47 protein-coding genes, 3 tRNA genes and 3 pseudogenes (2 of these 53 only partly in view) are annotated in these 57,671 nt (G+C 65.7%); 36 read left to right on the plus strand and 17 right to left on the minus strand.

Going from position 1 to position 57,671, the window contains the following annotated elements:
* The 9 genes from G4G31_RS13565 to G4G31_RS13605 form a co-directional block, all read left to right on the plus strand.
* Positions 1-108 carry the 3' end of a DUF4019 domain-containing protein gene (locus G4G31_RS13565; RefSeq protein WP_182988145.1) on the plus strand. The gene continues 321 nt to the left of window position 1, outside the view, so the window shows 108 of its 429 coding nt (coding positions 322-429); its start codon lies off the left edge, out of view; its stop codon occupies positions 106-108.
* A gap of 151 nt (positions 109-259) precedes the next feature.
* Positions 260-5,605: a DUF6765 family protein gene (locus tag G4G31_RS13570; RefSeq protein WP_182988146.1), complete on the plus strand. Its 5,346-nt coding sequence runs from the start codon at positions 260-262 to the stop codon at positions 5,603-5,605.
* Between the two features lie 117 nt (positions 5,606-5,722).
* Positions 5,723-6,157, plus strand: coding sequence for a hypothetical protein (locus G4G31_RS13575; RefSeq protein WP_182988147.1), 435 nt, complete (start codon positions 5,723-5,725; stop codon positions 6,155-6,157).
* Positions 6,158-6,206: 49 nt separating this feature from the next.
* Complete coding sequence (locus G4G31_RS13580) at positions 6,207-7,226, plus strand: right-handed parallel beta-helix repeat-containing protein (protein WP_182988148.1); 1,020 nt, start codon at positions 6,207-6,209, stop codon at positions 7,224-7,226.
* Positions 7,227-7,382: 156 nt separating this feature from the next.
* On the plus strand, positions 7,383-7,790 hold the full coding sequence (locus G4G31_RS13585) for a DUF3617 family protein (protein WP_182988149.1): 408 nt from the start codon (positions 7,383-7,385) through the stop codon (positions 7,788-7,790).
* A gap of 59 nt (positions 7,791-7,849) precedes the next feature.
* Positions 7,850-8,470 carry a hypothetical protein gene (locus G4G31_RS13590; RefSeq protein WP_183108298.1) on the plus strand — a complete coding sequence of 207 codons (621 nt, stop codon included), beginning with the start codon at positions 7,850-7,852 and terminating at the stop codon, positions 8,468-8,470.
* A 220-nt stretch (positions 8,471-8,690) separates the two neighbouring features.
* Complete coding sequence (locus G4G31_RS13595; RefSeq protein ID WP_182988151.1) at positions 8,691-10,982, plus strand: DUF6531 domain-containing protein; 2,292 nt, start codon at positions 8,691-8,693, stop codon at positions 10,980-10,982.
* The gene (locus G4G31_RS13600; protein WP_182988152.1) at positions 10,979-13,957 is read left to right on the plus strand and encodes an RHS repeat-associated core domain-containing protein; all 2,979 of its coding nucleotides are present in this window, start codon (positions 10,979-10,981) and stop codon (positions 13,955-13,957) included. Before G4G31_RS13595 ends, G4G31_RS13600 begins: the two co-directional genes overlap by 4 nt.
* Positions 13,954-14,610: a hypothetical protein gene (locus tag G4G31_RS13605; protein WP_183108300.1), complete on the plus strand. Its 657-nt coding sequence runs from the start codon at positions 13,954-13,956 to the stop codon at positions 14,608-14,610. Before G4G31_RS13600 ends, G4G31_RS13605 begins: the two co-directional genes overlap by 4 nt.
* Positions 14,611-14,705: 95 nt before the next feature.
* On the opposite strand, the gene G4G31_RS13610 is transcribed toward G4G31_RS13605, so the two are convergent.
* A complete protein-coding gene (locus G4G31_RS13610; RefSeq protein ID WP_182988154.1) occupies positions 14,706-15,194 on the minus strand; it encodes a hypothetical protein in 489 nt (162 codons plus the stop codon).
* A 304-nt stretch (positions 15,195-15,498) separates the two neighbouring features.
* Here G4G31_RS13610 and G4G31_RS13615 point away from each other — a divergent pair, with 304 nt between their 5' ends.
* A complete protein-coding gene (locus G4G31_RS13615; protein WP_229424955.1) occupies positions 15,499-16,461 on the plus strand; it encodes an MBL fold metallo-hydrolase in 963 nt (320 codons plus the stop codon).
* Between the two features lie 15 nt (positions 16,462-16,476).
* On the opposite strand, the gene G4G31_RS13620 is transcribed toward G4G31_RS13615, so the two are convergent.
* Positions 16,477-17,757, minus strand: coding sequence for a family 1 glycosylhydrolase (locus tag G4G31_RS13620; protein ID WP_182988155.1), 1,281 nt, complete (start codon positions 17,755-17,757; stop codon positions 16,477-16,479).
* A gap of 125 nt (positions 17,758-17,882) precedes the next feature.
* On the opposite strand from G4G31_RS13620, the gene G4G31_RS13625 reads away from it, so the two are divergent.
* Positions 17,883-18,725, plus strand: coding sequence for a hypothetical protein (locus tag G4G31_RS13625; RefSeq protein WP_182988156.1), 843 nt, complete (start codon positions 17,883-17,885; stop codon positions 18,723-18,725).
* Between the two features lie 307 nt (positions 18,726-19,032).
* On the opposite strand, the gene G4G31_RS13630 is transcribed toward G4G31_RS13625, so the two are convergent.
* Complete coding sequence (locus G4G31_RS13630; protein WP_182988157.1) at positions 19,033-19,377, minus strand: hypothetical protein; 345 nt, start codon at positions 19,375-19,377, stop codon at positions 19,033-19,035.
* A 370-nt stretch (positions 19,378-19,747) separates the two neighbouring features.
* Here G4G31_RS13630 and G4G31_RS13635 point away from each other — a divergent pair, with 370 nt between their 5' ends.
* The 3 genes from G4G31_RS13635 to G4G31_RS13645 all read left to right on the plus strand — a co-directional run bounded on the left by G4G31_RS13635 (position 19,748) and on the right by G4G31_RS13645 (position 21,420).
* Positions 19,748-19,960, plus strand: coding sequence for a TonB family protein (locus G4G31_RS13635; RefSeq protein WP_183108302.1), 213 nt, complete (start codon positions 19,748-19,750; stop codon positions 19,958-19,960).
* A 169-nt stretch (positions 19,961-20,129) separates the two neighbouring features.
* Positions 20,130-21,260, plus strand: coding sequence for a polysaccharide biosynthesis/export family protein (locus G4G31_RS13640; protein WP_182988158.1), 1,131 nt, complete (start codon positions 20,130-20,132; stop codon positions 21,258-21,260).
* A 13-nt stretch (positions 21,261-21,273) separates the two neighbouring features.
* Positions 21,274-21,420: a hypothetical protein gene (locus G4G31_RS13645; protein WP_182988159.1), complete on the plus strand. Its 147-nt coding sequence runs from the start codon at positions 21,274-21,276 to the stop codon at positions 21,418-21,420.
* 137 nt (positions 21,421-21,557) lie between these two features.
* On the opposite strand, the gene G4G31_RS13650 is transcribed toward G4G31_RS13645, so the two are convergent.
* Complete coding sequence (locus tag G4G31_RS13650; RefSeq protein ID WP_229424956.1) at positions 21,558-23,339, minus strand: nucleoside-diphosphate sugar epimerase/dehydratase; 1,782 nt, start codon at positions 23,337-23,339, stop codon at positions 21,558-21,560.
* A 669-nt stretch (positions 23,340-24,008) separates the two neighbouring features.
* Positions 24,009-24,953: an N-acetylmuramoyl-L-alanine amidase-like domain-containing protein gene (locus tag G4G31_RS13655; RefSeq protein ID WP_182988161.1), complete on the minus strand. Its 945-nt coding sequence runs from the start codon at positions 24,951-24,953 to the stop codon at positions 24,009-24,011.
* A 233-nt stretch (positions 24,954-25,186) separates the two neighbouring features.
* Here G4G31_RS13655 and G4G31_RS13660 point away from each other — a divergent pair, with 233 nt between their 5' ends.
* The 8 genes from G4G31_RS13660 (at position 25,187) to G4G31_RS13690 (ending at position 32,100) form a co-directional block, all read left to right on the plus strand.
* Entirely contained in the window at positions 25,187-28,213 is a 3,027-nt protein-coding gene (locus G4G31_RS13660; RefSeq protein WP_182988162.1) for a TonB-dependent receptor, read from the plus strand.
* A 314-nt stretch (positions 28,214-28,527) separates the two neighbouring features.
* Entirely contained in the window at positions 28,528-28,692 is a 165-nt protein-coding gene (locus G4G31_RS13665; protein ID WP_182988163.1) for a hypothetical protein, read from the plus strand.
* Positions 28,693-28,732: 40 nt separating this feature from the next.
* A complete protein-coding gene (locus tag G4G31_RS13670; protein WP_182988164.1) occupies positions 28,733-28,909 on the plus strand; it encodes a hypothetical protein in 177 nt (58 codons plus the stop codon).
* A 234-nt stretch (positions 28,910-29,143) separates the two neighbouring features.
* Positions 29,144-29,512: a LiaI-LiaF-like domain-containing protein gene (locus G4G31_RS13675; RefSeq protein ID WP_182988165.1), complete on the plus strand. Its 369-nt coding sequence runs from the start codon at positions 29,144-29,146 to the stop codon at positions 29,510-29,512.
* A complete protein-coding gene (locus G4G31_RS13680) occupies positions 29,505-30,272 on the plus strand; it encodes a LiaI-LiaF-like domain-containing protein (RefSeq protein WP_229424957.1) in 768 nt (255 codons plus the stop codon). Before G4G31_RS13675 ends, G4G31_RS13680 begins: the two co-directional genes overlap by 8 nt.
* Complete coding sequence (locus tag G4G31_RS26075) at positions 30,272-30,436, plus strand: hypothetical protein (RefSeq protein ID WP_229424958.1); 165 nt, start codon at positions 30,272-30,274, stop codon at positions 30,434-30,436. The genes G4G31_RS13680 and G4G31_RS26075 overlap by 1 nt, the downstream gene beginning before the upstream one ends.
* Positions 30,437-30,441: 5 nt before the next feature.
* Positions 30,442-31,371, plus strand: coding sequence for a sensor histidine kinase (locus tag G4G31_RS13685; RefSeq protein ID WP_229424959.1), 930 nt, complete (start codon positions 30,442-30,444; stop codon positions 31,369-31,371).
* On the plus strand, positions 31,372-32,100 hold the full coding sequence (locus G4G31_RS13690; RefSeq protein WP_182988166.1) for a LytTR family DNA-binding domain-containing protein: 729 nt from the start codon (positions 31,372-31,374) through the stop codon (positions 32,098-32,100).
* Here the strand turns inward: G4G31_RS13690 and G4G31_RS13695 are convergent.
* From G4G31_RS13695 to G4G31_RS13710, 4 genes and pseudogenes are all read right to left on the minus strand, one after another.
* A pseudogene (locus G4G31_RS13695) lies at positions 32,097-34,380 on the minus strand (ATP-dependent DNA helicase). The gene G4G31_RS13690 and the pseudogene G4G31_RS13695 sit on opposite strands and share 4 nt — an antisense overlap.
* 7 nt (positions 34,381-34,387) lie before the next feature.
* On the minus strand, positions 34,388-36,037 hold the full coding sequence (locus G4G31_RS13700; protein ID WP_182988167.1) for a VRR-NUC domain-containing protein: 1,650 nt from the start codon (positions 36,035-36,037) through the stop codon (positions 34,388-34,390).
* Between the two features lie 101 nt (positions 36,038-36,138).
* Positions 36,139-36,513 (minus strand): hypothetical protein, encoded by a 375-nt coding sequence (locus tag G4G31_RS13705; RefSeq protein ID WP_182988168.1) that lies wholly within the window; start codon positions 36,511-36,513, stop codon positions 36,139-36,141.
* Positions 36,510-37,076 (minus strand): hypothetical protein, encoded by a 567-nt coding sequence (locus G4G31_RS13710; protein WP_182988169.1) that lies wholly within the window; start codon positions 37,074-37,076, stop codon positions 36,510-36,512. Before G4G31_RS13710 ends, G4G31_RS13705 begins: the two co-directional genes overlap by 4 nt.
* A 56-nt stretch (positions 37,077-37,132) precedes the next feature.
* On the opposite strand from G4G31_RS13710, the pseudogene G4G31_RS13715 reads away from it, so the two are divergent.
* From G4G31_RS13715 to G4G31_RS13730, 5 genes and pseudogenes are all read left to right on the plus strand, one after another.
* Positions 37,133-37,970, plus strand: a pseudogene (locus tag G4G31_RS13715) (M15 family metallopeptidase).
* A gap of 121 nt (positions 37,971-38,091) precedes the next feature.
* A complete protein-coding gene (tssM, locus tag G4G31_RS13720; RefSeq protein WP_182988170.1) occupies positions 38,092-41,835 on the plus strand; it encodes a type VI secretion system membrane subunit TssM in 3,744 nt (1,247 codons plus the stop codon).
* Positions 41,835-42,113: a type VI secretion system-associated protein TagF gene (gene tagF / locus G4G31_RS26080; protein ID WP_229424960.1), complete on the plus strand. Its 279-nt coding sequence runs from the start codon at positions 41,835-41,837 to the stop codon at positions 42,111-42,113. Before tssM ends, tagF begins: the two co-directional genes overlap by 1 nt.
* Before the next feature lie 33 nt (positions 42,114-42,146).
* Positions 42,147-42,800 carry a hypothetical protein gene (locus G4G31_RS13725; protein WP_229424961.1) on the plus strand — a complete coding sequence of 218 codons (654 nt, stop codon included), beginning with the start codon at positions 42,147-42,149 and terminating at the stop codon, positions 42,798-42,800.
* Positions 42,797-43,567: an OmpA family protein gene (locus G4G31_RS13730; RefSeq protein ID WP_182988171.1), complete on the plus strand. Its 771-nt coding sequence runs from the start codon at positions 42,797-42,799 to the stop codon at positions 43,565-43,567. Before G4G31_RS13725 ends, G4G31_RS13730 begins: the two co-directional genes overlap by 4 nt.
* 82 nt (positions 43,568-43,649) lie before the next feature.
* Here the strand turns inward: G4G31_RS13730 and icmH are convergent, their stop codons facing one another.
* The 4 genes from icmH to G4G31_RS26090 form a co-directional block, all read right to left on the minus strand.
* Complete coding sequence (icmH, locus tag G4G31_RS13735) at positions 43,650-44,411, minus strand: type IVB secretion system protein IcmH/DotU (RefSeq protein WP_182988172.1); 762 nt, start codon at positions 44,409-44,411, stop codon at positions 43,650-43,652.
* Positions 44,408-45,754, minus strand: a complete 1,347-nt coding sequence (gene tssK, locus G4G31_RS13740; protein WP_229424962.1) for a type VI secretion system baseplate subunit TssK — start codon at positions 45,752-45,754, stop codon at positions 44,408-44,410. Before tssK ends, icmH begins: the two co-directional genes overlap by 4 nt.
* A gap of 62 nt (positions 45,755-45,816) precedes the next feature.
* A complete protein-coding gene (tssJ, locus tag G4G31_RS26085; protein WP_229424963.1) occupies positions 45,817-46,164 on the minus strand; it encodes a type VI secretion system lipoprotein TssJ in 348 nt (115 codons plus the stop codon).
* Complete coding sequence (locus tag G4G31_RS26090) at positions 46,116-46,385, minus strand: hypothetical protein (protein WP_229424964.1); 270 nt, start codon at positions 46,383-46,385, stop codon at positions 46,116-46,118. Before G4G31_RS26090 ends, tssJ begins: the two co-directional genes overlap by 49 nt.
* A 190-nt stretch (positions 46,386-46,575) precedes the next feature.
* Here G4G31_RS26090 and G4G31_RS13750 point away from each other — a divergent pair, with 190 nt between their 5' ends.
* The 7 genes and pseudogenes from G4G31_RS13750 (at position 46,576) to tssA (ending at position 53,976) form a co-directional block, all read left to right on the plus strand.
* Complete coding sequence (locus G4G31_RS13750) at positions 46,576-47,154, plus strand: tetratricopeptide repeat protein (protein ID WP_182988173.1); 579 nt, start codon at positions 46,576-46,578, stop codon at positions 47,152-47,154.
* A 47-nt stretch (positions 47,155-47,201) separates the two neighbouring features.
* The gene (tssB, locus tag G4G31_RS13755; protein WP_182988174.1) at positions 47,202-47,705 is read left to right on the plus strand and encodes a type VI secretion system contractile sheath small subunit; all 504 of its coding nucleotides are present in this window, start codon (positions 47,202-47,204) and stop codon (positions 47,703-47,705) included.
* The gene (gene tssC / locus G4G31_RS13760; protein WP_182988175.1) at positions 47,706-49,190 is read left to right on the plus strand and encodes a type VI secretion system contractile sheath large subunit; all 1,485 of its coding nucleotides are present in this window, start codon (positions 47,706-47,708) and stop codon (positions 49,188-49,190) included.
* Positions 49,191-49,223: 33 nt separating this feature from the next.
* Complete coding sequence (locus G4G31_RS13765; protein WP_182988176.1) at positions 49,224-49,715, plus strand: type VI secretion system tube protein Hcp; 492 nt, start codon at positions 49,224-49,226, stop codon at positions 49,713-49,715.
* 105 nt (positions 49,716-49,820) lie between these two features.
* On the plus strand, positions 49,821-50,288 hold the full coding sequence (gene tssE / locus G4G31_RS13770) for a type VI secretion system baseplate subunit TssE (protein WP_182988177.1): 468 nt from the start codon (positions 49,821-49,823) through the stop codon (positions 50,286-50,288).
* A gap of 30 nt (positions 50,289-50,318) precedes the next feature.
* Positions 50,319-52,971 (plus strand): annotated as a pseudogene (gene tssH, locus G4G31_RS13775) (type VI secretion system ATPase TssH).
* Between the two features lie 9 nt (positions 52,972-52,980).
* Complete coding sequence (gene tssA, locus G4G31_RS13780; RefSeq protein ID WP_182988178.1) at positions 52,981-53,976, plus strand: type VI secretion system protein TssA; 996 nt, start codon at positions 52,981-52,983, stop codon at positions 53,974-53,976.
* A gap of 193 nt (positions 53,977-54,169) precedes the next feature.
* Here the strand turns inward: tssA and G4G31_RS13785 are convergent, their stop codons facing one another.
* The gene (locus tag G4G31_RS13785; protein WP_182988179.1) at positions 54,170-54,748 is read right to left on the minus strand and encodes a phasin family protein; all 579 of its coding nucleotides are present in this window, start codon (positions 54,746-54,748) and stop codon (positions 54,170-54,172) included.
* Between the two features lie 256 nt (positions 54,749-55,004).
* Between G4G31_RS13785 and cueR the strand changes: the two genes are divergently transcribed.
* The gene (cueR, locus tag G4G31_RS13790; RefSeq protein WP_182988180.1) at positions 55,005-55,394 is read left to right on the plus strand and encodes a Cu(I)-responsive transcriptional regulator; all 390 of its coding nucleotides are present in this window, start codon (positions 55,005-55,007) and stop codon (positions 55,392-55,394) included.
* A gap of 147 nt (positions 55,395-55,541) precedes the next feature.
* On the opposite strand, the gene G4G31_RS13795 is transcribed toward cueR, so the two are convergent.
* The 3 genes from G4G31_RS13795 to G4G31_RS13805 form a co-directional block, all read right to left on the minus strand.
* Positions 55,542-55,626: transfer RNA gene (locus G4G31_RS13795), tRNA-Leu, on the minus strand.
* A 104-nt stretch (positions 55,627-55,730) separates the two neighbouring features.
* Positions 55,731-55,815, minus strand: a tRNA-Leu gene (locus G4G31_RS13800).
* Between the two features lie 58 nt (positions 55,816-55,873).
* Positions 55,874-55,958, minus strand: a tRNA-Leu gene (locus tag G4G31_RS13805).
* A gap of 424 nt (positions 55,959-56,382) precedes the next feature.
* Here G4G31_RS13805 and rnr point away from each other — a divergent pair.
* Positions 56,383-57,671, plus strand: the 5' portion of a protein-coding gene (gene rnr, locus G4G31_RS13810; protein ID WP_182988181.1) for a ribonuclease R. It continues 1,447 nt past the right edge of the window; the window shows 1,289 of its 2,736 coding nt (coding positions 1-1,289); its start codon is at positions 56,383-56,385; the stop codon falls past the right edge of the window.

Here is a 57,671-nt window from a genome sequence, read left to right on the forward strand (position 1 = left end):
TTCGCCAACAAGCCCGAGCACGCGGAAACGCTCGACATGCAGCGAGAGACGAGCGGTGAATGGAAGGTGTCCCTATGGGGGCAGCGCGCACGGTATCGCGACGACTGACGTCGCCCTGGAATCACAAGCGGTTTGGGAAGCAAGGTAACAAGTAGTCCAGAAGCGGACATCGGCTGAGCGAATGTCCGATAAAAGGGGAGGGCGTGCACTGTGCCGGCATGCCCACAAGCGCAACGCATGAGTTTTTAAGAAAAAGATTATGTCGACAACCACTTCAATCAAAGCCCTGGTTCACACGGCGCTGTCCGCATTATTGTTCTCCGGCGGCGCCGAGCTTGCGCACGCCGGCATCCCGGGCATCGACCCGCCTTCCGGCTGCGGCGTCAACATGAGCTGCGTACCCGGCACGCCGACGCCACCGTTCACGCCGCCGGGCACAACGCCGCCCGGCACCCATCCACCCGGCACCTGCGGACCCGGCAACAGCGGCTCCCCCTGTGCCGCACCGGGCCCGGCAACGAACCCCGGCAGTGGCAACGGCGAAATCAACGTCGGCGCCGGTAATCCGATCAACATCATCACCGGCAACAAGTACCAGCGCGAAGTCGACATGGCGCCGCTGCCGGGCGTGCTTGGGCTGGAAATCGTCCGCCACTACAACAGTTCGATCAGCGGTCCCGGCGCCTCCACGAACCTGCTGGGGCGCGGCTGGAAACTGTCCTACGAGACCGACCTGTACGTTGTCGGCCGCACCGTGCAGATCGTGCAGGCGGACGGCAGCCGCATCATTTTCAACCGCGACGCGCGCGATCCATCCCTCTGCGCCAGCACCAATCCATCCGACGGCAAGGTCGTCGTACGCAAGACACCCAAGGGCGAAGAATACGTCTGGCACTGGACCAATGGACGCGAACTGAGTTTCGACAGCCGCGGCAAACTGGTGCAGATCCTGGCGCCGGGCGGCCAGTTCGTCAGCCTGCAGCACGACGCGCGCGGCATGCTGGTGAGCGTGACCGATCCGCAGGGGCGCCGGCTGCAGCTGCAATACCTCGACAAGGCACAGAGCCAGGCCGGTAACGCCTTCCGCGGCGTGCAGAGCATCGTCAGCCCGGTCGGCACTTTCCACTATCGCTACGGCAGCCCACTGCCCAAAGGCGCCGAGGTATCGGCCAACACGCTACTGGCCAACCTGGTCAAAGTGGACATGCCGACCGGCGCGCGCTATTACCACTACGAAAATGCGAAGTTCCCGACCTACCTGACCGGCATCAGCGAACTGGCGACGAATGCCCGCGGCAAGGCCGACTGGCAGCGCGTGTCGACCTACGGCTATGACGACAACGGTAAAGGCAACCTGAGCGTGAAAGGCTATCCGGCGCGCCTGGCACGCGGAGCCGACGGCAAGGTCCTGCAACCTGCGCGCCTGGCCGAAGGCACCGGCGTGCAGCAGATCACGCTCGAGCACGGTGCCGGCAGCACCACGCTAACCAACAGTCTGGGGCAAAAGACCGTCTACCGCTATGCGATCATCGGCGGCCAGTACCGCCTGCTCGAGGCGCTCGGTGCCGGCTGCGCCACCTGTGGCGAGACCAATGTGCGCTACGGCTACGACGCCGAAGGCCGCGTGACGGCAAGCATGATGCTCGACGAAAAGGGCACAGTACTGTCGGCAGAGGGCACGCAGTACGACGCCCAGGGGCGTGCGCGCCAGCTGATCAGCTATTCTTTTGTGAATGGCAGATCGTTGCCGGGCAAGGTGAAGATGCGTTACGAATACGAGGGCGACAAGCCCTGGCCGGCGCGCATCGTCCGTCCGAGCGTGGTGCCGGGCAAGGAGTACGTCACCACGATCAAGTATGCCGACAGCGCCGTGCTGGCCGGGCTGCCTACCGAGATCAGCGAAGAGGGCCATATGCCTACGCTGGAGGGCAACGCCTCGGCCGGCACCATCGCGCGGACGCTGCGCTACCGCTATGACGGCTACGGCCAGCGTGTCGAGATCGACGGCCCGCTGGCGAACGCGGCGACCAACCCCGGTCCGCTCAACAGCGACATTACCCGCACGCGTTTTGACGCGCGCACCAAGCTGGCGCTGCGCACGGAGGCGCCCGGCGGCCCCGTCACCGAAGTACTGGAGCGCGACGCCGCGCTGCGCCCCACCGTTACGCGTTTCACCGATCCGTCGGGCGTGCAGATGGTGCGCGTGCGCTACAACTGGCGCGGCCAGCCCGAAGAGATGCGCGTGGAAGGCACACCTGCGGACGGCGGGCCAGTCCTGTCGCAGACGATGCGCTACACCTACGACCTGAACGGCCGGTTAATAGAAGCGACGCTGCCGGGTGAACTGAGCAGCCGTTTCACCTATGACGCCGCCGGACGCATGACGCGCAAGCTGCTGCCGGACGGCAGCGCTGTCGAGGCCGCATACAACAGCGAAGGGCGGCGCATCCTTGCCGCCGTACGCCGCGCCGATGGCGAGCGGGCAGGCCTCACCCACTATCGCCTCGACGAGCATGGGCGCGTCGCCGGCATGGAGGATGGCCTTGGCGTCGTTGCGAACGCAAGCTTCACGTCGGCCGGAACGGTGGCGGAGATCACCAATCCCCTCGGCGTTGCCACGCGCTTCAGCTACGACGAGAACGGCATGCTGACCGGCCGCACCGACGCGGCCGGCACGCCCAACGCCGCATCGATCAACTACGTTTATGACGCCCGCGGCCGCCGTGTCCAGCTGACCGACCCCAACGGCGTGAAAACGCTGCGCCGCTACGACGATTTCGGCCGCCCGATGCTGGAAACGAATCCCGACCGCGGCGTGACGCTGTATCTGCACGACGCGGCCGGCCGGATGCTGGTGCGTTCGGATGCGCGCGGACACGACACCCGCTACCGCTACGACGTGCAGGGCCACGTGATTGCCGTCGGCACCACCGCGGTGCCGGAACTGACCCGCTACCGCTATGTCGGACGCCGCCTGGTCGAGATCGTTGCGACGCCGGACGGCAAACCCGAACACGCCACCGAACGCACCAGCTACCGCTACGACGCCTTCGGCCAGGTGCTGGAAGAAAATCGCTGGTTCGCGAAAGCCGACGTCAAGAACGACACCGTGGGCCTGCGCTTCGTGACCACCAGCACCTACGACGAGGCTGGCCGCCTGAGCACCCAGGTGCTGCCGGACGGCCACGTGCTGCGCTACCGCTACGGCGACAAGAACGGCATGCTGAAAGCCATGTACTTCGATGACGAACCGGTGGTGGCGAACATCGCGCGCGGCCCGACCGGGATCACGGCTTTCGAGTCGGGCAATGGTGTGCGCCAGACGATCGAGCGCGACGCGGGCGGGCGCATCACCGCGGTGCGCGCGATCGGCACGGCCGTCGCTGCTGAAGGCTGGATGGCGAAGGCGCGCACCTGGTTCGGTGGCAGCAGCAAGCAGGAGGCGCGCGCGATCTACGCGCAGGAGAACCGCTACGACCGTGCCGGCCGCCTGGTGCAGATCGGCCGCCAGCTGGACCAGGCCGGCGCGCTGCCGGCGCGCAGCGTGGCGGAACACTACGGCTACGACGCCCTCGACCGCCTGACGGATGTGGGCACGGGCGATGCGCCTTCTGCCCGCTATGCCTACGACAAGGGCGGCAACCGTATCGAAGAGTGGCACGCGTCGGCCGTGAGCCGTGTTGCCTCCAGCGGGGCGTCCGTTGGCGACGCGGGCGGCACGCGTGCCTACCTGTACGCACCCGGTACCAACCGCCTGGTCGGCCTGACCCGCCCGCTGGCCGACAGCGGAACCGGCTCCCTGCACGAACGCCTGGACAAGGGTACGGCCAACCTGTTCGAGAGCGCCTGGTTGTACCGTGCCGGCGGCGCACCATTCGCCCGCATCGGTTTCACCGCCTCTGGCCTGACGAACGCCGCGGCGCAATCCCAGCCCGCCAGCCGCCGCATCGCCTACGATATCGCCAACCGTCCGATGGCGGTCTACGATGGCGCCGACCGCCTGGTGGCGGCCTATGCCTACAATGTGCAGGGCGAGCGCTTTGCCAAGACCGTGTATCCCGCGGCCCAGCCTGCAGGGATCGTGCGCACGGCCCTGCCTGCGCAGGCCAGGGGCACGACCACGTACAGCCTGTACCGCGACCAGCGCCTGGCGGCCGAAGCCGACGGCGAGGGCCACATCGTCGCCCACTATCTTTACCTGGACGGCAAGCCGGTGGCCAGGGTGGACATGCGCCAGGAGACGGGTGTGTTCAGCCGGCTCTGGCAGCGTATCCGCGCGCTTGGCGCATCGCGTGGCCAGCAGCCATCGGCCTCGGGCAGCGCCGCCGCGATCTATGCCATCCACACCGACCACCTGGGCACGCCGCAGGCGGTGACGGACGCGGGCCAGGACATCGTCTGGCAAGGCAAGGTGACTCCTTTCGGCCAGGCGACGGTGGTTCACGCCAGCATGAACGCCGCGAACGGCAAGGCTTTCGAGATGAAGCTGCGCCTGCCGGGGCAGGTGTTCGACGCCGAGACCGGCCTGAATCAGAACTACTTCCGCGACTACGACCCGGCGTTGGGGCGCTATACGACGCCGGACCCGATGGGACTGGCCGGCGGCATCAACCCGTTCGCGTATGCGGAAGGGAACCCGCTTGGCAATACCGATCCGCTGGGCCTGTATTCGATCGAAGTCCACTATTACATGACCTTCTTCCTGGCACGGGTGGCCGGCATCGACTTCGACACGGCGCTGACGATCGCGCAGGCCACGCAGCATATCGACGAAGACCCCGACACCTGGCCGATGGACGAGAATGCGCCCATCCAGAGCAATAATCCGCTGACCAGCGATGCGCGCAACCGCCTGCAGAAGTACCACTTCACGACCTCCAGCCCGGATTGGCTCAACCCCTTCGACTACGATCCGCCGCGCACGCTTGCCGAGAAAGCCTTCCTGCTTGCCACCGGCATGGACCTGGACAGCTATATCAAGCGGCGTTACGAGAACCCGAGCAATCCGCAGTTGACAAGGTTGATGAATGCCTCGAACCGGGCACCGACGGCCTGTGCGAAAGCGCAGTTCTTCGGGGAGTACCTGCACGCTTTCGAGGACACGTTTGCTCACCGCACGCAGGACAATTCACCGATCCGGCTGAATTTGAATACCGGCCACTTGTGGTGGGGCCACAGTCCGGACCTGACCTACAATCATACGGTGATCATTCCGGAGAATCCGGCCTTCATCAGGGAGATCGGCATCTGGGACCAGAATGAAGCGCGCACCTACACGATGGAAAAGGAAGTGTTCGCCAAGATGCAGCAGTTCGGGGGCGGCAGCGCCACGAACGCCGCGACCGGACAGCCGATCAAGTTCGGCGACCTCACCGACTTCCTGCGCAACTGGAATCAGATCCACGACGACGGAAATAAAATCAGTGCCCTGCGTGCCCAGCTCAGCAGTTTCGGTCTCGGCACGATCCCGGACTTCGATAACACCTGCGCGACGGCCAAGCGCCGCAACTATCTCGGCGGCTTGAACCAGTCCACGTATGACGGCACGATTCTGCCGACGGGCACGGCGACCGATGCCCAGCTCGCCCAGGCCTGCGGAGGATAATCGGGGCCACGAAGAGCGGCGCGCATACGATGCATGATCGGTAACGCGCGCTGCTTACTGGCGCGGCGGTGCCCCGGCACTGCCACGCTCCAATACAATCACATACAAGGGCAAACAATGAAAACACGCTTCCCGTTCCTGCTTGGCGCCACCCTGGTGCACCTGACGTGCGGTGCGAGCGCCACCGTTCCTTTTCCGCCGATCGAGGAAGGGGAGTGGACAATCGGCGTCAATGCCGTCTTTGCAAACGGTGAGAAGACCGCGGTGCCGGAAAAACCTGCAGGCTGCATGCATCCGATCCGCAATATGCAGAAGGAACTCGGCAAATTGGAGGAAAAGGGATGTCGCGTCCATATGGGCGCCGGCACCAGCGAACTCGTGCGCTACGCTATCGCCTGCCCCACGGCCAGCGGCGAGCAACGCATGGACATTAGCTTGACGGTGCCGGACAGTCGCAGCTTTCGCCAGGTAATCAAGAGCGAACAGGGTAGCAGCGAATTGACCGGCCGCTGGGTAGGACAGTGCCAGAGCAGAACCGACGAGCCGCGGTGAGCGAGCGGATGCGCTCTGCACACGTTTGTTATGATGAGGGACAGGTTCGATGAAGTCATTTGACCCGCTCACCGAGCGGTATCGCCGCCTCCCGGCAGGCGCGTGCTTCGCATTCGGGCTTTTGCGTCAGTTGTTCTTCGCCGCCTGCCTGGGCGGCGCGGCAATGCCGGCCAGTGCCCAGGCGGCACCCGCACCGGCGCAAGCATGCCTGCCTCTGGTCAATCCCCGTGGCTGGTCCGTCACCGTTTTCGAGCCCGGCAATTATTGCCTCGGCCACGACCTGAAACAGGTGCCGCGTACCGGCTGGCTTCGGCTTCCGCATGCGACGATTCCACACGAAGCCATGATCTTCGTCGGCCCCGGCAACGTCACCATCGATATGGCCGGCCATAGCGCCGTGGCGGCGATCGACTACGGCAAAGGAATGACGCATCTCGGTGGTACGACGCGCACCGATGGCGCGCCACGTGCTCCACGGGAAGTGGCCCGTGCGATCACGCTGCGCAACGGCAGCATCCGGACAACCGTGCAGGCGGCGGTCGTCATGGCGCACCGGTGGAATGGCGAGAACCTGCGCTTGTCCAACAGGCCGATGGGCGCGAGTTTCCTGGTCGGGGCAGAACTGAGCGATGCGCACGGCGACCTGACGCGCTACCAGAATACAGATTACGTTCTCGAAGACCTGACGCTGACGTCCGACCAGATCGTGGTGCTCATGCAGGGAAAGCGCAACATCATCCGCCGCTGCAGGATCATCGGCGGCAACGGGGCGCTGAACCTGTTCGGCCCTGACCTGGTATTCGAAAACAACGAGATCGTCATGACGGCGCGCAGCCCGGCGCAAGCGGGCGGCGAGCCCCAGGTGGCCTTGTATGTCGAGGACGGCCGGAATGCGCGTATCCGCAACAACCGCTTCGTGATCAAAGGGCAGCCGGACGGGGCGGTGGCGATGGCATTCAAGAACTCGGCGGGGGTGGTTTTGGAGGGCAATACGGTCGAGGGCAAGGCCGGCCTGTACCGGACCGTCGACGAAAAGAGCACAGTCCAAGTCAGGGCGGTAACGCAATGATGCGAAGTACGGCGCGCATGACGACCGTGGCGATTGCAGACGGCTGTTTTTCTATTCCGGCGAACAGATCGTCTTTGAAGTGCTTGCCGTTTGGCGCGGTTCCACCAGCACCCGGAGACACAAACAATGCGTAGAACGATTCTCGCCGCAGTCACGTTGGCGACCCTCCAGTTGCCGTGCTCCGCCGGTGACACCATTCCTTTTCCTAAGCTATTGGAGGGACAATGGGAGTCGACGTTCAATGACGTCGGATCGGATGGGCAGATGTCGCAGGCGCCCAGGACTTTCGTCATGTGCGTGCTGCCGACAGCGAACATGCAGCGCGCTGTCGAACGCCTGCGCGACGAGGAAAGCTGCAAGCATCGTGTCATTGCGAGCGATACCAACAGCGTGACGTACGCACTGACCTGTCCAAAGCAGGATGGCGACACGCATACGGTTGTCACCGTGACCGCCCTCGATGAGCGCCACTATCGCATGACGGTCAAGACCGAAGAGGGCAGCAGCGAGGCGACGAATCGGTGGCTCGGGCAGTGCAAAACCGGGACGGAGAAATCAGAGTGAACGAAACACGACGGCGCTTCATCGGCTTCCTTGTCGCAGCGAGCTGCGTCGTCACGGGCGTGCTGAACGTCCACGCCGCGCCGCCGCCGGGAGCGGCAAGCCAGTATCGGCTGCTCGACCTGGCCGCGTGCAGGAAACCGGCCGCGGTCGCTCCCGCATTGCCGGGGCCGACCTTCGAAGCGTATGGGGCGCAGCGCCGCTTGCTGAACCTGGACGGCAGTGGCCGATGTGTCTTGATGGATTTCTGGATCGCGCGCCTGGGCGGGAGTGAGAGCCCTGGCATGCGCGTGCTCGAGCATCGGTTCATGCGCGTCGTCCACCGAAAATGGCAGCCCTTCGATACGCCATTGCGGTGGTATCCCTTTGCGGTGCAAGAGCGCAGGTCCGGCAAGACCTACCTGGTGGACGTACCGACCGAAGAAGACCTGGACGACTTCATGGTGCTGAAAACCGGGGTGCCTCGGGTATTCACGGTGACCGGCTGGGTCGATCAGCAAGGCTTCGTTTCCGAACTGGCCTTGCAGGAAGTGACCGAGGGCCGTGCGGATATTCTGCGCGCCCTGTCGGTGTTACTTGAAACCCGCGCCATCTCCGGGCGTGCCGCACCCGCCGCGGAGCGTGCCCGTATTCGTGCATTGCGGGACGCGGCGAACGCCGCCTCGCCATCAACTTCTCCGTAAACGACATCGGCCGCCAATGTCGCCATTACAACGGCCGCGTCATCAAAAACATACTAAATGTTCAAGATGTCGATGTAATATGTGATTGTTAAATGGTCGAGTATTAACGGTTACCAGATGTCCGGAAACCGCGCGCGGCCAGACGCATGAACATGGGGAGGGCGTCCGGTTTCCGGCACGCCGAAGAGTGTAACGCTTCACTTTTCTACTACAACACACAATGTCCAAAACTGCCTTGTACAAGGTCTTGCTGCATGCCGCGCTGTCCGCGGTCCTGCTCAATGGCGCCACCGTCGGCGTGCGTGCCCAGACGACGCTCCCCGGCTTTCCGTTTCCGCCACCCGCCTGCCCTCCGAATACCAGCTGCGTCCCTGGCACGCCGCCATTCACGCCGCCAGGCACGAATCCGCCGGGCACCTGTGGGCCCGGTAATAGCGGCAGCACCTGCGGCCAGGGCGGGCCGGCCACGATCGGCAGCAACAGCAGCGTCAATGTCGGCGCCGGCAATCCGATCAACCTCATCAACGGCAACAAGTATCAGCGCGAAGTCGACATGGCGCCGCTGCCGGGCGTGCTGGGGCTGGAGATCGTCCGCCACTACAACAGCAGCCTGTCCGGCCCCGGTGCATCGACCAACCTGGTCGGGCGTGGCTGGAAGCTGTCGTACGAGACCGATTTGTACGTGGTCGGCCGCACGCTGCAGATCGTCCAGGCCGACGGTAGCCGCATCATCTTCAGCCGCGATCCGGCCAACCCGTCGCTGTGCGCCAGCGACAATCCCGACGAAGGCACGGTCAGCGTGCGCCAGGGCCGCGGCGGCGAGGAATATCTGTGGCGCATGGCGGACGGCCGCGAGCTCAGTTTCAACAACAAGGGCAAGCTGGTGCAGATCCTGGCGCCGACGGGGGAATTTGTCAGCCTGCAGCATGACAGCAAGGGCTGGCTGGTCAGCGTGACCGATCCCCAGGGCCGGGTACTGCGCCTGAACTACCTCGACAAGGCCAGCGCCAGCGCCGGCAACGCCTTCCGCGGCGTGCAGAGCATCGACAGTCCGCTGGGCCGCTATACCTATGCCTACGGCAGCAAGCCTGCGCAAGGCGCTGCCGTCGCCCCGAACGTGCTGCTGGCGAACCTGGTGCGCGTGAATTACCCGCAAACGGGCATGGGCCGCAGCTATCACTACGAAGATGCACGCTGGCCGACCCTGCTGACGGGGATCAGCGTCATGGACGCGGGCAAGCTGGCGCGCCTGTCCGCCTATGGCTACGGGGCCGACGGCAAGGCCGTGCTGACCAAGCAGGCCGGCGACACCAACAAGGTGACGCTGGAATTCGGCGCCGGCCGCACGCTGCTGACCAATAGCCTGGGCCAGAAAACCGAGTACCGCCATGCGATCGTTGGCGGCCAGTACCAGCTGCTGGAAGTGCGGGGGCCCGGCTGCGCCACCTGCGGCGAGACCAATGTGCGCTACCAGTACGACCCGTCCGGGCGCCTCACCGAGACGGTCAAGCTGAGCGACGCCGGCCAGCCCCTGCGCGGCCTGCGCACGGAGTTCGACGCGCTGGGGCGTCCTGCGAAAATCAGCCAGCTGGTGTATGTGGGCGGCAAGCCGCAAGCCGGCAAGCTAAGCATGCGCTATGTGTACCGCGAAGCCGGCTTGCCGGCCCAGGTGGCGCGTCCGAGCGTCGTGCCGGGCAGGGAGGCGCTGACCTCGATTACCTACAACAGCGCCGGCCAGCCGCTCGAAGTGAGCGAAAGCGGCTGGGCGCCGGGCGCGGGCGCCGAGCCTGTGGCGATGACGCGCAGCACCCGCTATGGCTACCGCCGCATCAACGGCCGCAGCGTACTGGCCAGCGTCGACGGCCCGCTGCCGAACGGCCCGACCGCGAGCCCGCGCGATTCCGATATCACCCTGCTCGAGTGGGACCCGAAGGGCAACGCCATCGTCGCCGTGACGGGCGCCGGCAATGTGCGCAGCACGCTGGAATACGACGCTCTGTGGCGCATCGCCAGGGTCACCAACGCGGGCGGCGCGTCCAGCAGCTTCAGCTACGACGCGCGCAACCGCCGCAGCGCGGTCGCTAGCAGCGGCATTGTCTACCAGACGCGCTTCGACGCCATGGATCGGGTGGCCGAGACCGGCATTACCCGCAAGGGCGCCTATACCGCATTGACGAAGCAGGGCGCCGACCTGACGGGACGCGACAGCTGGAGCGTGACGCACGAAGGCGTGCTGTCGCGCCGGCTGGCCGATAGCGAAGGACGTGTGCTGGAAGCGAGCACCCAGGCGGGCTCGATGCGCCAGGTCCGCCTGTTTGGCTACGACGAGGCCAACCACCTGGTGAGCGTGACGGATGGTTCCGGCATCACGCGCCAGATCGTCTGGAATGCGCTGGGCCAGGTGGCGGCGCGGGTCGACGCGCTGGGGCGCGAACAGCGCTACCGCTACGATGCCGACGGCCAGATGGTCGAAGTGACCGATGCGGCCAATACCCGTTCGCCGGCAGCATGACGGTCGGCCGGGATGCGCTTGGCCTGACCGACGAGATCCGTGCGCCCAACGGTGCGCGCACGCGCTACGTCAACGACGACTTCGGCCGCACCCTGGTCGTGTCCAGCCCGGACAGCGGCACCGTCACGCGCAGCTACGACCTGGCCGGCCGCGTGATCGGCAGCACCGACAGCCACGGCAACCGCGCCACCTATGCGTACGATGCGGCCGGGCGCATTGCGCGCCAGACGATCCTCAAAGCCGGCAACGGCAAGCCGGTGACCACCACCTGGCGCTGGCAGGGCAGCGACCTGCTGGCGATCGACCATCCGGCGCAGAGCGAGCGCTATACCTACGACGCCAATCACCGCTTGCTGGCCAAGACCGTTACCCTGCATCGCGCCGGGGCGGAGCCGATCGTCAGCCGTACCAGCTACGAATACGATGCCGACGGCCAGCCGCGCAGCATCACGCTTGCCGATGGCAGCGTCATCGAATACAAGCGCAATGCCCAGAATGCGCTGGTGGCGCTGGAACGCCACCGGGTGCGCACGTCCTGGCTGCGCTGGTTGCTGCCTTCGCAGACGCTGGTGTCGAAGATCGAGCGCGACCAGGTCGATATCAGCGCTTTCGAATATGGTAACGGCGTGCAGGCGCGCTACCAGCGCAGCCCGGAGGGGACGCTGGCACGCATCGTCTACCGCCGCGCGCAGGACCCGGCGCCGGGCACGGTCGTGACCTCGGCCGGCATCGAGCGCCTGCTCGGGATCGCACCTGCCCATGCGGCCATGGCCCCTGCCACGGCGGCTCAGCCGGTAAACGTGCTTGGACTGCCGCGCGAGCCGAACAGCCTGTTCGACTCGCGTTACCTGTGGGACGTGCAGGGCAACCTGCTGGGCGTGCGCGGCAACGACGAGACGCGCGACTATGCTTACGATGCCCGGGACCGCCTGATCGTCGAGGCGCGCACCCGCACCACCTCCGGCCTGCGCCAGGTGTCGCAGGAGGGGCCGGCAATCGACGCCCGTTACTTCTACGATGCCAGCGGCAACCGCCTGCTCGCCCAGCAGCCGGCCGCCGGCGTGGACGCGGCCACCGTGCGCACGGCTTACCAGCCAGGCGCCAATCGCCGTTCGAGTGAGGCTGGAGGCGCTCAGCCGATCCGGTACGATGCCAGCGGCCTGCCGCTCTCGATCGGCAAGCGCGCCTTCGAATGGGATGCGCTGGGCAAGCTGACGGCCGTGCGCGAGGACGGCAAGGATGTCGCCGCCTACAGCTACAACCACCGCGGCGAGCGCATCGCCAAGACGGCGGCGGGCGACACGCGCCACTTCCTCTACACCGGCCGCAAGGTCGCAGCCGAACTCGATGCACACGGCCGCGTGACGCGCGAATACCTGTACCTGGCCGACAAGCCGGTCGCCATCATCGATCATGCCGACGGTGTGCAGCCGGAGAGCGGGGAACGTTCGGGCACCGGGCAGGCATGGCACGACATCGGCCTGGTCTTCAAGTCCTGGCTCGGCAACGCGCGCGAAGCGGTCGCCTACCTGCACACCAACCACCTGGGCGCACCCGAGGTGGCGACCGACGCCGCGGCGAAGCCGGTCTGGGTGGCGCAGTACAGCGGTTTCGGCGTGATCGCAGTGAGCCACAACCAGGACGCGTTCGTGCAGCCGCTACGCCTGCCTGGCCAGTACGAGGACGGCGAGACCGGGCTGTACTACAACGACCACCGCTACTACGACCCCCGCGAGGGCCGCTACCTGAGCCCGGACCCGCTGGGACTGCGGGCCGATATCAACAGCTATGCCTACGTCAGCAACAATCCGCTCAGGTACATCGACCCGGAAGGGCTGGTGCTGTTCGCGTTCGACGGGACCGGCAATACCCGGGATGATGCCTGGCTGGCGGCGAACGGCGGCTCGCGCTCGAACGTGTCGCAGTTCTTCGATCGCTACCAGGATGGACCGAAATACTATATTTCCGGTGTCGGCACGGTCGATACCAGCGATGCCGCGCGACCGATACGCCCCGGCGATTTTGTCCCCTGGTACAACGTCTTGCCGAATGAGACAGCCGACATGGCGTTCAATTATTCGGGCAACGCCAGGATCGTTCGGATGGAAGAGTATTTCAATAACGCTGCCGATACGGCGGCCGACGACGACGTCATGGAGATCGATATCGTCGGCTTCAGCCGCGGCGCTGCGCAGGCCCGCGACTTCTCGAACCGGATCGCAGCCCGTACCACGGACGGCTGGTACAAGTACACCGTCAAGGGAGCAAATGGCGAAGACATCGTGAAATGCCAGAAAGTCAATTTCCGCTTCCTGGGCCTGTGGGACACCGTGCTCAGTACGAACAGCGGACCCGCGTACAACCTGGCCATTCCCGCGCAGTTCGCGCACGTTTCGCATGCGGTTGCCCTCAATGAATTCCGCGGACAGTCGGTCCGCGATCTGCCCGGTGGCAGGTTTGGCGCCTTCCCGCTCGAATCGATCGGTGGCGCGCCAACGCCCGACGGGAAAGTCAGGATCGAACGCGGCTTCCTCGGTGCCCATGCCGATATCGGTGGCGGCTTCGGCGCGGGCGAAAACCAGCTGGCGCAGGTTGCGATGGAGTGGATGGTCAAACAGGCAGCCACTGCCGGGGTGAAGGTAGACGACGCGCCACGTACCGTGATCGCCACGACGGTGTTGCACGACAAGAGCAACAACCAGAACACGCCCGACGGCGTTCCCACGCAAGAGGACCGGGAGGTGCGCTACCGGGACGGCACCAGGACGACCCAGCGCCAGATGGACGGTGTCGGCATGAAGTTCAGTGACACCGGCCAGTTCATCAGCTACCGTCCGGGAACGGTAAATGGTAGCGGTAACACGGTGCGGGGACCGGTTCCGGGCTTTGGCACAGGCACCGTGGATATGAAGGGCTATCTCAAGTGGCTCAAGGAAAACGGTTACGATCTCAATTTAACGGTGCAAGGTCCATGAAACGTCCGGTCTCCATCCGTAAAGTAAGCCCTATGCGTCGCAGCATGTTATGGATCGCCGCGCTGTTGCCTGCGGTGGCAGCCTGCGCCCGCGGCGCCAGTCGCCGTGACGACGCACCCCGTGCCATCCGGATCGGTGTATTGCGCCTGGACGCCAGGACCGATAAATGCGGCGTAGAGATCTATGACGACAAGGGATACCGGATCGATGGCGGTTCCCTGGTCAACCTGAAAAACGTGGGCAATTCGAGCTTCCCCGGTGGGGAACGCGGTCTGCCAGCCTTTATTCGCGCGACCTGGACAGCCTGCCGGTCGACCCCAAGCGGGGCGCTTACCGGCTATGGCAGTCCCGTGATCGCCGACTACACGGCGAAGGTCGCTGAACGTATTCCTGCCGAGGTGTTGGAGTTCCTGCGCACCAAGGGTGGCAGCCTGAGACTGAAGATCCGCCTCGTCGATGATGGCGTTCTAGTCGGATGGGATGTGGAGAAAATCGTTTCGGCGGCAAGCTGGAAGCCTGGCGATGGGCCTTCGGGCGTGCATTACTACATGGCCGGCGGCGACTTCCGCGAAGACCAGGTTGTCAACGGCAAGGTCGTCGAACGGGGCTGGGAGCATCCGCCCAGTAGCGTCAGCAACCTGAAGCGACCCTAGCGTCGTCCCAGGCAGGCGCAGTTGCACGGCGCGGGGCAGCGCCGCGATCTGTTTTGCTTCACTATCCCGGTATGTGTTACCGGATCGCCGTCCCTTCAGTGCGCAGGCCCCGCAGCCTGCTCCTTCGTGGCTGTACGGGCGAAGGCGCGTGCCAGCACCGCATGGCGATGTTCGAAGAACTTCTTGACGAACCAGCCGACCACCGGACCGCCAAAGCGTGGCGAGAAGGTCAGGTTGTCGGTGACGCAGGTGCCGCCGGCAACAGAGGTAATGATGCGCTCGTGACGCCAGGAGCGCATCGACAGGAGCGGTGACTGCTCGACGAAACGGTGGCCCGGAACGATTTCCGAGAAGGTCAGTTTCGACATGTCGACCGGGAAGATACCCAGCAGCAGGAACTGGCACCGGCAGAGCGGCTTGTCGAGCGTCGTGTCTTCGCCGATATGGGTCATCCCTTTCGGGAAGGTGATCTTCAGCACAGGCCACATTTCCTGCTTGATGCCGCGGATCGAGGTGGACCAGGTCCAGACGTCCGCAGGCGATGCGGGAACGGTGGTTGTCAGGGTGTGTCTTATGGTTGTCATCTGGTGTCCTCGCTGCGCTTGTTGTGAAGGCATCCGACAAAACCGCCGTTGCCTGGTGCGACGCGTCGGCGTCTGCACCGGCTCCCGTGCCGGTTTGTGGAGGCAAGGACATTTTGGTCCGGATTGTTACACCGCTCCGTTCGCTATTTCGCAGTTCTGCGGAAAACCAACATCGCCCGGGCAAGCACTTGCGACGCTAGGCAGGTGTTGGCATTTTGCAAACGGACGCCGCCAGACTGGCCTTCGTGATAACGTTTAGACATCGTGAGCCCATCGGTAAAGGCTCGACCATGACGGAGTCGGTATGCGTGTTCATCGTTGGTTCGGCGGCGCGGTCGTGTGCATCGCGCTGGGAATGTCGTTCACCGCGCGCAGCAATGCGCAGGAGGGGGCGCGTCCGGCAGCGGCACCCGGGGACACATTCACGCTGAAGCTGCCCGGCCCGGCCGATACGGCGGCGGCCGATACGGGCACCGTCCAGTTCATCGGCACGGCCACCGTGCTGATCCGCTACCAGGGCCTGACCATCCTGACCGACCCGAATTTCCTGCACAAGGGCGAACACGTCCACCTCGGGTATGGCCTGACTTCGCAGCGGCAAACCAATCCGGCCATCGACTTCGACAAGCTGCCACCGATCGACCTCGTCATCCTCTCGCACATGCATGACGACCATTTCGACAAGCTGGTGCAGGAAAAGCTCGACCGCAGGATTCCCATCGTGACCACCCGCGAGGCCAGCGAAAAACTCAAGCGCCTCGGCTTCCAGCAGCGTTTCGCGCTCAGCGAGTGGGACCGCCTTGACGTTACCAAGGGCAGCGCCCACTTGCGCATCAGCTCGGTTCCGGGGCGCCACGGCGCGGCCGGGGTCTCGGTGCTGCTGCCGAAGGTCATGGGCAGCGTGCTCGACTTCGGCGCGAATCCGGACACCCCGGACTACCGCATGTATATCAGCGGCGATACGCTTGTCTACGACGATATCCGCAGCATTCCCCAGCGCTTCCCCGGCATCGACCTGGCGCTGCTGCACCTGGGCGGTACCCGCATCCTGGGCGTGTTCAAGGTCACCATGGACGGCAAGGACGGCGTGCAGATGATGCAGATCGTCAAACCGAAAAAGACGATTCCGATCCACTACAACGACTACGATGTGTTCAAGTCGCCGCTGGCCGATTTCGCGCGCGAGGTCAAGTCGGCCGGGCTGGAGGAGAGCGTCGTTTTCCTGGCGCATGGCGACACCTATACCTTCACGCTGCGCAAGCACTGACGCGCCCTTGCGGGTTCAGCCCAGCGGTGCTTCGTCGCTCGGCGAGGCCGGATCGAGCGAGGTCAAATCGGCCGCGTAGGCGTGCGGCATCACGACCGGTACCTGCAGGCAGATGCTCTTGGTTGGCAGTACCGCTTCCCAGTCCTTGACGAGCTCGCGGTAGGCCACGCCGACCGGCCGAATCTTGCGGTCCAGGTCGAATAATCCGAGGGCATTCACGTTGCCGCGGTCTTCGCGCAGCGCACTGTCCCAATCGACCTGGTCGGTCAAGGAATACCAGGTAAAGCCGACCAGCGGCACCCCGTTGTTGCGCACGCGCAGCACGTTGGCCCATTCCTTCTTCAGCCAATACACGGCTTCGTCGCCGGCCGGGCCCTGGCACAGGTTGGTTTCGGTATGCATTACCGGCAGCCGGTAGCGGTTGTAGTACTGGTGGGTGATGACGGCATAACCGAAGATTTCGCCTGCGGCGCGCGTCAGGCCATCGGCGGAGACGTAATGCTCGTTGGTCTGGTAATAATCGTTCCCCATGATGCAGTGGTGCTTCAGGTTATGCTGGAGGAAGAAATGGTATTCCTCGCGCGTCATCCCGTTGTCGAGCAGGTATTCATACATTTCCGAATCGACCCGGCGGCCGTAGTTCAGGTCCAGCGCCAGGAAGCGGCGGGCGTTGTTGATTTCGGCGGGGCCGATGGCCTCGGGCGCCTCGGCATGGAAATATTCGGTCGATTCGCTCTGGATGAAGAGGGCGTCGGGGCGCACTTTCAGGATGGCGTGCATCGCCAGGATATTCGCCTTGACCAGGTGCTTGATGGCTTTCACGAAGGCGGCATCGCTGCGCGCTTGTTCGTTCCACCAGCCGTACAGTGTGGAAAACATGGCGCAGATCCACATCTCGTTGATCGGCGTGTACATCTGCACCCAGGGAAAACGCCGCGCGAAAACCCCGGCGTAGGCCGCGAACAGTTCGGGGAAATCCGGATTCTGGAAGTTACCGATCCAGTCGGGTACCCCGAAATGGCAGAGGTCGACGATGGGCGCGATGTTACGGCGCTGCAGGTCGGCAAAGGCGAGGTCGGCGAATTCCCAATCGAAGCGGTTCGGTCCCAGGAAAGTGCGGTGCAGTGGCGGGCCGTAGCGCAGTACCCGCAAGCCGAGTTCTTCGACCAGTTCGAAATCGCGCTGCCAGTAGCGGTAATGCGCGCATTTTTCGAGTTCGTCCATCCGGACGCGCCCGCCGTGAATCGTCGGATTGCTGTTCTCGATGCCGGTCGCAAAAATAAACCCTGGATACATGGACGTCTCCTTCGTCACAGTCGACCCAAGCAGTATCGTCCACGGCAGTGCCGAATGCTAGCGTGCGTGCGCGCCGCCACGGTAAAGGTTATGCTGGCAGCTCAACCATTCCCCGCCCCCCCCGCATGCCATCCACCACCCGACCGCAAGTGCCCGACCTTGCCCACCGCCGCATGGCGATCGGTCTGCTGGTGTCGCTGCTCGTGCATGCGGTGATCCTGTCCGTCCACTTCGGCATCCCGGGCATGCGCGCGGGCGGGGCGAGCCCGATCAGCGTCACACTGGCGCCGCTGCCGCCGCTGCCACCATTGGCGCCTCCCGTTGCCACGCTGCCGCCACTGCCGGACCCGCCGTCGCTTGCGCTCGACACTGCGCCTCGCGGGGCGACCCCGCCATCCGAGCTGGGCCAGGCGGCGCCATTACCTGCTTCCGCGCCGCCAGCGCATTCCGGGTTGCGCCTGTTCGACCCGCTGCCCAAGGCCCCGCCGCCCGCACCCGTGGCAGCCAGGACCAGGCCTGTGTCCAGGCGCAGGCGTGCCCCGCGCGCCCCGGCTGCGTCCGCGCCCGAAAGCACGGTCGCGGTCATTGCCCAGCAGGATAATCCGGAAGCGTCGTTCAAGGTACCACTGGAAGGACCTGTGCCGGCCGCACCGGAGCCGGAGGTGGCGCAAGCGGAACCGGAAGCGGCCGACGATGTCGTCGATGATGCGGACGAGCGAGCGCTGGCCCCGGAGCGGGAGCGCCTGGCCGAGGAGGAAGCGAGGCTGGCCGCTGAGCGCATTGCTCAGGAGGATGCAGCACGGGGGAGGCACTGGAGCGCACGCGACTGGCTGAACAGCAACGGCAAGAGGCCGAGCGCTCGCGCGAGCAGGCTGCGCAGCACGCCCCGGCGCAACAGCAACGCGAACAGGAGCAGGCCAGGCTGGCCGAGCAGGAGAGGTCGGCCGCAGCCGAGCGTGAGCGCGTAGCTGCATTGCAGCGCGCCGACGCTGCCCGCGAACAGGCGCGCCAGCGCGATCTGGCCATCGCGGAGAGTGCATTGGCCGAGGAGCGCCGCCGCGAGCAGGAGCGCGAACGGCTGGCAGCGCGCGGCAGCGCGAGGAGGCGCAGGAGCGGGCGCTCGCGCAGCAACGCGAGGGAGGCGACACGGCGTGCACGGGAGGTGGCAGCCCGGGAGGAACAGCGCCGGCTGGCCGAAGACAGCGCGCGGCGGCAGGCCGAGGAGCAGATGCGGCGCCTGGCCGAGGAGAACGTACGGCGCCTGGCGGGGAGCAGTCACGGCGCCAGGCCGAGGCCGACAGCCGCCGCGTCGCGGAGGACAGTGCGCGCCGGCTGGCCGAGGAAAGCGTGCGGCGCCAGACGGAGGAGGCACGGCGCCTGGCACAGGAGGCCGCACGCAGGCAGGCAGAGGAAGACATACGCCGCGTTGCCGAAACGCGCCAGCGCGAAACACAGGCAGCCCAGCGCCTGGCCGAGGAAGCGGAGCGGCAGCGCAGGCGTGACGAGGAATCGGCGCGGCAGCAGGCGCAGGCCGTCGCGCGCCAGCAGGCGGAAGATGCGCTTGCCGGGCGGCGCCGCGCGGAGGAGTTGGCGCGCCAGCAAGCCGAGGGCGCCAAGCACGCACGCCAGGCGCAACTGGCGGCCGCGCCCGCATCCCCTGCGGGGGAGGGCGACGGACTGGCCGGCAACGGTCCCGGCCGCGGAGCTGGCGCGGGAGGAAACGGGACCTTGCCTCGCGGAATGCTGGGGAGCGACCTGGCCAGCCGCGCACGCGAACTGATGCGCGGCATCGACCTGCCGGGCGAGCCCCGGCGGCGCTGCGTCCTGCCCAGCAGTTGCCGGACGGGCGCAGGCGGGTCGTCGACAGCGCCGAGCGCGACGTGCCCGTCCGTCTGTACGTGGACAGCTTCCGCCAGAAAATCGAACGCAATGCCGCGCAAATCCAGATGCGCGTGGCCGGCGGCCCGACCGCGCCGATCCGCTCGTCAGCGTGGCGTTGCGCAGCGACGGCAGCGTCGACGACATCACCATCGTGCGCTCCAGCGGACGCGCCGACCTCGACGAGGCGGTGCGCCGGATCGTGCGCCTGAACGCCCGTTATGCCGCCTTCCCCGCGAATGTGGCGGCGCAATTCGACGTCATCGAGATCCGCCGTGTGTGGCTGTTTTCCGAGACCCTCAAGCTGCTCGAGGAAGTACGCTGAGCGCCTGAATTTTACGCATGGAAACGCATGCCGGCCGCGCCAGCCGTGCCCATCCGCCTGCCTGTCTTGCCTGAGCCTGCCGTTTGATGTGCATCTAAGCCGCCTGTGGTGGAGGCCGTACGCTGAGTTGGTCAGCAGTGGAACGGCTATTCATTTGATAGGCAAGCTCATGAATTTACCAACAGAAATTTTGTGGCGGCGTTGCGCGCTCCTGGTGAGCGCGCTGGTGCTGGTCGGGTGCGCATCGGGCCTGCAATTCCGGTCCGATGACGGCAAGACCGCGGCAGACCCACCCCCGCCGACCGAAATGATCACCGAGCAGCTGATCGCGGCCGAGAAGACGGCGGCGCTCCAGCAGGGCGAACAGGATCTGTCGCGCCTGATCGTGCGTAATCCGCCACCCTATACGATCGGGCGCGGGGACATCCTGTCCATTGTCGTCTGGGACCATCCCGAACTCGCGGGAGGGGGCATGACGGCTGCCACGGCTGCGCTCGACGCGGCTGGCGCCAACACGGACCGGCGCAGCGAACGCGCCGCAGCCAGGCTTCGTCGTCGACCACCGGGGCGCATCCAGTTTCCGTTCGCGGGCCTGCTGCCGGTCGAAGGCTTGACCGAGGAACAGGCGCGCGCGCTGCTCACGCAGAAGCTGGCGCGCTACATCGCCAATCCGAACGTCACATTGCGAGTCCAGGCATACCGCAGCAAGCGCGTCTACATCGATGGCGAAGTGAAGTCTCCCGGCCTGCAGGCGATCAACGACATCCCGATGACGCTGGTCGAGGCGATCAACCGCGCCGGCGGCATGCTGCCGACCGCCGACCAGAGCCGCATCGCGCTCGAACGCGGCGATGCGCGCTACCGCATCAACCTGCGCGATCTCGTCCAAAAGGGAATCAACCCGGCCAACCTCATGCTGGCCCCGGGCGACGTCGTGCGCGTGCATTCGCGCGACGAGAGCAAGGTCTTCGTGTCGGGAGAGGTGGTCACGCCACGGGCGCTGACGATGCACAACGGCCGCCTGACCCTCAATGAAGCACTCGGCGAGACAGGCGGCATCAGCCCGCTGAGCGGCGACGCGCGCCAGATCTACGTCGTGCGCAAGACGCCTGAGCGCACCCGCGTGTTCCAGCTCGACGCCCGCCTGGCAGGATCGATCGCCATGGCCGAGTCTTTCGAGCTGCGTCCCAAGGACGTGGTCTACGTGGCCGCTTCACCGCTGGCGAACTGGAACCGTCACCTGAGCTTGCTGTTCCCGGGGGCGCTGACTTCTGCGGTCGGCGTCACCACGCGTCCGTGAGCCGGAGACGACCATGACCAAGCCCTCAGACCACCATCCGCTCACCCCCCATGTGATGCACAGCCCGCCGATTCTGAGTGTTCCTTTCGATCCCCGGCCGCCCCGGAGCACCTCCGACGAACCGACCGTCGACCTCAAGGGGCATTTCAACACGCTCTAGCCGAGTCCGATGATGCCGATGACCGCGGTGCGGTCGCGCAGTTTCGCGGTGAGCTGCTCTAGGAGTGCCGATTGGTGTTCGTCGCGCATGGATATCCTCGCCAACATTGGGGGGTAGGGTGGGGAAGGCGTGCCGCCTCAGGTACGGAAGGGCACGAATTTATGGATGAGGCTGAGCCGGGCTGGCTCGGGCTGGGGCTCGGGTACCGGCGTGGGGACGGCGACGGGCAGTTGTGGCGTGTATTCGCTGACGATGGCCTTGACCATCGATTCGATCATGCCGCGCTCGTGGGTTTCACAGGCCATCATCAGGCAGGTGATGCAGGTTTCGAGCACGCTCGGACGCAAGGCGTTTTCCTTCATGCGCATGATGCGTGGGTGTTCGCTCGGGAACACGGTGCCGTCGGTCAGCAATTCCTCGTGCAGCTTTTCACCCGGAAACAGGCCGACGAACTTGACCTCGATGTCGCCATCCGGGTTTTGCGGCGTTTTTTCGGTCAGGCCGGACATGGCCAGCAGCGTGCGGGCCAGTTCGACGATGCGCACCGGTTCGCCCATGTCGAGCACGAAGACGTCGCCGCCCTTGGCCATCGCACCCGCCTGGATGACGAGCTGGGCCGCTTCGGGGATGAGCATGAAGTAGCGCGACACTTCTGGGTGGGTAATGGTCAGCGGGCCACCGCGGGCGATCTGGCGCTGGAAGAGCGGGATCACCGAGCCGGACGAGCCGAGCACGTTGCCGAAGCGGACCATGCAGAAGGTGGTGCGGGTGCCCGACCGGGCCGCGGCAGCCTGGAAGATCAGCTCGGCGATGCGCTTGCTGGCGCCCATGATGTTGGTCGGGCGCACGGCCTTGTCGCTGGAAATGAGCACACAGGTTTCGACGTTGTGGGTGGCGCAGGCCGAGGCAACCACCTGGGCGCCGAGCACGTTGTTGCGCAGGCCTTCGACGATATTGGTCTCTACCAGGGGGACGTGCTTGTAGGCGGCGGCATGGTAGACCGTATCGACGTGGCTTTCGCCGAGGATGCGCTCGACGAGGTCGGCATTGCAGACGGAACCGAGGTGGGCATCGATGCGCAGGTCGGGAAAGCGGGTGATGAGTTCCTGGCGGATGGTGTAGAGGGCGTATTCCGAGTGGTCGAGCAGGTGCAGGCGGATTGGCGCCAGCGTGACGATCTGGCGACAGAGTTCGCTGCCGATGGAACCGCCGGCACCGGTGACGAGCACGGTCTTGCCACGCACGCAGCGGGCAAACAGGTCCAGGCGCGGCGGCACCGGAGGGCGTCCGAGCAGGTCTTCGAATTTCAGCTCGCGGATCGAGTCGCGCGGCCGGACGCGGTCGTCGGCGAGGTCGACCAGGCGGCTGAGGATTTTCGTGGTGACGCCGGCTCCGGCCAGGCGCTGCATGATGTCGCGCAGCCGCTCGACCGGCATGGCGGGCACGGCGATCACGACTGTGCGGATGTCGTGGGCGGCGACGAGCTGGGCCAGGCGGTCGGTATGGAAGACGCGCAGGCCCGCAATCGTGCGGTCGATCAGTGCGCGCTTGTCGTCGAAAAAGCAGATCGGACGGTATTCGTCGCTATTGCGCATCGTTTGCGCCAGGCGCGCCCCAGCCTCGCCGGCACCATAGATGGCCACCGCATCGGAAGCCGGACGGCGTGCACTATGGCTGCGCAGGAAATTACGCATGCCGATTCGGGAGGTAACCACATACGAAAAGACGATGAACCAGTAAATGGCCAGGGCACTGCGCGGAAACATGGCGTCGTTAATCGCGAACAGCACGACATAGGCGCACAAGACCGCAATGCCGAGCGCCAGACCGGTGGTACTGAGCAGGCGGCCGTCGATGAAACGGATCACCGCGCGATACAGGTCGGACATCGACAATGCGGCAATGGTAACGAGTGCCACGAGAATATATGAGGCCGGCCCGTAATTGGACGCGAGTTTCAAATCGCCACCTCGCAATAACATGGCGATCAGAAAACAGAGGGGTAATGCAACCAGGTCGATGGCGACCATTAGCGCGATTTTGGTGGTCCGATGCAGCGATACCATTCCGGCGCAAAACTGGCTTAATACACGGTTGGAAAGTGTGAGCATGATGCGCGTTACTCGGTCAGGTGGGTTGCAATAAGAACGGTAAAGGCGATGCGCGGACGGATTCTAAATAAAAGTGCTGCTGGAAATATGAGTGAGCGTTAAATTAAAAGCTGGAGTAAGGGCGGCAATGAGAGTAACTGTTGCTGAGTAAGTTTATTATCGGGCGTCATCGGATTGATGAGTTTGAGGCTGCTCAACCGAGAAATGTGAATTAAAACGAAAAGGTCTGTTTATTTAATTCTGGAAATGACTCCAGGAAATTAATAGGCCGTTTCCGCGAGATTAATTCCAATTGGAATTAATTTGCGGCAGGATGAAAAGAAGGGAGAAGGTGGCGCTGTGCGCCTACCGGGCAGCCCGAGCGGGGGCACGGCCATTTCATGCGGGATGGAGGCGCAGGCGCGAACGGCCGCCATGCGCGGCCCGTGCAGGGTAGTAGCAGGGACGGCGGCAGGATCCGGACGCCATCCCTGTCGATCAGGTCCCCGGGCGTGGCTGTGGCGCCATTGGCGGCACCACGATATTGTCGTTCAGACGCAGGAATTTGAATCCGGCCAGGCGCTGGCCGTTCTTGCCTTCACGCGCATCGCGCGCTTCGCGTTCGAGCGCACGCCCGATGAAGGAGTCGAAGCTTTCCTCGCGCACCCTGGGCGCCTGCGAATGCAGCAAGCGCCGCTCGCCGCCCGGCCCCAGCACCACCAGACCGACGTGCGAGGCCCAGTGCTCGCCGTCGCGCGTCGAGATCACGTTGACGAAATCGCCCTCCTGCAGCTGGCCGGCGATGGCGGACACCGCTTCCTTCGGTACATAGGTTTGCCGGCTGGTTTCAACCGGGATGTCGCGACGGGTGTTGTGGCGTGTCTGCAAGAAACGCGCGCGGTCGACCCGCATCTCGTAGGAAGGGCCGCCGGCGCCGGCCAGTTCGGCACTGATGTCGGTAACCAGCCAGCGGTTCGCGACGTTCCAGTCCATCTCCGTGTAGTGGTTGCGCGTGGCCACGCCGATCACGCCCTCGCGGTAGCGGATCCGCTGCAGCATCCAGAAGAACTCTTCCCACGAGCGCGACAGGGCCATCGCATAGGTGTGTTCCGCAAAGACAACGCAGTCGCTGCGTTCGAGGCTAAACAACGGCAAATTGTCGTGCACCTCGAAAGGGAACTCGCCCAGCAGGTTCAACAGGTAGGGCTGGCCGAGGTTCTTGCGCCCGATCGCGGCGATACGCTTGCGCAGGTCTGGTTCGGCTTCATGTACCCAGGCGACGTAGCGGCCCGCCTCGGCCGGGCTCATCTGGTAGATCGGTTTTTGCAGCAGGTTCTCGAGGGAGACCGCTGGCATGCCTGCCGAGGCTGGGACGGGCGGGCCGGGAGGGGTGGCGCAGCCGGCAAGGATGGTACCGGCCAGCAGCAGGGGAATGAAGCGCATGGTGGGTCTCCACGATATTTTCCTGCAACGCTAACCTGCCGTCCGCTCTGGTGACAATGAATATTTGTCGCCCGGTCATAACCTTGTTGTCGCGAGTTTCGAACATTCCTTCAAGTTATAGGCGGGGCCGCACAGGGTATTTTTCAGCTGTTAACTTATAGCCAATACTACGAATATGGCGGCGCCTGCCTGCCGACAGCATCACACCCTACCTATATTCAGCAGACAGAACCATGTTCAAACAAAAGCCGCTGGCAGCTGCCGTGTCGATGGCCCTGTGGAACCTGACAGCCGTTCCGGCCATGGCGCAGACGACGGGCCCTGACACCGGGATGCAGACCGTCGAGGTAACCGGGATTCGCGCGTCGATGGCGAAGTCGCTGGGCGTCAAGAAGAACGCGGCCGCCAACGTCGAAGTCATCACCGCGGAAGACGTCGGCAAGATGCCCGACAAGAACCTGGCCGACTCGCTGCAACGCCTGGCCGGCGTTGCCGTGCGCACCGACTATGACGAAGCCGAGAAGGTCTCGATGCGCGGCACCAATCCGGACATGTCGCTCATCATGTTCAACGGCCACTCGGTGTCGGTGGGCGACTGGTACGTGGCCGACCAGGCCTCGAGCTCGCGCTCGACCAGCCTGTCGCTGGTGCCCTCGCACATCCTCAACCAGGCGGTGGTCTACAAGACCAGCCAGGCCAATATCGTCGATGGCGGCCTGGCCGGCACCATCAACGTCACTACTCGCAAGCCGCTGCAGGCCAAGGAGCGTTTCACCGGCGTCATCAGCGGCGGCCTGAGCTATACCGAATTGCCCGACAAGACCGCGCCGGACTTCAATGCCACGCTCAACTGGAAGAACGAGGCCAACACCTTCGGCGTGATGGTGCAGGCCTTCGCCGAGAAGCGCTATGTGCGCCGCGATTCGGTGTCGCGCTTCGCCTACGGCACCAGTAGCGGCTGGGATGTCGTCAACACCTCGACCATGCTGGGCGTGACCGACGCCTCGCTCGCCGGCAGCGGCTACACGGCAGCCGACCTGAACGGCGTACGCCTGCCTGGTTCGATGAGCTCGGAATTTGTCGAATCCGTGCGCGACCGCAAGGGCGGGCTGATCTCGATGCAGTTCAAGCCGAACCAGGACTTCGACGTCACCCTGACCGGTTTCCATTCGGCCATGGACGCGAACAACCACGGCCGCCTGACCTCGAGCGCCATCTACTCGATGTTGCTCGGCAAAAACCAGCCGCTGGGCGCCACCGCCGCTACCTCGGCCAACACAAACTCGAACGGCCAGCGCGTCTATGCGCAAATCCGCAACCCGGTGATCGTGACCGAGCGCACGATGTACGGGCATGAATTGAAAGTGTTGAAGGCGGCCGACATCGTTTTCCCCGACGGCACCACGCCGCAATACGTCGGCAACTCGGAAGGTTTCTTCCGCGACGGCGCCCAGGGCACGGGCTCCTTCCTCGACCTCGACGCCAAGTATCGCGTCAACCAGGACCTGATCCTCAAGGCCCTGCTGTCGACTACCCGCGGCGTCGGCAAGACCGACCGCGACCAGGGCCTGACCCTGGCACGCTACGGCACCGGCATCTCGTACGCGCTGGGCGGCCTGCACGATGCGCCGTTCGTCGCGTATCAGAACGCCGGCAGCAACCAGCCCGGCCTGAACGCGGACGGCAGCGGCTACACCATCGTCGACCGCGCGGCATCGGGCGTGAAGACGGTCGACCGGGAATCGAGCGCGCAGCTTGACGCCGAGTACAAGCTCAATACGCGCTGGGTGCAGTCGCTCGAATCGGGTGTGCGCTTTGCCGACCACAAGCGCACCAGCGGGCGCTGGGGGCCCGCTTTCCGCCAGCCGATCACGATCAACGCCGCCACCGGCCGCGTGACCACGCCGACGCCGACGCCGATGACGGGCTGGGTGCCGTATCCGGGCGACTTCGGCGCAGGCCTCGACGGCAACGGTTGGGACAACACCGGCTTCAGCTACACGCCGGAAGCCACCCGCGCCTATATTTCCGAGAACATCAAGGAAACCTCCAGTGCCTGGGAGCGCCGCGTGAGTTCCGAGATCGACATGCGCGAGCGCCAGGCCTCGGCCTACCTGATGGCCAACCTGGAGTTCGACCGCTGGTCGGGCAACGTCGGCGTGCGCTATGTGCGCACGACGGTCGACGCGAATATTCCGGTGCCGATTCCGGCCGACCCGGCCACTGGCAAGCGTCCGTGCGACCGCTACCCGCCGGGCACCACGCCGGTGCCATGCGCGGCCTATCCGGGCGCGATCAACGACGCTGGCGACGCCTCGGCCCTGTTCGACGCCAGCTCGGGTCTTCCCTTCGATCCGAAGGGGGGCACCATGTACTACAAGACGGCAAGCCACCGCGTCTTCAATAACGTGCTGCCGAGCCTGAACCTGCGCTACGAGATCACACAGGACATGATCGCCCGCTTCGGCGCCAGCCGCACGATCGGACGCCAGAACTACAATGCCTACGGCACCGGCTTCGGCACGCCCGCCTGCGACGCCAGCGGCTGCAAGGTCACCGGTCCCAACCCGGACCTGAAACCCCTGACGTCGGACAATGTCGACCTGTCCTGGCAGTGGTTCTTCGCACCGCGTTCAGCCGTATCGGTAAGCCTCTTCCACTCGAAGATCGATGGTTACGTGAAAACCGGCACCGTCGGCACCTCGACGATCGACCTGACCGACCCGCGTGACAACACGGTCAAGCCCTTCTTCATCAATACCTCGTCGCAACAGGGCGCGGAGATCAGCGGCCTGGAACTGTCGTACGAGCAGCCGTTCGGCGCCAGCCCCTGGGGATTCACCTCGAACGTCAGCCGCGCGAAGACGAAGGTCGACGATGGCCGGCCGATGGTGGGGGCCAGCGAGTGGGCCGGCAACCTGGGCCTCTACTTCGAAAACGACAGGCTTTCGGCGCGCCTGGTTACCAACTACCGTGGCGAGTACGTGAATAGCAGCACGGCGCCTTCGCCGACGGCCAACAGCCAGGGCATGTCGGTGATCAACGGCGTGGCGATGCCGACCGCGCCGACGATGGCGGCACCGGTGACGACGCTGGCCTTCAACGCCAGCTACAACCTCACGCCGAACCTGATCCTGACGTTTGACGCAACCAACCTGACCAACGTGAAGCGCGCCTACTATCGCTACAGCGAAGAGGAGCAGCAGAAGCTGGACGTCAGCGGCCGGCAGTTCTACGTGAACCTGAAATACAAGTTCTGACCGGGGAGCGTAGTGTGACGAGGGGGGAGCCGCGGCTCCCCTTTTTCATGATCATACGGGGCGTGCCGACCGGTGTATGTCCAGTCCTACGCGAAGACGCGCCGCTTTGGCAGCTCATCCGTGCCTCCAGTGTGCGGCAGCTAACAGTGGCGATCGAGCCCAGTCGATATGATGGAGCCGTGTGAGTGAGGCGCCAGCGAATTCGTTCTGCAGGTGGCCAAATATCTCAACAGGTTAGCCGGTCGCCTCGAGGATCGGCACCAATTTTCGGCCGCCGCCGCAGGGCGACGGCTTAATCGACAAGCGGAGGCCGCATGTCTGTCACGACCAAGAATCCACCGAAACACCTGGTGCGCGAATACCTCGAGCGCCGGTCGCGCGATCCGAAACCGCCGCCGACCCCCGAGGAGATCCGCCGCCAGCTTGGGTGGGAGATGGTCTCGCCGTCGCAGATGAAGCTGGCCAGCGGCCGCTCCTGACGCGGGCCTTCCGCGCACACTTTCAACAGAGGAGAAGCACATGACCAAGCGCATTGGCAACAAGCACGAAGCCCAACACCGCGGCCGCGAGGAACGTCTCGACATCCGCCGCATGAACATCGCACGCGAAGCGGTCAAGATCGCCGAAGCCCGTGCCAAGTATCGCAATCAGGTGAAGGGTCAGCCACCGATGAGCCTGTCGGCCTCGGCTGCCTGACCCCGGCACAACGCATCACCATACAGGCAGCAAGCCGCGCTGCCGGAACGAAGCCCGCCGCCAGGCGGGCTTTTTTTCGTCCTTTGCTTTGCCCGCCGCCGCGCTCGCCCCCACATTCGCGCCAGTCGCCGAAACCTTCGCCATTCACCGAGCGCGCGCCGCCGTTCGCCGAAAGCCGCTTTCCAGCCGCGCCGCCCGCCCTTATCGTGCTTACATCACAACACGGAGGGTAATATGAGTGACGATAACTATACGATGCGCAAGCAGATGATGTGGGGCCTGGTCCTGATCGCGGTCGGGACGGTCTTCCTGCTCGACCGCCTGGACGTCCTCGACATGCGCAGCCTGTGGCATTATTGGCCGCTGCTGCTGGTCGTGGCGGGCATCAACCAGACCATCGGCTATCCCAGCGCACGCGAATTCAGGAATGGCCTCTGGACCGTCTTCGTCGGCTTGTGGCTGTTTGCGGTGTTCGAGGGTTTGCTGGGACTGACCTTCGGGAACAGCTGGCCGCTGTTTATCCTGATGGGGGGCCTGCAGATGGTGCTGGCCCCGGTCATTGCCCGCCGCTTCCCGCAATCGAAGGAGAACGACCATGTTTAAGGACACGATGGACGAGCGCCGCGCCGCACGGCAGGCGCGTCGGGAAGCGCGCCGCGATGCCCGCGCCAACCGCAGCGTCACCAGCCAGGTCGTCATGGGCGTGATGGTGATTGCCATCGGCTTGCTGTTCTTCCTCGATAACCTGGACATCATCGACGTCCACGACGCGCTGGCCTTCTGGCCCATGGTGTTCATCTTCGCCGGCGTCGCCAAACTGCTCGATACGTCCAGCCCGAACGGCTACCTGGTCGGCCTGGCCGGGATCGGCATCGGCACCGCGATGATCCTGCAGCGCCTCGGTCTCATTTACGTCAGCTGGCGCAGCGCCTGGCCGCTCGTGCTGATCGGGATGGGAGGCGTACTGGTGTACCGGGCAGTGACCGGCCCGCGCAACCCGACCCACGGTGTGATCGACGACAAGGCCGGCGAGATCGCGCAGACGGTGGACGTGACGGCGGTGCTCGGCGGCTTCGACCGGCGCGTGCACACGCCGGATTTCCGCGGCGGCGAAGTCACCGCGGTCATGGGCGGCTGTGCGCTCGACCTGCGCCAGGCGTCGATGACCGGCGAAGCGATCATCAACGTGTTCGCGTTCTGGGGCGGCGTGACGCTGAAGGTGCCGCCCGACTGGACCGTGATCCTGCACGGTACCCCGATCATGGGCGGCTTCGACGAGAAGACAGTGCGGCCACCCGACAACAGCAAGCGCCTGATCGTCCGCGGCTACGCGATCATGGGCGGCGTGGAAGTACGTAACTGATGTCCGGCACGGTCGACGGCGCGGCCCGGGGCGCGCCGGACAGGCGGCGCAGCATGCTGCTGTACCTGGCCGGCTGGCTGCTGCTGGGCGGCCTGCTGGGCGGAGTGGTTGCCGTCGCCAGCGGCGCCCCCGGGGCGCGAGCCTGCTGTTCGCCGTCCCGCTGACATTGGTGTTCGGCTGCGCCAGCGGCTTCTCGACGTATTACCTGTGCCGCGCCTATCCGATCGCCAGCAGTCCGCCGCTGTCGGTGCCCGGCGTGTTCGTGGGCACAGCGGTCTGCGTGAGCGCTTTATGGAGCGTGGCCGGCGGCGGCTGGAGCGAGTTGCTGCGCGAGCTGGTGCCAGGCTTGCCGGCACTGAACCGGGCGATCGCCACCTTGATGTTCGGTCTCGGCGTCATCCTCTACGGCCTGACGGCGGCGGCGCAATACCTGGTGCTCGAATTCGAACGCGCACGCGGCCTGGAACGGCGCGAACTCGAAATGCAGCTCGCTGCCCAGGAAGCCGAGCTGCGCATGCTGCGCACCCAGGTCGATCCCCACTTCCTGTTCAACAGCCTCAATTCCATCAGTGCGCTGACCTCGATCGACCCCGCGGCCGCGCGCGGCATGACCCTGCAGCTGTCCGACTTTTTCCGCCGCAGCCTGGGGCTGGACGCGCAGCGCAAGGTCACGCTGGAGGAAGAGCTGGCGCTGGTACGTGCTTTCGTGGGGATCGAACAGGTGCGCTTCGGCGCGCGCCTGGCCTTCGAAGAGACCATTGCCGATGATGCCGGCACCTGCCTGCTGCCGCCGATGCTGCTGCAGCCGCTGGTGGAGAACGCGGTCAAGCACGGCATCGGCGGCCTGGTCGAGGGAGGTACGGTGCGCATTGCCGCCCAACGGGATGGAGCGCTGCTGCGTATCCGCGTCGAGAACGATGCCGACGACGAGACGCCCGGCACGGCGGCCGCCGGCTGCGGCATCGGCCTGGCGAACGTGCGCCAGCGCCTGGCCGCGACCTATGCCCACGAGGCCAGCGTCCACTTCACGCGCGAGACGCACTCGTTTCGCGTGGACCTGGCGCTGCCTGCGGAAACGATTGATCAAATGGAGAACTGAATGCGGGTCATCATCGTCGACGACGAATTTCTCGCGCGCGCGCTGCTGCGCGAGTACCTGGCGGCCCATCCCGAGGTCGAGATCGTCGCTGAATGCGCGAACGGCTTCGAGGCCGTGAAAGCCATCGGCGAACTCCAGCCCGACCTGGTCTTCCTCGATATCCAGATGCCCAAGCTCGATGGCTTCGAGGTGGTGGAGCTAAGCGGTGCGCGCACGCGCTACGTGTTCGTCACCGCTTACGACCAGTTCGCGCTGAAGGCTTTCGAGGTACGCGCGCTCGACTACCTGCTCAAGCCCTTCAGCCGCGAGCGCCTGGCCCAGGCATTGGCCAACGTGGCGGCGCGCGCCAATCCGGTGGAGCAGCTCGAAGGCGTCGCGCACGAGGCGGCGCGCCGCCATGGCCCGCTCGAGCGCGTGCTGGTGCGCGACGGCGCCCGCGTCCACGTGGTGCCGACCGCCAGCATCGACTGGATCGAGGCGCAGGACGACTATGTGCAGATCAGCGCCGCCGGCAAGACCCACCTGAAGAACGGGCGGATGGCCGAACTCGAGCAGGGCCTGGACGCGGCGCTGTTCGTGCGCGTGCACCGTTCCTACATCGTGAACCTGGGCGCGATCGAGCGCATCGAGGCGCCGACCAAGGACAGCTGGTGCGCGGTGCTGAAAGACGGCAAGCGCGTGCCCGTCAGCCGCAGCGGCTACCAGAAGCTGAAGGAACTGATGCGCTAGTTGACGGGCAGGGTATCGACCTGCCACCAGCGCGGCAGCAGTTCGCGCACCTGGGCGGAATCGAAGCGGTCGTCGATCAGGTAGACGACGCCGCGGTCGAGTTCCGTACGGATCACGCGTCCGGCAGCCTGCACCACCTTCTGCAAGCCGGGGTACAGGTAAGTGTAGTCGTAGCCCGCACCGAACATCGCCTGCATGCGGGCGCGCAGCTGCTCATTCACGGGGTTCAGCTGGGGCAGGCCCAGCGTGGCGACGAAGGCGCCGATCAGGCGCGCGCCGGGCAGGTCGATGCCTTCGCCGAACGCACCGCCCAGCACCGCGAATCCGATGCCGCGCCCGTCCGGGTGGAAGCGATCGAGGAAGGCGGCGCGCTCGGCCTCGCTCATGCGCCGTTCCTGGCGCCAGACCGGCACGGCGGGATGGCGCTCGCTGAATGCGTTCGCCGCCTGTTCCATGTAATCGAAGCTGCTGAAGAATGCCAGGTAGTTGCCTGGTGCGGCCGCGTACTGGTCGGCCATCAGGCGCGCGATCGGCGCCAGCGAGGCGCTGCGATGGCTGTAGCGCGTCGAGATGCGGGCAGCGATGTGCACGGCCAGCTGGACCGGCCGAGAAGGGCGACTCGACGTCGACCCAGCCGGTGTTCTCGGGCAGCCCGAGCAAGTCGGCGAAATAGTGCCGGGGCTGAGCGTGGCCGAGAACAGCGTGACCGAATGGGCGCCCTCGAAGCGCGGCTTGAGGTAGGGGCGCCGGGACCACGTTGCGGATGCAGATGGTGGTGTCCTTGCCGTCGCGCCCATCGCGGGAAAGGTCGCACAGCGCGTGCTCGCCGAAGCTTTCGGCCAGGCGCTGGAAGCCCAGCGAATCGAAGTGGAAGCGCTGCAGCGCATCGTCGAGCGGCACCGCGGTTTCGGCGAGGTAGTCGTTGATGGCGCTGGATGCCGCCGCCAGCGTGGCGAGCAGCTTTTCAGGGGGCGCCGGCAGCACCGGTAAGGGGCGCCGCTGCTTGCGTCGACGTCGCCCCAGCTGCGTGCGACTTTGGTCAGCGCCTTCTTGACCGGTTCGGGCGCGGCCGCGCGCGCCAGGCGCAGGGCGGCGCGATCGAGTTCGCCTGTGTACATCGAACGCGCACGCGATACCATATTGTGCGCCTCGTCCACCAGCACGCTGACCCGCCAGCCGTTTTCTGGGCCAGCGCGTAGAGCATCGCGCTGCCGTCGAAATAATAGTTGTAGTCGCCGACCAGCATGTCGCTCCAGCGCGCCATTTCGCCGCCCAGGTAGTAGGGGCAGACGTCATGCATCAGGCCGACCTCCCGCAAGCCTGCGCGGTCGAGCACGGGTACGGCCAGCGCCGCCTGGCGCGCCGCCGGCAGGCGGTCGTAGAAGCCCCCTGGCGAGCGGGCAGGAATCGCCCTGGCAAGCCTTGTCCGGGTGTTCGCAGGCCTTGTCGCGCGCGGTCAGTTCGAGTACGCGCAGCGGCAGCACGGGCGTGCCGGCGTTCGCATCGGCCGCGCTGGCGGCAATGGCCGCGGCGGCGTCGGGGCCAGCTGGCGGCCCGGCGTTTTCGCCGCGAGGAAGAAGATCTTGTCGAGCTTCTCGCGCGGCGCCGCCTTGAGCACCGGGAACAGGCTGCCGATGGTCTTGCCGATGCCGGTGGGCGCCTGGGCCAGCAGGCAGCGCCCGCTGCTGTTGGCGTGGAAGACGGTTCCGCGAGCTGGCGCTGGCCCGGACGGAAGGCCGCATGGGGAAAGCGCAGCGCGGCGAGGGCGGCGTCACGCGCTTCGCGGTGGCGCAGTTCCTGCTCGGCCCAGGCAACAAAGCGGCGGCACTGGTCTTCGAAGATCGCCTGCAGTTCCGCGGCGCTGCGCGTTTCGCGCAGGGAGGTCTCGTGGCCGCTGCCGATCTCGTAATAGACCAGGGCCAGCTCGACCTGCTCCAGTCCCAGCTGCCGGCACAGCAGGTGTCCGTAGACGCGCACCTGGGCCCAGTGCAGCTGGCGGTGATTCTCTGGTATCGAGGACAGCTTGCCGCGGTAGGTCTTGACCTCCTCGATCAGGTTCTGGTCCGGGTCGAAGCCGTCGGCGCGGCCGCGCACGTGCAGCGGGCCGTAGTCACCGGACAGGGAGACTTCGGTGCGATAGTGCTCGCCACGGCGGCTCGCCACCACCGCGTGGCCGGCGATGCCTTCCTGGGCGGTGGGCGAAGGCGTAAAGCGAAAGTCGAGGTCGCCCTGCTTGGCGGTGAACTCGCAGAGTGCGCGGACGGCGACGACGTAGCTCATCGGGACCTCAAGCAGCCTGCTCCCACTGCAGGTAGCACACCGCCACCGGCATCTCGTGCGCGGCGCAGTAGTCGATCCAGCGCAGCTGGTTGTCCTGCAGGCGGTCGCCCGGCCCCTTCACCTCGATCATGCGATAGCGCCGCTCGGCCGGCCAGAACTGGATCAGGTCGGGAAAACCGGTGCGATTGGCCTGGACGTCGAGCAGGATGCGTTCGCACCACTTGCGCAGGTGGGCCGGCGGAATGCAGTCGAGAGCGAGTTCAAGAAGGGCGCGATCGAGCGCTTCCCAGCCGACGAAAGGCGAGGCGATGCCGAATTTGGTCTCGAAGTGCTCGAGGATGGTGGCACGGTAGCGGCCGTCCTCGAGCTGGGCCAGGCAGTCGTCGAATTCGCGCGCGCGGCGCCGGCCGAAATCAGGGCTGTACAGGTCGGCCGGACCGCGGTGGAAGGGGTGGAAAAAGGCGCCGGGAATGGCCGCGAAGATGGCACGCCAGCACAGCAAGCCGAACAGGGCGTTGGCCAGCATGTTCTCGACATAGAACACGGGAGCGGTATCCATCGCCAGGTGTTCGCGCACGACACCCTCGACCCACCAGTCGCCCACGGGCAGCGGCAGGCACAGGTCCAGCCGCACCGGGCCGGCCGCGCGCGGCGCGACCGTGCGCGGATGGCCCAGTTTGCGCGCCAGGCGCGGGCCGATGCGTCCGAGGTGCTGGCGTTCGGCTTCGCTCTCGGGCAAGCCGCGGGCGGCCTCGCATAGCTCCCAGGCCTCAAGGTAGCGTTCGGCTTTCTCCAGCACCCGGATCGCACGCCCGCGCGCGCCGGGGTAGCTGCAGCGCGCATAGGCCGCATGGGCGCGGGTCCAGTCCTTTTCCTTCTCGAAGTGCTGGCCAACCTGGAACAGGAACTTCTCGCGCCGGCTTTCCAGCCAATCGTTGTGGAAGGCATGCGCGGGCAGGTCGTCGAGGATAGTGTCGACCGGTTCGGTGGCGGCGGCAAAGCGTTCCTTGCAGGCATGCAGCTGCAGGTAGTGGTCGATGTCGGCGCGCTCGCGAAAGCCGCGCGAAGCATCGGAAAACTCGACCTGCTCGAACCGGTAGACGCCCAGGTCGGACAGCACGAATTCGGTCCAGTCCTGGCGCAGGTTGCCGAAGAAGATCAGGCGCAGGCGGTCGCAGAGGGGCTTGACGAGGATGCGCAATGCGACGTCGTCGCAGCCGGGATACCAGGCGGAGAAAGCTCGGCTGTCGGCGAAGTGTTCGCGCAGTTGTTCGAGCTGCTCGGTCTTGCGCGCGGTTTTCTGGCGCAGCTGCGGCGCGAAGGCGGCCGCGATTTCCGGCTTGAGCAGCAGGTCGAACAACTCGTCGAGCGTTACCTCGGGGTCGAGCGCCACCCAGCCGGTCGGCAGCAACTGCTGCGCGGCCGCGACCGGGCAGCCGATTTCCGGGTAGCGCAGCTTGGTCGCGCGGAAGAGCGCGCCCTTGCGCATGACCATGCGCACGAAGAGGGCGCGCGCCGGCTGCGGCAAGCCGGGGAAGGCGCCAATGAAGGCCTGTTCTTCGTCGGTCAGCAAGTCGCTGTAGCGCTGGCCGATCCAGTCCAGCACCGCCTGGAAGTTATCCAGGTAATAAAACTCGTTTTCCAGAACCCTGTTCATCTCGAGACGCGCAACTGTGCTTTTGTACAGTATAGCGTCCCGCATCGCCCCGGCACAGCGGTTTCAGCCGCCGCGCCGGACGGCCGTGGTTTTTTGCCACATCAGGGACGGGCGGGCCTGGGCAGGCACTTGGCCCCGCTGCAAGTGCCGGCCGGCTCGCGTTCGCCACGGTGGCGCTCCGACTGCGAGATGATGGCCGAGATCAGGGCGACGTCGCCGTCCACCTGCTGTTCGCTGCCGGGGACGGGTTTGCGATTGCGCGCACCGGCAGCGGCTGTGGCGGCGCCGGATGCCGCCGTGGCTGCAGCCTTGCCCTTGACGGCGGCGGTACGGCGTGCGCCAGGCTTGGCATCGGCTGCACGGGCGAGCTTGACGACGCGCTTGTCCTGCGGGCGCGCGGCGGGGCGTGGTGGCGCGCTCTTCGCTGCCTGCGGCGTCGACGGCTTCGGCACCACGGCCGCCGGCTTCGTCGTCACGGTGGACGGTTTCGCGACCACGGCGGCTGGCGGCGTGGACCACCGCCGCGCGCGCGGGCGCGGTGGCGGCCACGGCCGGTGCGGGACTTGCCGGCGCCGGCGCTGCCGGCTTGGCGGCCGCCGCTTCGTGCGCGGGCAGCATCACCAGCGGCGGCGGCGCGGTGCGCATGCGCGGACGCTCGTCGACGACGATGGCGGCGGCGGCGGGGGCATCGGCTGTGGCGACCCGGGCAGGGGGACGCGGAGGGGCTGCCCGGCACGGGCGTGACGATGGTTTCGCCATCGACGCGCTCGGCCGCGGCTGCTGCGTCGTACTGGGCCTGCAGCTCGCGCACGGTCTGGTGGTTGTCGTAGGCCAGCCAGGCGACCCCGCCGGCGAGAATACCGGTGAGCGCGGCGGCAGCGCCATACCAGGCCAGGCGCGCGCTCGACACACGGGTGCCGTTGCGGCGTGCCGAGTCGCGTTCAAGCATGGCCAGGATGTTGTCTTCGCCGGCGCTGCGGCGCGACGACATCAGGTTGGGTCTTGTCGAGGCTGCTTGATTTTCGTCTGTAGGGCGCACGGGATACCTCCTAAGATGGGCGTTTCTGCTCGATTAGAAACAATCTGGGGAAAGCCATGCTGATCTTTATCGCACTTTTGTACTTTTGCCTCGCCTGCAGCCTGATCTGGCTTGCCTGCTTCCCAGGCGGACGCGCGATCGTGCTCGGGTGGGTGTTCGGTTTGCGCGGCCGCGTCGCGCGCGTCGTCCGCAGGCGTCCGACCGCACCGCGCGAGCCGATGCAGCCGCGGCGCACGCTGGCGGCAGGGGGGCAGCGGCGCGCGCCAGCTGCTGCGCCGGCATGCCGTCATCCCGGCGATCGCCGTGCCCGCGGTCGCCATCCCCTCGCTGCTGGCGCTGGTCATGCGCACGCCCGACATGCTGCCCGGATACGAGCCGAGCGAGGCCCTGCCGGACGCCCAAATCGCGGCCTTGCTGCGTGGCGAACAGCTGGTGCCGCCCAGCGATCCGCCGCCACTGGCCTTTACCACCCAGGAAGTCGAACAGGTACGGCCGATGCTGGTCAACGCCAGCCGCAACTGGGGCCTGATGCATCCGGACTTCAACCAGCGCCTGCTGCTGGCGTTCAAGATCATGAAGGAAAAATATGGCTACGAAATGGCGCTGCTGGAAGGCTACCGCAGCCCCGCGCGCCAGGACATGCTGGCCCAGATGGGGGGCGCGGTGACCAACGCCCGCGCCTTCCAGAGCTGGCACCAGTACGGCCTGGCGGCCGATTGCGCGTTCTGGCGTGATGGCAAGCTGGTGATTTCGGAAAAGGATCCATGGGCAATGCGCGGCTACCAACTGTATGGCGAGGTCGCCGAACAGCTGGGCCTGACCTGGGGCGGGCGCTGGAAAATGATGGACCTGGGCCACACCGAACTACGCCTGCGCGGGGTGATGCGCCGCTGAGTACCATCGTTCCGACAGCGCGGGCGCGGGTTTGCGAAAGGTCAAATTTTCGGTAGGCAATTAGTGCGAGCATTGCCTGTCCGACTTTTCCGACTTTCAACCACTCTCACACGCCCCCGCTATGGCCCGTCTCTGGAAGTTCCTCACCGACAGCCGCGTGCTTGTCGTGATCGGCATCACCGCCCTGGTCGGCATCCTTTTCCTCAGCGTCGACACTTTCGAACTCGGCCTCGCCTGGGCCGTCATCGCGACACTTGCGCTGATGGCCTTGTGGGGCATCTACTGGAGCGTGCGTCTGGTGCTGAACAAGCGCGCCGCCGCGCGGCTCTCGGCCAGCCTGGCGGCCGGCGCCGATGCCGCTGGCCCCGAGGGTGAGCGCGGCAAGAGCGAAGTGGCGGTGCTGCGCAAGAACATGCTGGAGGCGATCTCGACGATCAAAAGCTCGAAGCTGGGCCTGATGCGCGGGTCCGCGGCGCTCTACGAGCTGCCCTGGTACATGATCATCGGGAACCCGGCGGCGGGCAAGAGCAGCGCCATCGCCCATTCCGGCCTGACGTTCCCTATCCCGGGCAGCAAGGCAGTGCGGGGCGTGGGCGGCACCCGCAACTGCGACTGGTTCTTCACCACCGACGGCATCCTGCTCGATACGGCCGGACGGTACTCGGTGCAGGAAGGTGACCGCAATGAGTGGTTCAGCTTCCTCGACCTCTTGCGAAAACACCGCCGGCGCGCGCCGATCAACGGCATCCTGATTGCCGTCAGCGTCGCTGAATTGACGAGCGGACCGGCGGGCGCCTCGATCGAGCTGGCCAAGAGCCTGCGCACGCGCGTGCAGGAACTGACCGAGCGCCTGGGCGTGTACGCCCCCGTCTACGTGATCTTCACCAAGGCCGACCTGATTGCCGGCTTCTCCGACTTCTTCGCAGACAGCGAACGCAGCGAGCGCGATCGCGTCTGGGGCGCGACCTTGCGCTACAACCGCCGCAGTTCGCCCCAGGACGTACTGGCCTTCTTCGATGCCCATTTCGACGAGCTGCACGAGGGGCTGAAGGAACTGAGCCTGGCTAACATGGCAGGCAACCGCAGCACCCGGATGCGCCCCGGCGTGTTCACCTTCCCGCTCGAATTCGCGGCCATCCGCACGCCGCTGCGCGCCTTCCTGGCCACCCTGTTCGAGGAAAACACCTACCAGTTCAAGCCGGTCTTCCGCGGCTTTTATTTCACCAGCGCGCTCCAGGAAGGCACCGTGCAGGACCTGTCCTCGAGGCGCGTGGCCAGCCGCTTCGACCTCGAACTGCGCGAGCGCCAGGGCGAGGAGGCGGAACTGGACGGCGACGGCTACTTCCTGCTGGAGCTGTTCCGCAAGGTGATTTTCGCCGACAAGGACCTGGTCAAACGCTACACCAACCCGGCCAGTACGCGCCTGAAGTATGCCGCCTTCTTCGGAGCGACCATCGTCCTGGGCGCGGCGCTGGGCGGCTGGAGCTGGGCCTACATGGGCAATGCCCAGCTGGTGGCGAACGTCCAGGCCGACCTCGATAAAGCGGTGCGCCTGCAGGACAAGCGCCATGACCTGCAATCGCGCCTGGAAGCGCTCGACATCCTGCAGGACCGCATCGAGCAGCTCGACAAATACCGCGAGGACCAGCCGCTGGCCCTTTCTTTCGGCCTGTACCAGGGCGATAAACTGGAGCGCAAGCTGCGCGACGAGTATTTTGCCGGCGTGCGCGCCGTGATGGTCGAGCCGGTTGCCAACTCGCTCGAGAACATGCTGACCGAAGTGAACGCGCATGCCGCCGAACTCGACCCGAATGCCCTGGGCGCGCCGAGCGCGCGTCCCGGCCAGCCCTACCAGGACGTCTCGCCCACCAACGTGGCCGATGCCTACAACGCGCTCAAGACCTACCTGATGTTGGGCGACAAGGAGCACGCCGAACCGGGCCACCTGAACGACCAGCTGACGCGCTACTGGCGCACCTGGCTCGAGGCCAACCGCGGCGCCATGCCGCGCGAGCAGATGATCCGCAGCGCCGAGCGCCTGCTGAGTTTTCACCTGGCCCACATCGGCGACCAGGCCTGGCCGCAGGTGACCCTGAAACTGAGCCTGCTCGACGCGGCCCGCGAAAACCTGCGCCGCGTGGTGCGCGGCACGCCGGCGCGCGAGCGCGTCTACGCCGACATCAAGACCCGCGCCGCCACCCGCTTCCCGGCAGTGACGGTGGCACGCCTGGTGGGCGAGGGCGACGCTGGTCTGGTAGCGGGCAGTCATGCGGTCAGCGGCGCCTTTACCCGCGAGGCCTGGGAAAAATACGTCATCGGTGCCATTCGCGATGCTTCGAACCGCGAGCTGCAAAGCACCGACTGGGTACTGAAGACGGTGGCCAAGGACGACCTGACGCTGGAGGGCAGTCCTGAACAGATCCAGAAGACCCTGGTCGACATGTACAAGACCGAGTATGCCAAGGAATGGGTGCGTTTCGTGGGTGGCGTGACGGTGGCCGACCTGAAGGGTTTCGACGGCAGCGTGCAGGCGATGAATCGCCTGGGCGACCCGCAGACTTCGCCGATCGCGCGCCTGCTGAAGAGCATCTACGACGAAACCGCCTGGGACAATCCGGGGGCGCCGCGCGCCAGCATGGGCAAGACCGAGCGCAGCCTGCTGGCGTGGTTCAAGGAAGTGATCCTGCGCCGCGCACCGTCGGATGCACGCACGCTGGCCGACGCGGTCGGACCGGTGGGAGCAGGCACGGCGGGCGGCGCCGGCGCAATGGGGCCGATCGGCCGCGAGTTCGCCGGCGTCGCGCGCCTGGTCGGTGCGCGCGAGCGCGAAGCCTCGCTGATGAACGGCTACCTCGATTGCCTGTCGCGCCTGCGCACGCGCCTGAACAGCCTGAAGAACCAGGGCGATCCCGGTCCCGGCGCCAAGCAGTTCATGCAGCAGACGCTGGAGGGCACAGGTTCGGAGCTGGCCGACGCCCTCAAATACGTCGACGAGCAGATGCTGACCGGGATGAGCGACAGCCAGCGCGCCGCGCTGCGTCCCTTGCTGGTGCGCCCGCTGGTACAGACCTTCGCCATGATCGTGCTGCCGTCGGAGTCCGAGATCAACAAGACCTGGCAGGCGCAGGTGGTCGAGCCTTTCCAGAAGTCGCTGGCCGACAAGTATCCGTTTTCCATCGCCAGCAAGATCGAGGCGACCAGTACCGAGATCGGCCAGTTCTTCGGTCCCGAAGGCGTCGTGGCGAAGTTCGTGAACACCTCGATGGGGCCGCTGGTCGTGCGCCGCGGCGACGTGCTCTCGCCACGCACCTGGGCCGACATCGGCATCACGCTGGTGCCGCAGGCGGTGTCGAACTTCCCCGGCTGGGTGGCGCCGCTGTCAAGCAATGGCGTCGCTGCGCCGTCTGCCGCCGGACCGCAAAAGGTGTTCCAGTTGCAAGCGCAGCCGGCGCCCGGCACCACCGAGTACACGATCGAAATCGACGGCCAGCAGCTGCGCTACCGGAATACGCCGCCGGTGTGGACCAACATGGTGCACCCTGGCCCAGGCACCTCGGGGGCGCGCATCAGCGCCGTGACCTTCGATGGACGCACCGTGGAACTGTTCAACGAACCCGGCCAGTTCGGCATGCGCCGCATGATCGAAGCGGCCAGCCAGAAGCGCAAGAGCGCCGACGTCGTCGAGCTGCGCTGGAATGGTCCGAACGTGTCGGTGGCGGTGGACCTGCGCCTGGTCAGCAGTGCCGAAACGGCCAGTTCTTCCAGCGGCGGCAAGGGCTTCCGGGGCATGCGCCTGCCGCCGGCCATCGTCGGCCGGGCTGCTGCCTATCCGACCGTGGCCAGCCTGGGCGCGGGGAGCCATTGATGCGCGCACCCGTATCGCACCGGATCGGCTACTTCGGCAAGATCCCCACGCGCAGCGACTTCGTCAAGCTGGCGCACGATGCCACCGCGGTCGGCATGCTCGACGACTGGCTGGCCGCCGTCATGCAGCAGCTGCCGTCGGATGCGCGCTGGAAGATCAACTACGATGCCATGGCACCGGTCAGCTTTGCCTTCGTCGGGCCGGCGCGGCGCCATGCGCTGGCCGGACACCTCGTCGCCAGCCATGACGCGCCGGGCCGGCGCTTTCTTTTCTCATGATGCGCACGCTCGACGTTGCCGATCCGGCCGCCTTTGTCTCCCGCTGTCCGCTGGCCTTCGCGCCGCTCTGGTCCCTTCCCGGAAGCGGCCGCGCCCCAGGTCGTGGAAGCCTGCGACCCGGCGCTGCACCTGCAAGGCATCAGCGACGCCAGCATCACCCCGGGCGAATGCGATGGGGCGCTGGCGGACTTTCTGGCCAGCGGCACGGTCGGCGGCCTGGCCGGGCTGCTCGACGGCGAAGACGCAAGCCGCATCATCCTGGCCTTGGGTCTCCTGCTCCAGCCGGTCATGCACAGCAAACCCACGCGGCTCGACAAGAGCCTGGTGCTGCCGCTGCCCGAAGAGCACACGCTGCGCGCGCCGGTAGCGGCGTTCTGGCTGGAGCTGGTGGCGCCTTTTGTTCGCCGCACCGAATTCGACCTGGCCCTGTTCCTGACCCGGCTGGAAGGGCGGCCGGTGCTGGTCATCGGTTTCTGCGGCGCCGCCGCCCAGGCGCTGCGCGCCATCATCGATCCGCATGTCGCGCGCGAGCAGCAGGTGCGCATGATCGATACCGGGTGGATCGACGAGCAGCTCGGGCTGGATGTCGACGTGCGCGCGCTGGCCAGCTATCTCGACCAGCCGCAGTTGCCCCTGAAGCTGGCGCGCGAGCTGTTCCTCAAGACTTTCATCGGAGGCGCTTCATGAAACACGTCCTTGTCCTCGCGCTTGCTGCCCTCGGTGCGGCAAACGCCCATGCCCGAGCGCCGGCACCCGCGCCGGCGGCACCCATCGTGGTGGCCGGTACCGTCGCTGACGAGGCCAGCAAGGCCGCGCTGCTGGCGCGCCTGCGCGCGGTGTACGGCGCCGACCGGGTGGTCGACCAACTGGGCGTCGGCCCCGTCGCGGCGCCGGCCAACTGGAACGACTATGTCGCACGGTTGATCGGTCCCAACCTGAAAATGATCAGCCGTGGCCAGCTCAAAGTCGAGGGCAGCACGGTCAGCCTGCGCGGCGACGTCGCCAGCGAAGCACAGCGTCAGCAGATTGCCGGTGACATCGCCGCCAGCCTGAACCCGACCTACATCGTCAACAACGGCCTGCGCGTGGTGGCCTCCGAGCAGAACGTGCTCGATGCCGCGCTGGCGAACCGCATCATCGAGTTCGAGTCGGGCAAGGCCGCGCTGACGCCGTCCGGCATGGCGATCCTCGACCAGATGAGCGAAGCGCTGAAAAAGCTGAACGGCATCAAGGTGGAAGTGATCGGCCACACCGACAACGCAGGCTCGCGTGCCGGCAACCTCTCGCTCAGCCAGGCGCGTGCCGAGGCCGTGAAGACCTATGTCGCCGCGCGCGGCATCCAGGGCGAGTCGATCATGGTGTCGGGCGAAGGACCGGACCGGCCGGTGGCGGACAATCGCACGCCGGATGGGCGCGCACGGAATCGCCGCATCGAGTTCAAGGTCGTGCAATAGCTGCTCGCGGCCTGCAAAGGCCAGGATGAAAAACACCGCCGGCATTGCTGCCGGCGGTGTCGTTTCAGGGGATATCGCAGCGTCAGGGCAGGGTGATCGTCACGTTCGCCGCACGTGGCGGCAGCTTGACCAGGTCGTTGTAGGCGGCCAGGGTGCTTTCGGTGTCGTGCCCGAGCTTGGCGCGAAAGCCGACGTAGGCGGTGAGGCCAGCCAGTGTGAACACGGATGTCAGCACCCACAAGGACAGATCGCTGCGCAGCGTGTTGACGACCTGGTCGGGGCGCTCGGCGTGCGGCGCGAAACCGCGGTTCTTGCCGCGCATCCGCGCGATCTCGTCGCCCAGGCGCGCCACCAGGTAATTCAGCTTGTCATGGCCGTCGAGCGCGTAGCGGCCCTCGAAACCGAGCAGCAGGCACATATGGAACACCTCGAGCGCCTGCAGGTGCACGCTGCCTTTCGCGCGCAGGTCTTCCAGGCGGTTGAAAAAGTGCTCGCCCGCGAGCTGGTCGCCGAAGACGCGCAGCTGCAGCGGGCGTGTCTCCCAGGCTTCGCGCACTTCATAGTCCGATCGCAGGATGATTTCGTCGACCGCCGAGCAGAAGGCATATTTCGCGGCCGTGACATCCTCGGCGGCCACGCCGATCGCCTTGGCATTGCGGTCCACATCGCCGAGAAAGGCCGTCATGTGGTCGGCAAACGCGGCCTTGTCGTGCGGGCCGCAGCCGTTCTTGAGCAGGAACAGGGCGTAGAAACCTTCGTACATCAGGTCGACCAGTGACTGCGGGTTGGCGCCGCCGGTGCTGCGGGCGGCCGGTGCCGCGCGGCGTTCGACATGGGCGCTCATGCTGCCACCCCGATCAGGTCGAGTTGCAGGTCACGGATACCGTTCGGGACATAGATCGAGATCGCCTGGACCTTGAGCATGTTCTCGTACAGTAGCCCCTTGTTCTCGAGGGCGAAGTAGCAGGTATCGGGCCGCACCGGCAGCGCCGCCGGCACCTGCGGCGCATACATCAGCTTCACGCCGGGCAGGGCCGAGAGCACGAACTTGTCGACGTCCTGCGGCGCGCCGAGCTTGAAGCGCAGCGGCACCACCTCGACCAGTTGCAGCGCCGGCATGTCGGCCGACACCGCAAGGTAGAGCGCGGTCTGGCCCGTGATCTTGCCCGAGTCCAGCGCGCCCACGTGGTAGGACGGGCGGTCGTTCCTGAGCGCGATCGAGAAGTAGCGGCTCGATACCACCGTATCGAGCAGGTCGCGCAGGATGTCGGCCAGGCGCGCGAACGCCGGCCCCGGATCGGCATGCGCATAGGCAGGAAGGTCTTCGAGGCGATAGTTCCGCGAATAGGCCATCAGGCCACCGGCGAGGGCCAGCATGTCGGAAAACAGGCGCTCCGGATGCAATTCGGGATGGTGCAGGTAGTGCGATAGCGCCGCGTAGCCGGTGCTGGCCGTGTGCAGTAGCCAGAACGAGGACATGTCGCCGCCGCGGATCTCGACCACCTTGCGGCTCGGCTCGCGCATGTGGCCGTACAGGGCGTTGACCTTCGCCAGCAGCTTTTCCATCAGCCGCGCGACCAGGTTGTGCAGGCCGGGCGCACCGTCGATTGCCACGCTCGGGGCGATGAAGGCCGGATCGACTTCGAAGCCGCCGGTCGCGACGCGGCGCAGCCGCAGCAGGGGAAAACTCTCGTAGGCGTCGAGCGCATCCTCGTCCGACACCAGCCGCAGGGTCTTCTTCAGGTAGGTGAGCGGTGCATCGGCGGCGGCCGTGAACAGGTCCTGGGTGTCGCGCTCGTGCTGGACGAAACGGGCGTCCATGCGGTGCAGGTCGGGCTCGGCGCAGTTCTCGCCATGGGCCTTCAGGGCGGGCAGGGCGGCGTGGAAGGTGATCGTCTGGGTGCTGGGGGCGAGCGCGCCCAGTTTCACCTGGGAAGGGAGTGCGTCGCCTTCGGGCGCGCGATACAGTTCGCCATCCGGGAACAGCAGCGACAGCGCGTCGATGCGCAGGACGTCGTGCTTGAGGGCCTCGTGGTCCACGACCAGGCGGCGCACGCCCCAGGCGTAGGGGTGCAGCGCGCGCGCGGTCTGGTTCAGGCGCGCCTCGTGGTAGCGGTCCTGCTGCTGGAAATGTTGTGGACGCAGGAATAGTCCTTCGCCCCACAGCAGTTTCGATGGCATGTTCACTGTCACCTCTCGAAGAAATGGGAAAGCGGAAAATGTTGAGCTTGCTGGAAGCAGATGCGTGCTTATTGACAGCGCGCAGATCCGAGGTCATTGACATTTGAATCGGTTGGCTGCGCGCCAGTGCCGACGCTCAGCGCACAGGCCTGCATGCCCACCGTCAGCCCGGCCTTCTCGGCCTGCGCCGCATCGAAGGCAAGGCGCCAGCGGCCGGGTGCGGGTGAGTGGTACAGCGCGACCACGCCCACATAGCCCGCTTCCCGGCCCACCTGTTCCAGTACCTCGTAGCGTTGTCCCGGCACCGGGGTGATGTCCTTGCTCGCGACCAGGTCGGCACCGAACGCTTCCTTGTCGGCACCGGGCGTCAGGAAGGCGTCGTAGGGAGCGGCGGCAAAGGCGGCTTGCTGGCGCAACTGGGGCCGCGCGCCACCAGTGCCAGCGGGCGTCCCTTGGCGTCGACGTTCAGGCGCGGCGCGGCGTGCAGGCGCAGGGCGACCTTGCGCGGCGGTTTGGCGGCATCAGGCATCTCCGGGGCCCTGGCGATACCGGCGGCGGCCAGTGCGCGGCCGGCAGGGCCGTCGCTGGCGCAACCGGCGAGCGACAGCGCGCAGAACAGCAGACAGGTAGTTCTCATGAATTAATTGCCTTTCGTAAATGACACCATCGCTCATTTAACAGGAACGCCACGCGCCGCCACTGCGGCCGCGCAAGCCCCTTGCGATTTGTATCCCGCAAGGATCACCTGTCCAGATGTTGACTACGCGCAATTCTGCTGAGAACGCTTACCGAATAATGGCGTCTGGTTCAACGCAATGGAGACCGAAATGATGTTCAAACGATTGATGCCGGTACTGGCCTGCGCCGCCTTGCTGGCTGCTTGCGAAAGCCCTGGCGGCGGCACCGCCAGCGCTGCCGCGGGCACGACGATGGCGAGCGCGATGAAAGCGGCCGACGCCGCTGTCGCCGCTGGCCAGCACGACAAGGCCTATGCTGCGCTGAAAAGCGCAAGCCAGACCTTCCCGACCGAGAAGACCCCATGGGTACGGATGGCGCAGATGCGCTTCGACAGCGCGCATTACGGCGAGGCGATCGTGAACGCGCAGGAAGCGCTGGCACGCGATCCCGACGACACGGTGGCGCACAGCATCGCTGCCGTGAGCGGCCTGCGCGTGACCAGCAAGGCGCTGGCGGACCTGACCCGCAAGAACAAACTGAATGGCAATGTGAAGAGCGAGGCCGAGGAGCTGGCCAAGCTGCTGCGCACCAGCCTGGGCGAAACGGACCTGGTACCGGGCAAGAAGAACCTGGCACCACGTCCGCGTCCCGTGCCCACGACCGCGTCCGCCGCGAGCCCCTCAAAACCCCCAGCCACCTCGAGCGACCCCTTCGGCGCGCTCAAATAATCCCGCGGGCCGGCGCCCGCCGGCCTCGTAATCCCTCTGGAGCTGACATGGCCAAAAGTGAAAGCGTGCAGAAGCGCCTGCAGAAAGTGCGCGCGCCGCGCGTGCAGATGACCTACGACGTCGAGATCGGCGACGCCATCGAAAACAAGGAGCTGCCTTTTGTCGTCGGGGTGGTGGGCGACTTCGGCGCCGACCCGCAGGCCGAGAAGAAGCGCCTGAAGGACCGCAAGTTCGTCAACGTCGACGCTTCCAACTTCGACGAAGTGCTGGGCGGCGTGGCACCGGCGCTGCAGTTCCGCGTCGAGAACCACCTGAGCGACGAGGGCGGCCAGTTCGGCGTCCAGCTGCAGTTTCGCGAGATGGCCGATTTCCGCCCGGAGTCGGTGGTGCAGCAGGTCGCGCCCTTGAAAGGTCTTCTGGAAGCGCGCACCAAGCTGGCCGACCTGCGTAACAAGCTGGCCGGCAACGACAAGCTCGACGACATCCTGAGCGAGGTCCTCGGCAACACCGAGAAGCTCGCAGGCCTGCGCAAGAACACGGAGGACAAGTAAATGGCGGCGATTCTCGAACAGGCAGCCAAGCCTGCGCTGGAGCTGGACAACTCGCTGCTCGACCAGATCGTCGAGCAAAGCCGCGTCGCGGCCTCGCCGAGCGAACACGAACGCGCGCGCGACCTGATCTCGGAACTGGTCACGCAGGTCATGTCGGGCACGATGGTGGTGTCGAACAACCTGTCGGCAATGATCGACGCACGCCTGGCGGAACTCGACAGCATGATCTCCACCCAGCTGTCCGCCGTCATGCATGCTCCGGAATTCCAGAAGCTCGAGCGCAGCTGGACCGGCCTGCAATACCTGGTGAAAAATTCGTCCACCGGCGCCGGCCTGCAGATCCGCATGCTCAACGCCAGCAAGCGCGAACTGGTGAAGGACTTCCAGGCTGCGCTGGAGTTCGACCAGAGCTCGCTCTTCAAGAAAGTCTACGAGGAGGAGTTCGGCACCTTTGGCGGCGCGCCCTACGGCGCCCTGGTCGGCGACTTCGAAATGAGCCGCCAGCCCGAGGACATGTATTTTCTCGAGCAGATGTCGCACGTGGCCGCGGCCAGCCACGCGCCCTTCATCACATCGGCCGCGCCGGAACTCTTCGGCGTCGACAGCTTCGGCGACCTGGGCAAACCGCGCGACCTGGCCAAGGTCTTCGATACCGTCGAATACGCGAAATGGAAGGCCTTCCGCGAGTCCGAGGATGCGCGCTACGTCGGCCTGACGCTGCCGCGCTTTCTCGGCCGCCTGCCGTTCAACCCGGTCGACGGCATGACCACCGAAGGCTTCAACTATGTCGAGGACGTCGACGGCACCGACCACACCAAATACCTGTGGTGCAACGCGGCCTATGCCTTCGCCGCCAAGCTGACGCGCGCCTTCGAAGACTACGGCTGGTGCGCGGCGATCCGCGGCGTCGAGGGCGGTGGCCTGGTCGAAAACCTGCCGACCCACACCTTCAAGACCGACGAAGGCGAAGTCGCGCTGAAGTGCCCGACCGAAGTGGCGATCACCGATCGCCGCGAGAAGGAGCTGTCGGACCTCGGCTTCATCTCCCTGGTGCACTGCAAGAACACCTCCTACGCCGCCTTCTTCGGCGCGCAGTCGGCACAGAAGGCGAAGAAGTACGCGAACGAGGCGGCCAATGCGAACGCGATGCTGTCCTCGCAGCTGCAGTATATCTTCGCCGTCTCGCGCATTGCCCACTACATGAAGGCCATGATGCGCGACAAGATCGGCAGCTTCGCCGCCGCGTCGAATGTCGAGGATTACCTGAACCGCTGGCTGACCCAGTACGTGCTCCTGGACGACAACGCCAGCCAGGAACAGAAGGCCCAGTTCCCGCTGAGGGAAGCGAGCGTGCAGGTGTCCGAGGTGCCGGGCCGGCCGGGCTGCTACCGCGCCGTGTCCTTCCTGCGGCCGCACTTCCAGCTCGACGAATTGTCCGTTTCGCTCCGACTGGTCGCGGAGTTGCCGCAGTCGACCAAAAACTAAATCACTTTTCAACCTGAACTGGAGTAAGCAAACATGGCAATTGACGTATATCTGCAAATCGACGGCATCAAGGGCGAGTCGACGGACGACAAGCACAAGGACTGGATCGAGTGCACCTCGGTGAACTGGGGCGTGAAGCAGCCGCGCTCGGCCACCGCGTCGACCGGCGGGGGCCATACGGCCGAACGCTGCGAGCATGAGGAAGTCTCGTTCACCAAGCTCGCCGACCTGGCTTCGCCGATCCTGCTGCAGACCTGCTCGGCCGGCAAGACCATCCCGAAAGCCAAACTGGAATTCATGCGCGCCGACGGCCAGGGCGACCGCATCAAGTACTTCGAGATCGAACTGGAGAACGTGCTGATCGGCGCCATCATGCCGGCCGTGCACGAAGGCTCGATCATCCAGGAGAAAGTCGGCCTGAAGTTCTCGAAGATCAAATGGAAGTACACCCAGCAGAAAGTCACCGGCGGCGCCGGCGGCAATACGTCCGGCGGCTGGGACCTGGCGACCAACAAGATCGCCTGATCGATAGCACCTCACGGCCGTCGCCCTCGCGGCGGCCGTGTTTCGCTTCCGGAAGCACCTTCCAGCAGCACCTTCGTCGAACGCGCCACCATCCAAGGGTTTGCCATGACAGGTTTCATCCCCGGCCTGCTCGATCGCCTCATGGACGAGCGCAGCGAGCAGGGCAGGGCGGCGCAGGGCCTGAACCTTGAACAGATCAAGGACCACGTTGCGCGCGACCTCGAAGCGCTGCTCAACACGCGCGCGGCCATCCCGAGCGGCGCCTTCGACGGTTATCCGCGCGCCCGCGCCTCCATCCTCAATTACGGCCTGGTCGACTTTGCCGCCTTCTGCCTCACCAGCGACGAAGACCGCGCGGCGATCTGCGCCAGCCTGAAGACGGCCATCGAGACCCACGAGCCGCGCCTGAAGGATGTCGCCGCGCGCATCGAGGCGGTGGCCGGCAGTGTCAACCGCCTCAATTTCGTCATCCACGCGCGCCTCGACCTGGAAGGCGCCGGCGAAACCGTCGACTTCAGCGCCGTGCTGCAGCCTTCCTCGCTGCGCTACGCGATCAGGAAGGGCAAGCGCTAGCTTCACTACCCAACAAAGGACGTCACACGCATGGACATCAATCTCAAGACCCTGATCGGCAAACTGAACGGCGCCACGCGCATGGCCGCCACGCGCGCGGCCAACATCTGCGTCGGCATGGGCCACTACGAAGTCGATATCGAACACCTCTTCCTCGCGCTGCTGGAGCAGGCCGACTGCGACGTCAATGTCGCTGCGCGCGCCTGCGGCATCAGCGTTACGGGACTCGAATCGGATCTGCGGCGCGAGGTGGCGCGCTTTGCCGGCGGCAGCACGCGCACGCCGGTATTCTCGAAACACCTGCCGACGCTGCTGGAGCATGCCTGGCTGATCGCCTCGCTAGGCCGGGATGGTTCGGGTGCGCCCAACGCGATCCGCAGCGGCCATCTGCTCCTGGCGCTGCTGACCGAACCAAGCCTGGCGCAACTGGCGCAGCGCGGTTCGCCCCTGTTCGCCGACTTCGCGCTCGAGCGCCTGAAGCACGACTTCGACAAGCTCACGCGCGGCTCGAGCGAAGCGACCGCCACCGCTGCGGCGCAGGACCGCGGCCAGGCCCCGGGCGGCGACCCGGTGGGCGAACTCGAAGCCGCCGCGCCCGGCAAGACGCCGGCGCTCGACCAGTTCACCACCTGCCTGACGCAGCGCGCGCGAGGGCAAGGTCGACCCGGTGATCGGACGCGACCCTGAAATCCGCCAGGCCATCGACATCCTGATGCGCCGGCGCCAGAACAACCCGATCCTGACCGGCGAAGCGGGCGTGGGCAAGACCGCCGTGGTCGAAGGCCTGGCGCTGCGCATCGCGATGGGCGACGTGCCGGAAGTGCTGCGCGGCGTCGAAATCCACACGCTCGACATGGGGCTGCTGCAAGCCGGCGCCAGCGTGAAGGGCGAGTTCGAGAACCGCCTCAAAAATGTGATCGACGAGGTCAAGGCGAGCCCCCATGCCATCATCCTTTTCATCGACGAGGCGCACACGATGATCGGCGCAGGCGGCACGGCCGGCCAGAACGATGCGGCCAACCTGCTGAAACCCGCGCTGGCACGCGGCGAACTGCGCACGATCGCGGCCACCACCTGGAGCGAGTACAAGAAGTATTTCGAGAAGGATGCGGCCCTGGCGCGGCGCTTCCAGGTCATCAAGGTCGAGGAACCAAGCGAGGAAACCGCCTGCGCCATGCTGCGCGCGATGGCGCCGCTCATGGAGGCTCATTTCGGCGTGCGCGTGTACGACGAAGCGATCGTCGGCGCGGTGCGCCTGTCGCACCGCTACATCAGCGGACGCCAGCTGCCCGACAAGGCGATCAGCGTCCTCGACACCGCCTGTGCCAAGGTGGCGCTTGGCCAGAGCGCCACGCCGGCGCTGCTCGAAACCTGGATGCGCCGCATCGAGCAGATCGACGTGCAGATCGGGGCGCTCGAACGCGAGCAGAGCGCCGGTGGCGAGCATGCGGCCCGCCTGATGCAACTACGCGGCGAGCGCATGGCGGCGCTGACCGAGCAGGAACGCCTGAACGCACGCTGGGAACAGGAGCGCAGCCTGACGGCAGACATCGCGCGCATGCGTGGCGAACTCGAAGGCGGACGGGGCGATGGTCCGGCATTGCGCGCCGCCGTCGAGGAACTGCGCACGCTGCAGGGCGAGACGCCATTGGTGCCGGTGCAGGTCGACGGCAATACGGTGGCGGGCATCGTCGCCGCCTGGACCGGCATCCCGCTCGGGCGCATGATGAAGGACGAGATCAGGACCGTCATGCAGTTGCAGCCGCTGCTGGAAGAGCGCATCCTCGGCCAGTCGCATGCGATTGCCGCCGTCGCCCAGCGCGTGCGCACGGCGCGCGCCAACCTGGACGATCCGAACAAGCCGAAAGGGGTGTTCCTGTTCGTCGGCACCTCGGGCGTCGGCAAGACGGAAACCGCGCTGGCGCTGGCCGACCTGCTCTACGGCGGCGAGCGCAAGCTGGTGACCATCAACATGAGCGAATACCAGGAAGCGCACAGTGTCTCCGGCCTGAAAGGCTCGCCGCCTGGCTATGTCGGCTATGGCGAAGGCGGTGTGCTGACCGAAGCGGTGCGGCGCAATCCCTACAGCGTGGTGCTGCTCGATGAAGTCGAGAAAGCACACCCGGACGTGCTCGAGCTCTTCTTCCAGGTCTTCGACAAGGGTGTGCTCGATGACGCCGAAGGACGCCAGATCGACTTTCGCAACACGGTCATCATCCTGACCTCGAACACGGCATCGAGCACGATGATGGCTGCTTGCCTGAACAAGAGCGCGAGCGAGATGCCGAAACCGGACGAGCTGCTCGACGCGATCCGGCCGCAGCTGGTCAAGCAGTTCAAGCCGGCCTTCCTCGGCCGCCTGGCCGTCGTGCCTTTTTATCCGATCAGCGACCCGGTGCTGGCCAACATCATCCGCCTGAAGCTGAACCGCATCGGCCAGCGCGTGCTGGACAACCACGGCGCCACGTTCGAGTACGACGAGGCGCTGGTAAACGCCGTGCTGGCGCGCTGCACCGAGGTCGATTCGGGCGCACGCAACGTCGACACCATCCTCAACGGCAGCATGCTGCCCGAGATCGCCGACAGCGTGCTGGCGAAGATGGCCGAGGGCGGCGCGATCGCACGCATCAAGGTCGGGGCCACGCGCGCCGGCAAGTTCAAGTACACGGTCGAACCGGCATAAGGAGGCCCCATGCTCGACGTCGAACAGTTACTCAAGCCGGTCAGCGTGGAGAGCCCCTGCGGCGAGGACCTGGCGTTTTCCAGCGAGGTGGACGCGATTGCCCAGGCACGCAAGGCCGACGACCCGTCGCTGGAGCAGGGGGCATGGGTCACCACGCTCAAGGAAGCGGACTGGAAGTTCGTCAGCAAGCGCTGCGCGCTCCTGATTGAAACGCGCAGCAAGGACTTGCAGCTGGCGGTCTGGCTGGCCGAGGCCACCGCCGGGACGGCCGGGCTGCGGGCGCTGGGCGAAGCGCTGCTGGCGATCGCCGGCTTGTGCGAGCGCTGGGACGGGCTGTATCCGCAGCCGGACGAAGACGGTTTCGAACGCCGCATCGGTAACCTGTGCTGGATCGCGGCGCGCATTCCCCAACTGGCGACGGAATGCCCGGTGACCGAAGGCGCCACGTTCTCGATGCGCGACATCGAAGCGGCCCGTGCCCATGGTGCGGAAGCGATCGCCGAGGTCGAGGCGGCGCGCAGCCGGACTTCGCGAGCCTTCCAGCAGGCCCTGCTCGAGGATTGCCAGCACTGCCCGGATGCGCTCGCCAGACTGGAGGAAGCCGTCGACGCGCGACTGGGCGTGGACGGGCCGAGCTTCAGCACCGCGCGCAACGCCTTGCAGAACCTGGCGCACTTCGTGACGCCTGCGACTGCCGCCGTCGCCGTCAGCGCGGTCTCCGCGGCGCCGGCGCCGGCAGTGGCGGGCGTGGCGGCCGCTGGCGCGATGGCCTTGCCGATGCCGGCCAGCGTGCTGCAGACCCGCGCCCAGGCGCTGGCCCAGCTGCGCGCGGTGGCCGACTACTTCCGCCACACCGAGCCGCACAGCCCGGTCGCCTACCTGGCCGACAAGGCGGCGGCCTGGGGCGAACAGCCGCTGCACCTCTGGCTCAGGAGCGTGGTGAAGGATGCGGGCGCACTGGCCCATGTCGAAGAACTGCTGGGAATCGAAGGCGAGGGAACTTAGCGTGCCTGACAAACCCTCCATAGCCACGTTGCGGCGCCTTGCTCTGGAGGGTTTCTCGGGCGCGCCCGAATGGGCAGAGGTGACGAAATAATCTTTCACCCGCAGTCAGGGGTGAAAGATTATTCCAGGGCGGCCGGCTGCCGCCCTGTTTTTTTGAGACCGCGCGAAAATCGGCAGCTTGTCCGGTTGCCGCTCAGCCCCCGCCCTCCCGGCCGTCAGAGGCCTTCGCTGCGTCACCGCCGCCGGGCCGGACCATCGCCGACGCCTTGGCGATCTGGTCTTCCACGTTCTGCACCGCCTGGCGCGTGGCCTGGGTCACCTGTTCGTAGCCCTGGAAGGCATTGTCGATGGCGGACTTGATGATCTCGACCGCATTCTCCGAGCCTGGCTTGACGTTCTGCGTGACGTCGTAGATCAGCGCCGAGAGCGTGCTCTTGGCTTCGGCCATGTGGACGTCGGCCGCACGCCTGAACTCGCTCTGCATCTCTTCGATGATGGCCTTGAACTGGTCGCGGTACTCGGCGTTGCCGGCCATGTCGGGCGACATCCGGGCGGACAGTGCATCGAAGGCGGCGCGGGCGTCGCGCGCCTGGGAGAGGTCGCGGCTGGCGGAGAGGGTCTTGTCCATCGTGCTGCGGGCGGTATTCATGTTGAGCGCCACCACCTGTTCGAGACCTCTGACAGTCTTGTTGGCGAGCATGTCGAAGGTCTGCATTTGCAGGTCGAACAGGGTTTTGGTGGCGGATGCGAATTGTTCCGGACTCGTGAACATCAATGTCTCCTCGGGTTTTTTTGGATCAAACGACGGACGACGTACGATTCTGCCGCACCTATTATTGGGCAACGATGAGCTTTCTGCAACGGCCGTCCCGATACGAAGTGGCGGCCGGATGGAGCAGCCCATGGCAGCGAGCATAAACGACAGGGACCGTCCGTCAAGCGCGGCCTTGACCTTGTCATCGTGGGAAGGTATATGCTGGGGTGATCTACTCGACAGGATCGGCACCATGAATACCCCATCGGGCGCAATGAACATCGGCGACGCGGCGCACGCGTCAGGCGTCTCGGCCAAGATGATCCGCCATTACGAGGCCATCGGACTCATCAAGCCTGCGCACCGTAGCGAGGCCGGCTACCGGCGCTATTCAGGCCAGGACCTGCGCGTGCTGCAATTCATCCACCGCGCGCGCGGACTCGGGTTTTCCCTCGCGCAGATCGGCGCGCTGCTGGCGCTGTGGCAGGACCGTTCGCGCGCGAGCAGCGACGTGCACGCCCTGGCGCAGGCGCATATCGAGGCGTTGAACCAGAAGATCGCGGAGATGGAAGCGATGCGGCGCACGCTCGAGCAATTGGCAGCGTCCTGCCACGGGGATGCGCGCTCTGCGTGTCCGATCCTGGATGATCTGGCGGGGCAGTAGAAGAGGGAGCGTACAACGCAAAACGCCGCAAACCTTTTGCAAGGATTGCGGCGTAAGGAGAGCTCAGAAACGCAAAACGCCGCAAACCTTTTGCAAGGATTGCGGCGTTTTGCGCCGGTAACCGGATACTGCCTGCACCAGAAAACTTGGTGCCCACGGAGGGACTCGAACCCCCACACCTCGCGGCACATGGACCTGAACCATGCGCGTCTACCAATTCCGCCACGTGGGCACTGCAACTGCTAACACTACGCTACCTTCCGCGTGGGCACGGAGTGCCCACCCTACGGTATCGCGATACTACTACTACTACTTCTGCGGATGACTGCCAGTAGATGGTGCCCACGGAGGGACTCGAACCCCCACACCTCGCGGCACATGGACCTGAACCATGCGCGTCTACCAATTCCGCCACGTGGGCACTGGTACTGCTCATACAACGCTTTACAACGAACTGCTGCGGACAACTTCCGGTAGAGTGGTGCCCACGGAGGGACTCGAACCCCCACACCTCGCGGCACATGGACCTGAACCATGCGCGTCTACCAATTCCGCCACGTGGGCACTGATACTGCTTGTTACCGAAGCTGATACAATATCAGGCTTTCCAGTTTTTCGCTAGATCAACTTTCGTCGCTCGCTGCGTCAAACTTGCCCGACCTTGCCGCTTTTTTCTTCCGCTTCACATGCTGTCGTTGCGAAAGAGCCGAGATTATAGCGGAAGGATTGCAAATGTCAAAGACCCTTCCTTGGGGAAATTCGCAAGCTCGCACGACGGTGCTGCGAGGGGCAGTGGTCCGGATGATGCATGCCGAGGCCGCATATCCGCCCAGGCCCATCCCGAGGTCCGCGCACGCTGAAGCACGCACATTGCGCACGGTACGTTAGGCGAATCGCGCGGTCCTCCGTTACACTACGCCTGTCAAGCTGTCAATCCAACCACGGTGCCGGCCGGTCCGGCGCTTAAAAAAGAATTCAAGAAAACGATTTGAAGCAACCTACTCATACCATTCCTAGCCGCGAGGAAATCCTCGGCGTGTTTCGTGATGCAGGCGCACCGCTCGACGCAGCAGCGCTTGCCCGTGCCCTGCAAGTCAAGCCGGCTGCCCAGGAAGTCCTGGGCCGGCGCCTGAACGCGATGGAGCGCGATGGCCAGATCCGCACCAACGGCAACGGCCTCTATATGCTGGCCGACCAGTCCGGTTTCATCGCCGGCAAGATCGCCGCGCACCGCGACGGTTTCGGCTTCGTCATTCCGGATGAACCAGGCGACGACCTGTTCTTGAACGACAAGGAAATGCAGAAGGTACTGCATGGCGACCGCGTCCTCGCGAAGATCGTCGGCACCGACCGCCGCGGCCGTCCGGAAGGCACCATCGTCGAAGTCGTCGAACGTGCCAATACCCACATCATCGGCCGCCTGCTCAACGAAGGCGGCGTCTGGATCGTCTCGCCCGAAGACCAGCGCATGAGCCAGGACATCCTGGTCGCCGGTTCCCCGGGCAAGGCGCGCGCCGGGCAGGTGGTGAGCGTCGAGCTGATCGAACAGCCGGCGCGTTTCCAGCAGCCGACCGGCCGCATCGTCGAAGTCCTCGGCGAACTGGACGACCCGGGCATGGAAATCGAAATCGCCGTGCGCAAGTTCGGTGTGCCGCATGTATTCTCGCCAGCCGCACTGAAGCAGGCGGGCAAGCTGCCGAGCGAAGTACGCGATGCCGACCTGGTCGACCGCGTCGACCTGCGCGATGTGCCGCTTGTCACCATCGACGGCGAAGACGCGCGCGACTTCGACGATGCCGTCTACTGCGAACCGGTCAAGGTCGGCGCCGAGGATGGCTTCCGCCTGCTGGTCGCCATCGCCGACGTCAGCCATTACGTGAAACCGAACGATGCGCTCGATGCGGACGCGATCGAGCGCAGCACCTCGGTGTATTTCCCGCGCCGGGTGATCCCGATGCTGCCGGAAAAGCTCTCGAACGGCCTGTGCTCGCTGAACCCGGCCGTCGACCGCCTCTGCCTGGTCTGCGACATGGTCGTGACCAGCGCCGGCGAAGTCACCGCCTACCAGTTCTATCCGGCCGTGATGCACTCGGCCGCGCGCCTGACCTATAACCAGGTGGCCGAAGTGCTGGCCGACCGCCACGGCGAGGAAGCCGCACGCCGTCCGGCCATCGTGCCGCACCTCTTGAACCTGAACGCGGCCTTCCACGCGCTCTTGAAAGCGCGCCACGAGCGCGGCGCCATCGATTTCGAAACGACGGAAACCTATATCGTCTG

Origin of the sequence: Massilia sp. Se16.2.3, from assembly GCF_014171595.1 — a bacterium.
Classification (GTDB): Bacteria; Pseudomonadota; Gammaproteobacteria; order Burkholderiales; family Burkholderiaceae_D; genus Telluria.

Coding starts and splice junctions, on each gene's coding strand:
- G4G31_RS13660 (WP_182988162.1), top strand. CDS start 25,187: ATGTTCAAACAAAAGCCGCTGGCAGCTGCCGTGTCGATGGCCCTGTGG.
- G4G31_RS26090 (WP_229424964.1), bottom strand. CDS start 46,385: ATGAGAACTACCTGTCTGCTGTTCTGCGCGCTGTCGCTCGCCGGTTGC.
- tssC (WP_182988175.1), top strand. CDS start 47,706: ATGGCGGCGATTCTCGAACAGGCAGCCAAGCCTGCGCTGGAGCTGGAC.
- G4G31_RS13730 (WP_182988171.1), top strand. CDS start 42,797: ATGAAACACGTCCTTGTCCTCGCGCTTGCTGCCCTCGGTGCGGCAAAC.
- G4G31_RS13610 (WP_182988154.1), bottom strand. CDS start 15,194: ATGACAACCATAAGACACACCCTGACAACCACCGTTCCCGCATCGCCT.
- G4G31_RS13600 (WP_182988152.1), top strand. CDS start 10,979: ATGACGGTCGGCCGGGATGCGCTTGGCCTGACCGACGAGATCCGTGCG.
- G4G31_RS13570 (WP_182988146.1), top strand. CDS start 260: ATGTCGACAACCACTTCAATCAAAGCCCTGGTTCACACGGCGCTGTCC.
- tagF (WP_229424960.1), top strand. CDS start 41,835: ATGCGCGCACCCGTATCGCACCGGATCGGCTACTTCGGCAAGATCCCC.
- G4G31_RS13700 (WP_182988167.1), bottom strand. CDS start 36,037: ATGAACAGGGTTCTGGAAAACGAGTTTTATTACCTGGATAACTTCCAG.
- G4G31_RS13640 (WP_182988158.1), top strand. CDS start 20,130: ATGAATTTACCAACAGAAATTTTGTGGCGGCGTTGCGCGCTCCTGGTG.
- tssM (WP_182988170.1), top strand. CDS start 38,092: ATGGCCCGTCTCTGGAAGTTCCTCACCGACAGCCGCGTGCTTGTCGTG.
- cueR (WP_182988180.1), top strand. CDS start 55,005: ATGAACATCGGCGACGCGGCGCACGCGTCAGGCGTCTCGGCCAAGATG.
- G4G31_RS13620 (WP_182988155.1), bottom strand. CDS start 17,757: ATGTATCCAGGGTTTATTTTTGCGACCGGCATCGAGAACAGCAATCCG.
- G4G31_RS13785 (WP_182988179.1), bottom strand. CDS start 54,748: ATGTTCACGAGTCCGGAACAATTCGCATCCGCCACCAAAACCCTGTTC.
- G4G31_RS13655 (WP_182988161.1), bottom strand. CDS start 24,953: ATGCGCTTCATTCCCCTGCTGCTGGCCGGTACCATCCTTGCCGGCTGC.
- G4G31_RS13595 (WP_182988151.1), top strand. CDS start 8,691: ATGTCCAAAACTGCCTTGTACAAGGTCTTGCTGCATGCCGCGCTGTCC.
- G4G31_RS13680 (WP_229424957.1), top strand. CDS start 29,505: ATGTTTAAGGACACGATGGACGAGCGCCGCGCCGCACGGCAGGCGCGT.
- tssB (WP_182988174.1), top strand. CDS start 47,202: ATGGCCAAAAGTGAAAGCGTGCAGAAGCGCCTGCAGAAAGTGCGCGCG.
- G4G31_RS13765 (WP_182988176.1), top strand. CDS start 49,224: ATGGCAATTGACGTATATCTGCAAATCGACGGCATCAAGGGCGAGTCG.
- G4G31_RS26075 (WP_229424958.1), top strand. CDS start 30,272: ATGTCCGGCACGGTCGACGGCGCGGCCCGGGGCGCGCCGGACAGGCGG.
- G4G31_RS13665 (WP_182988163.1), top strand. CDS start 28,528: ATGTCTGTCACGACCAAGAATCCACCGAAACACCTGGTGCGCGAATAC.
- G4G31_RS13575 (WP_182988147.1), top strand. CDS start 5,723: ATGAAAACACGCTTCCCGTTCCTGCTTGGCGCCACCCTGGTGCACCTG.
- G4G31_RS13615 (WP_229424955.1), top strand. CDS start 15,499: ATGCGTGTTCATCGTTGGTTCGGCGGCGCGGTCGTGTGCATCGCGCTG.
- G4G31_RS13580 (WP_182988148.1), top strand. CDS start 6,207: ATGAAGTCATTTGACCCGCTCACCGAGCGGTATCGCCGCCTCCCGGCA.
- icmH (WP_182988172.1), bottom strand. CDS start 44,411: ATGAGCGCCCATGTCGAACGCCGCGCGGCACCGGCCGCCCGCAGCACC.
- G4G31_RS13750 (WP_182988173.1), top strand. CDS start 46,576: ATGATGTTCAAACGATTGATGCCGGTACTGGCCTGCGCCGCCTTGCTG.
- G4G31_RS13605 (WP_183108300.1), top strand. CDS start 13,954: ATGAAACGTCCGGTCTCCATCCGTAAAGTAAGCCCTATGCGTCGCAGC.
- G4G31_RS13690 (WP_182988166.1), top strand. CDS start 31,372: ATGCGGGTCATCATCGTCGACGACGAATTTCTCGCGCGCGCGCTGCTG.
- tssE (WP_182988177.1), top strand. CDS start 49,821: ATGACAGGTTTCATCCCCGGCCTGCTCGATCGCCTCATGGACGAGCGC.
- tssA (WP_182988178.1), top strand. CDS start 52,981: ATGCTCGACGTCGAACAGTTACTCAAGCCGGTCAGCGTGGAGAGCCCC.
- G4G31_RS13675 (WP_182988165.1), top strand. CDS start 29,144: ATGAGTGACGATAACTATACGATGCGCAAGCAGATGATGTGGGGCCTG.
- G4G31_RS13670 (WP_182988164.1), top strand. CDS start 28,733: ATGACCAAGCGCATTGGCAACAAGCACGAAGCCCAACACCGCGGCCGC.
- G4G31_RS13625 (WP_182988156.1), top strand. CDS start 17,883: ATGCCATCCACCACCCGACCGCAAGTGCCCGACCTTGCCCACCGCCGC.
- G4G31_RS13645 (WP_182988159.1), top strand. CDS start 21,274: ATGACCAAGCCCTCAGACCACCATCCGCTCACCCCCCATGTGATGCAC.